Below are 57,131 nucleotides of genomic sequence, written 5' to 3'. Positions count from 1 at the left end.
GCCCGTGCCGCGGGAGGCCGCGAGCGAGGCCACCCAGCTGCCGTGATTGGAGTCGACCGCACCCACCGGGAGGCGGCCGTCGGAGGCGCCCACTCCCGAGAAGTCGGCACCGCCCGCGACGGCCCCCGCGAACTCGACCGGTGAACGGCCGATGCCGGTGTCGATGATCGCGATCGTCGAGCCTTTGCCGCGCGTCGTCTGCCAGGCCGTCCGCACCCCGTACTCGTCGAGCCAGTATTCCGCGGCGCGCGCGGGGTCTTGCGCCGCTGCCCCGACTCCCGGTGAGGGCGTCGGGTCGACGGTGGGCACGAAGGTCGCCCCCGTCAGGAGTGCGGCGATCGCGATTGTGAGCGGGACGAGGGCGAGACGCCCCACGCGGCGGGGGGTGACGGTCACCCGGCCTCCCGCGGCTGCGCACACGTGCACCGCTCGGCCGACCAGTCGCCGCGCGCGAGCGCGAGGTCGCCGATCGGATTGACCCCCGGCCCCGCCGCGAGCGCGTGCCCGGCGAGGGCGTGCAGGCATTTGACGCGCGTCGGCATGCCTCCCGCCGACACCCCCTCGATCTCGGGCACCTCGCCGTAGACGGCCCGGTCGGAGAGGTACGCCTCGTGGGCGGCGCGATAGGCGGCCGCGACCTCGGCATCCGTTTCGAGCAGTTCGGTGAACTCGCGCATCACCTGCCCCGCTTCGAGGGCCGACATGGCCGCGGTCGCACCGGGGTGGGTCAGGTAGTAAAACGTCGGGAACGGCGTGCTCCCCGCCGACTCGGGCAGCCGCGGCTCGGTCGCGACGACCGTCGGGTTGCCGCACACGCAGCGTGCCGCGATGCCCACGACGCCGCGCATCGGCCGGCCGAGCTGCTCGCGCATGACCTCGAGATCGGCGTCGGTCGCGGGACTCAGCGTGGGGTGGGGCACGCCTCAAGGGTAGCGGGGCGGGCTGACGAACGGCTGATCGGGCGCCGATCTCACGGAGTGGTCGGTGTCGGGTCGACCGCCTCGTCGCCCGTGGTCGACGGCCCGGTCGCCGTCTGCGTGAGCCCCGCGGTGGTCACCGAGCGCACGAACTGCGCCATCCAGTCCGACCGGGTCTCGTGCACGTCCTCGCTCACCGGGTTCTGGTCGAGCGGGATCGACGCGGGCGGCAGGTCGTCGTCGACGAGATAGACGACCTCGCCGGGGCGCACGTAGTACAGCCGCGCGCGGGCCTGCGAGGTGACGTACGCCGGGTCGGCCCACCGCTGCTTCTGCTGCTCGAGGGTCGCGACCTGGTCGGTGGTCAACTGCACCGACTGCTCGAGCGCCGCGATCTGCTGGCGCTGCGACAGATAGGTGCCCACCGTCGGCACGAGCACGAATACGGCGAGGACGACGAGCCCGAGCATGATCGCCGTGAAGGCCGAGAACCGGATGCCACCGGCCCACTCCCGCACGTCGACGGTGCGGCGCTCGCGCGCTCCACCCGTCACCTCCTGCTCGGAGGAACGGGAAAGGGGAGCCGTAGGTCTTCTCACGGCTCCCCTTTCGTCAGCGTCTCAGCGGCGCATCAGCCCTTGTAGCGGCGGAAGGCGGCGCGACCGGCGAACGTCGCCGCGTCACCCAGCTCTTCTTCGATGCGCAGAAGCTGATTGTACTTCGCGACGCGCTCCGACCGAGCGGGCGCGCCGCTCTTGATCTGGCCCGAGTTCACCGCGACGACGAGGTCGGCGATCGTGGTGTCTTCGGTCTCGCCCGAACGGTGCGAGAACATCGAGGTGTACCCCGAACGGTGCGCGAGGTCGACGGCGTCGAGCGTCTCGGACAGCGTGCCGATCTGGTTGACCTTGACGAGCAGCGAGTTCGCGACACCGAGGTCGATGCCCTTCGCGAGGCGGGCGGGGTTCGTGACGAACAGGTCGTCGCCGACCAGCTGCACCTTGTCGCCGAGGCGCGCGGTGAGCTTCTGCCAGTTGTCCCAGTCTTCTTCGTCGAGTGCGTCTTCGATCGTGACGACGGGGAACGAGTCGACGAGGTCGGCGTAGTAGTCGATGAGCTGGTCGGGCGTCCAGTCCTTGCCGTCCATGTGGTAGACGCCGTCGTTGTAGAACTCGCTCGCGGCGACGTCGAGGCCCACGCCCACCTGGGCGCCGGGGGTGAAGCCGGCCTTCTCGATCGCCTTGATGAGGAACTCGAGCCCCTCGCGGTTGCTGGGCAGGTCGGGGGCGAAGCCGCCCTCGTCGCCGAGGCCGGTGTTGAAGCCGGCCGACTTCAGCTCGCCCTTCAGCACGTGGTAGATCTCGGTGCCCCAGCGCAGCGCCTCGGAGAACGTCTCGGCACCGTAGGGCGCGAGGAAGAACTCCTGGAAGTCGATGCCGTTGTCGGCGTGCTCGCCACCGTTGATGACGTTGAACAGCGGAACGGGCAGCACGTGCGCGTTGGGTCCGCCCACGTAGCGGAAGAGGGGCAGGTCCGCCGCGTCCGCGGCGGCCTTCGCGACCGCGAGCGAGACGCCGAGGATGGCGTTCGCGCCGCAGCGGGACTTGTTCTCGGTGCCGTCGGTGGCGATGAGGATCTCGTCGATGACGCGCTGCTCACTGGCATCCACCCCCTCGATCGCGGGGCCGAGCTCGTCGATGACCGCGGCCACGGCCTTGAGCACGCCCTTGCCGCCGTAGCGGCTCTTGTCGCCGTCGCGCAGCTCGTACGCTTCGAACGCGCCGGTGGATGCGCCGGAGGGGACGGCCGCCCGCTGGACGATTCCGTCGTCGAGGAGCACCTCCACTTCGACGGTCGGGTTGCCACGCGAATCCAGGATCTCGCGTGCGCCTACAGCCTCGATCAGTGCCACAGGGGACTCCTTGCTTGTGGAGGATGAATCTCGGAGCGTCGTCGGTCCACGTCCGAGCATAGTGATCCGGATGCCGCGGTCACAGGGGCCTCGCCGGATCAATGCCGCATCTCGCGCACCCGCCGCGCCTGCCGGTCACACGAGCACCGCGAGGGCGAAGCCGTCCCACCCCTTGGCATCCCACGTCTGCACCGCGGTCGCATCGAACCGGGGATCGTCGCGCAGCATCGCCAGGCCCGCGCGTACCCCCGTGACCTGCGCGCTGTCGTCTTCCGCGTCGACGATGCGGCCGCCCCGCACAACGTTGTCGACGATGACGAGCGCCCCGCGCCGACCGAGGCGCGCGGCCTGGTCGAGGTAGAACGTGTTCGACTCTTTGTCGGCGTCGATGAACACGAGATCGAACGGCGCCTCGTCGGCGAGGGTCGGCAGCACGTCGACGCCGCGCCCGATTCGGATGTCGACCCGCTCCCCCACGCCCGCCCGGTCGATACTCGCCCGCGCCACGGCGGCATGTCGCGGTTCGGCCTCGATCGTCACGACCCGCCCGTCCTCGGGCAGGGCGCGCGCGAGCCAGATCGTCGAGTAGCCGCCGAGCGTGCCGATTTCGAGAACCCGCCGCGCGCCCGTCGCCCGCGCGAGCAGGTGCAGCAGCTTGCCGTTCGTGGGTGCGACCTCGATGGCGGGCAGTCCCGCCGCCCTCTGGTCGGCGATCGCCCGATCGAGCGCGGCGTCTCGACCGACGAGGGTGTCGACCAGATAGCGGTCGACGGCACGCGCGGTCTCGGGTGTCAGCTCTGACATGGGGTCAGCCAAGCGGGGCACGGGCGGCGAGTCAAGCCGCGCGCGCCTCACCCCGCGGCGCGGGCGCGGGCGGCGAGGCCGTCGAGCAGCGCCGCGCCGGTCTCGGCGTCGTCGACCGTGACGGTGAAGATCTTGCCGTTCGTGCGCGTGACGCGGATGCCGGGGCCCGTGCGCAGCACGACGCCGAACCCGCTGCCCGGAGCCCAGCGCAGTCCCCAGCCGCCGAACTCGCCCATCGGGCTGACGAGCACCGCCTCTGCCCGGGCGATGTCGGCGAGCGCGATGTGCACGCGCGGCAGCCCGACGACCGACGTCACGGACAGCCCGTCATCGTCGACGCGCACGTGGAAGGCGATCGACGACACCACGACGACCACCGCGAGGACGGTCACGGCGATCAGCAGCACCACGGCCCAGGCCGGCGCCGCTCCGCCGGACGTGAGGGCCGTCACGAGGGTCATGAGCACGAGGAGTGCGATCGCCCCGACGAGGATCATGATCGCTCCGCGCGACAGCGTGGTGCGCTGCTGCCAGGGACCGCGTGAATCGGTGTCGGGCTTTCGGCCGGGCGCCGCGAGCACGGTCACCCGGTACGGTTCGTCGGGCTGCGCGAACCAGCCGGCGACGAAGGCGGCGATCGCCGCACCGAACGAGCACAGCACCGCCGGGATCGCCGACGGCCCGTCGGCCGCTTCGAGCAGCCCCGCCTGCATCACGAGCGTCCACGTGCCGAGGACGCACATCATCGTCGATACGGCGAGGGCCACCGCCCCGAGCAGGCGGTAGGTCGTGCCGCGGTCGCCGCGACGCAGCCCCGCGAGGGCCGATGCCGCGATCACGAGCGGCAGCCCGAACCCGATCGCCGCCGTCAGCACGGGGACGATCCACGCGGGACCGAAGCCGTCGGGTGAACCGCTCGCGCCCCAGTGGATCGCCACCGGGTCGGGCAGCGCAGGAAGGGCGAGCACCTGTACCGCGAGAGCGACCGCGACGAGCACCGCCGGCAACGTCACGGCGACCAGCGTGAAGCGGCGTACAGCGAGCGGCCGACTCACGAGACGGCGTCGACGGCCGCCTGCACGCGCCGCTCGCGGGTTGCGGGCTGCTTCGCCTCGACGATGCCGCGCACGAACTCCTTGCGGCGCGACGGCGACAGCGCGTCGAAAGCCGCACGGGCTCCGGCGACATCGAGGGCGGATGCCAGGTCGGTGGGGACCTCGATCACGCGATCGTCGGCATCGAGCTCGATCTCGGCGTCGACCGTGTCGCCGATCTCGACCCCCAGCTCGGCGCGGGCGGCCTTCGACAGGCCGACGAGGTTCTTGCCGCCCATCACCCCCAGCCGCAGTCGGGCCTCATGATCGCCGATGCGCACCCGCACGGCGGCGCGCTTGCCGCCGCCGAGTTCGTCGACCTGCGCGTCGGTGAGTTCGATCGCCGTCGCGGGTCCATGGGCGGGCAGGGTCGTGCGCACGTGCAGGGTCATGCTTGGCATGATGCCTCACCGCGGTGGCCGGCGCGAGGGCTCAGCTCAGCGGTTTGAGGTCGAGACTCTCGGCGTTCTGGCCTGCGGCGACCGTCGCGAACGAGGTGTAGCCGTCGGCGGCGGCGCGCTCGAGGAGCGCCTTCAGGTTCTTCGTGCGCTGCTCGAGGCGCACGCGCGACCCGTCCGCGACGAGCGCCGCTTTGAGCGCCGCCAGCTCGGCGAGCGGCACGTCGCGGTCGTGCACGAGCACGACGGCCTCTGCCGCATCGTCCACCCCGGCCTCGAGCAGATCGACGATGCGCTCGAAGCCGATCGAGAACCCGACCGCCGGCACGTCTTGCCCGAGGAACCGGCCGATCATGCCGTCGTAACGACCGCCGCCGCCGAGCGAGTAGTCGACGCTCGGGTGGACGAGCTCGAAGATCGTTCCCGTGTAGTACCCCATCCCCCGCACGAGGAACGGATCGAACGCGATCGGCAGCGTGAAGTACGGCTGCGGGATGCCCCGGGCACGGCCCACCGCGTCGCCGAGGGCGACGAGGTCGGCGACCACCTCGTCGGGCGCCCCGTCGGGAAGGGCTTTGCGGATCGCGCCCTCGCCGAACGCGCGCAGTTCGAGCGTCTGCGGACGACGCAGGAACGCCTCGAACGCGTCGACGGCCGCCGGCGTGGCATCCCGCTCGCGCAGCTCTGCCACCACGCCCTCGGGGCCGAGCTTGTCGAGCTTGTCGATCGTGATCAGCACGCCGGGGCGCTCATCTTCGGCGAATCCGAAGTGTCCGAGCATCCAGTCCAGCACACGGCGGTCGTTCAGGCGCACGGTCGCGCCCTCGAGGCCCAGGGCGTCGACGGCGTCGAGCGTCGCGACGATCAGCTCGGCCTCAGCGCGCCCCGTCGCGTCGCCGATGATGTCGATGTCGCACTGCACGAACTGGCGGTACCGGCCCTTCTGGGGCCGTTCGGCGCGCCATACCGGCGCCATCTGGATCGAGCGGAACACCGTCGGCAGCTGCGCGCGGTTGGTGGCGTAGAACCGGGCGAGCGGCACGGTCAGGTCGTAGCGCAGCCCCAGGTCGGAGAGCCGAGACGGCTGGTCGGCCGCCGCGGCGATGGCCTCGGCATCCAGCCCGCGCTTCAGGACGTTGAACGCGAGCTTCTCGTTGTCGCCGCCGATGCCGGCGTGCAGGCGGTCGTAGTCCTCCATCACGGGCGTCTCGATCTCGTCGAAACCGTGCGCGCGGTAGCGCTCGCGGATGACGGCGAGCACGCGCTCACGACGGGCCTTGTCGGCGGGGAGGAAGTCGCGCATGCCGCGCGGCGGGTTCACAGATGCCACCCCGTCAGTATTCCAGGTCGCCTTCCGGCGCCGGTCCCGCGGGGGCGTGTGCAGAACTCCTCCGATCCGAGCCGATCAGAGCCGTGGCGACGATCACACGAGCCGACCCGCGACGAATCGGAGGAGTTATGAACGCTCGGCGCCGCGCACATCGCCCTCGAGCGTGCGGATCGCGCCGCGCAGGGCCCGGTCGGCGTCCCACCCGCGCTCGCGCGCGAGCGCGACGAGTCCGAGCAGCGCCTCCCCCAGCTGCGCCTCCGACGCAGACGCAGCGTCGGCCGGAGTGCGGACGACGCCGACCTGCGCGGCGCGGCCGAGGAGCTTCTGCGCGAGCGCGAGCGACGGCATGTGCGGCGACACGCCGTCGAGCACCGACCGGCGCTCGCGCTTCTCGGCCGCCTTCGCCGCGTTCCAGTGCACGAGCACCTCGTCGGGGGTCGTCGCGACAGCGTCCGCGAACACATGCGGATGCCTGCGCACCATCTTCTCGGTGAGTCCTTCCGCGACGTCGTCGATGGTGAACGGGTCGTCGGCGTCCTCCGCAGCGACGGCGGCGTGGAAGAGCACCTGCCAGAGCAAATCTCCGAGTTCTTCGCGCAGGTCCGCGCGCGTTCCGGTCTCGACCGCGTCGATGAGCTCCGCCGACTCCTCGACGAGGTACGGCACCAGGTCGTCGTGGGTGATCCGCTGGGACCACACGCAGCGCTCGCGCACCGCCCGCATCGCCTCCGCCGCCCGCCGCAGCGGGTCGTCGGACGGGGACTCGGCGCCGAACGGCTCGTTCACGGGGCGACCTCCTCGGCGGGAGACCCACCCGCCCGCTCGAGGCGACGATAGTGCCGCGCACGCCACGACACGAGCACGCTCGCCAGCACGAGCGCGACCATCGACCCGGTGAGGACGCCGAGGATCGCCTCGTCGCGCAGCAGCGCGTCGCCCGCGAACGCGAGCTCCGACAGCAGCAGCGACACCGTGAATCCGATGCCCCCGAGCGCTCCCGCCGCGAGCAGGTCCGAGAACGGCAGGGCGGGTACGGCGCCCTTCTCGCGCCCGAGCCGCAGCGCGACCCAGCCGAACAGCGAGATGCCGATGAGCTTGCCGATCGGCAGCGCCGCGGCGACACCCCAGAACGCGGGCTGCAGCTGCGACGGCGAGACGGCGGGGATCACGACGAGCGCCGCCGAGAAGGCGAACAGCGGCAGCACGAGGCCGTTCACCCACGGTTCCAGCACGTGCCGAGCGCGCAGCGCCGGGTACTGGGCCATCGCGAGACCCAGGGCCACCCCGGCGATCGTCGCGTGCACGCCCGAGGCGTACGTGAACGCCCACGCGAGCACGGCGATGAGGACGAGGGCGATCGTGAGCGGCACACGGGCGGGCCCGTCGAGCTGGCGGCTCAGGATGCCGAACAGGACCACCAGCGCGGCGGCGATCGCGAGCATGACGAGATTCACGTCGCTCGTGAACAGCACCGCGATGAACACGATCCCGACGATGTCGTCGAGGATCGCGAGCGCCAAGAGGAAGATCCGCAGCGCCGACGGCAGGCCCCTACCGAACACCGCGAGCACACCGAGCGCGAAGGCGATGTCGGTCGCCGTCGGCACCGGCCATCCCGACGCGCTGTCGGTGCCGGCGGCGAACAGCAGGAAGATCGCGATGGGCACGAGGATGCCACCGGCGGCGGCGATCGCGGGCTGCGTTGCCTTTCCGGCCGAGTTCAGCTCGCCGCTCGTCAGCTCGAACTGCAGCTCCACCGCCACGACGAAGAAGAAGATCGCGAGCAGTCCGTCTTTGATCCAGTGCTCGACCGAGAGCTCGAAGACCCCCGGGATGCCGAGGTACACGTGCATCGCACTGTCGACCGCGGGGCCCGCCGGGCTGTTCGCGACGACGAGGCCGAGCGCCGCGGCGACGAGGAGGATGACGGCGGGGAAACGGTCGGATCGGAGCAGGCTCATGCCTCTGCTTTCGGGGTCGGGGAACAGAAACGCCGACCAGGCTTCCCGGCACACCCTGACCCATCGTAACGCGTGACACAGCCGAAACAGGCGGGCGTTAGCGTGGGGGGATGCGAGAACTGACCCGCACCGAAGCCATCGACCTCGTCGGGCGCTACGAAGCCGAGCAGGAACTGCCCGAGAGCATGCGTGCCGACGTGCGCATGCTCGGCGCTCTGCTCGGCCGCGTGCTGCGCGAGAGCGGGTCGCCGGGCCTGTACGAGGACGTCGAGCGGCTGCGGCAGGCGACGATCGCCGCCTACACCGACGAGTCGGACGAAGCGTTCGAGCGAGCCGCCTCGATCGCCGAGTCGTTCTCCATCGCGCGCGCCGACGAGGTCGCCCGCGCCTTCACGGTGTACTTCCACCTCGTGAACCTCGCCGAGGAGCACCAGCGCGTACGCGTTCTGCGCGAACGCGACGGCCGGCCCGAGAAGGAGGATGCCGCGGATTCGGTCGCCGCCGCGTTCGTGCGCCTGGCCGCCGAGGTCGGCGACGACACGGCGCTGAAGCGTCTGCAGGCGCTGAGGTTCCACCCCGTCTTCACCGCCCACCCGACCGAGGCCCGCCGTCGCGCGGTCTCGACGAGCATCCGTCGCCTCGTGAACCTGCTCAGCGAGCACGACGCGTCGCTGCGGGGCGGTGCCGACGAGCGCCGCGCCGAGCGCCGCATGCTCGAAGAGATCGACACGCTGTGGCGCACCGCTCCCCTGCGCGCCGAGAAGCCGACGCCCGTCGACGAGGTGCGCGCCATCATGGCCGTCTTCGACGAGACGCTCTACACCGCCGTGCCGCATGTCTACCGCCGCGTCGACGACGCCCTGCAGGGACCCGCCGCCGGCAGCCGCGCCCCCGTCGTGCGGCCGTTCGTACGCCTGGGCACGTGGGTGGGCGGCGACCGCGACGGCAATCCGTTCGTCACGGCATCGATCACCAAGAAGGCGGCCGGTATCGCCGCCGAGCACATTCTGCTCGGCCTCGAGAACTCGGCGAACCGCATCGCCAAGACCCTCACCCTCTCGGCCGACACGACGGTGCCGAGCCCGGCGCTCGACTCCCTGCTGCAGCGCTTGTCGTCGGCCGACGAAGACGGCGCAGCCGACGCCGCCAAACGGGCCACGGGCGAGCCGCACAAGCGTGCGATACTGCTCCTCACGCGACGCATCTCGGCCACTCGGCGCCGCGACGCCGATCTCGCTTACCGCGATCCCGCGCACCTGCTCGCAGACCTCCGGGTCGTCCAGGACTCGCTCGTCGCCGCCGGCGCACCGCGCCAGGCCTACGGACACCTCCAGCAGCTCATCTGGCAGGTCGAGACCTTCGGCTTCCACCTCGCGGAGCTCGAGGTGCGCCAGCACTCCGCGGTGCACGCGAAGGTGCTCGCCGAGTGCATCGCGGCGCGGGACGAGGGCGCCGCCCTGAGCACGCAGGCCGAAGAAGTGCTCGACGTCTTCCGCACGATCGCGCAGATCCAGCACCGCTACGGCCCCGGCGCCGCGGGGCGCTACATCGTCTCTTTCACCCAGTCGGCGAACGACCTCGCGACCGTGCACGAGCTCGCCCGCTTCGCGGCGGGCCCCGGCGGCACGGCGCCGGTACTCGACGTGATCCCGCTGTTCGAGACGTTCGCCGACCTGCAGGCGGCGCCCGCCATCATGGCCGAGATCATCGACCACCCCGACTTCGCCGCGCGGATGGATGCCACGGGCCGGCGCCTCGAGGTCATGCTCGGCTACTCCGACTCGTCGAAGGACGTCGGGCCGGTCGCCGCGAACCTCGCCCTGTACGAAGCGCAGGCGAAGATCGCCGCGTGGGCGCAGGACGAAGGCATCCAGCTCACCCTCTTCCACGGCCGCGGCGGCGCTCTCGGGCGCGGCGGCGGCCCCGCGAACTCGGCGATCCTCGCGCAGCCGCCGCACTCGGTCGACGGCAGGTTCAAGCTCACCGAGCAGGGCGAGGTCATCTTCGCGCGGTACGGCGACCCGAACATCGCGATGCGCCACATCGACCAGGTCGCCGCGGCGGTGCTCCTGGCATCCGCCCCCTCGATCGAGTCGCACAACCGCGAGGCCGCCGAACGCTACGCCGACGTCGCCGCGACGATGGACCGCGCGTCGCGCGAGCGGTTCTTCGCGCTCGTGAAGGCCGACGGCTTCGCCCCGTGGTTCGCGACCGTGACCCCGATGGAGGAGATCGGCCTGCTCGCACTCGGCTCGCGCCCGGCCCGCCGCGGGCTCTCGGTCGAATCCCTCGAGGACCTGCGCGCGATCCCCTGGGTCTTCGCCTGGTCGCAGGCGCGCATCAACCTGGCCGGCTGGTTCGGGCTCGGCACCGCGCTCGACGCCGTCGGCGACATCGACGTGCTGCGCCGCGCCTACGACGAATGGCCCCTCTTCCGCACCGTCATCGACAACGTCGGCATGAGCCTCGCGAAGGCCGACGACCGCATCGCGCGGCGCTACCTCGATCTCGGCGACCGGGCGGACCTCGGCGACCTCGTCGCCGAGGAGATGGCCCTGACCAAGCGCTGGGTCATCGCCATCGCCGGGGGCGACGACCTGCTCGCGAACAAGCCCGTGCTGCAGCGCGCCGTGAAGATGCGGAGCCCCTACGTCGACGCCCTGTCGCTCCTGCAGCTGCGCGCCCTGCGGACGCTGCGCACCGGCGACGTGCCGGAGGAGGACCTTCCCGGCTGGCAGCGGCTGCTGCTGCTCTCGGTCTCGGGGGTTTCGGCCGGACTGCAGAACACCGGGTGAGCCCGGCCAGACGGCGCTCCGCCGGCGGACGCCCGCGCCGCGGGTGGGCGCGGCGTCAGTCGAGGCGCCCGTCGCGGGCGTGGCGTGCGAGGGCGGCGCCGTAACGCTCGGTGAGCTGGATCATCAGGTCGGGCGTGTCACGGTCGAGGCCGAACACGTAGCCGGGGAAGTCGAGATCTTTCTGCAGCGCCCAGATCTCGTCGTGCCGGTCGGGTGAGAACACCTGCGCCGGATCGCCGACCGCGATCCAGCCGATCGGCACGACCGACTCGGGCGGCAGCACCGTGCGCAGGTGCACGATCGCCCCGATGCGCACTTCGCTGCGCTCCCCGATCCGCGCACCGTTGAACACCCGGGTGCCGGTCGCGAGGAACACCTCGTCGCCCACCGTCGCGCCCGACAGGCTCGCCGTGGGCCCCACGAGAACGTGCGAGCCGATGTGGACGGGGTTCGCGGCGCTCGCGCGGATGAGGGCGTTCTCCATCACGATGACGTGTTCGCCGAGGGTGATCGGGCCGCCTTCCGCCGTCAGCACGGCGCCGTGCAGCACCTGACATCCGGCGCCGATCGTGACGTCGCCCGAGATCACGGCCGTCGGCGCGACGACCGCGCCCGGGTGGATGCGGGGCTGCGCCCCGAGGTGCTCGAACTGCATGGTGGACCTCCTCGGCCGTCGCCACGACGGGCCTCCACGGCCCAGCGTAGGGCGGCGATGTCACACGCGTCGAGGGCGCACGGCGGCGCCGTTAGGGTGAAACAGGCCGCGCCACCCGGGCCGGCGGCCGGAAAGCTCCACCGTGACAGATACCCTCACCGCCCTCCCCGCCTCCGTCGCCGACGTCTTCGAGACCGTCACCGCCCGCAACCCCCACGAGCCCGAGTTCCAGCAGGCCGTGCACGAGGTGCTGCACTCGATCGCACCGGTCGTGGAGAGGCATCCGGAATTCTCCGACGCGGGGATCGTGGAACGCCTCGTCGAGCCGGAGCGTCAGATCATGTTCCGCGTGCCGTGGGTCGACGACGCCGGGCAGGTGCGGGTGAACCGCGGGTATCGCATCCAGTTCTCGTCGGTGCTCGGCCCGTACAAGGGCGGGCTGCGCTTTCACCCGAGCGTCAACCTCTCGATCATCAAGTTCCTCGGCTTCGAGCAGATCTTCAAGAACGCGCTGACCGGTCAGGGCATCGGCGGCGCGAAGGGCGGCAGCGACTTCGACCCGCACGGCCGGTCGGATGCCGAGATCATGCGCTTCTGCCAGTCGTTCATGAGCGAGCTCTACCGGCACCTCGGCGAGCACACCGACGTTCCGGCAGGCGACATCGGCGTCGGCGGGCGCGAGATCGGGTTCCTCTTCGGCCAGTACCGCAAGATCACGAACCGCCACGAGTCGGGCATGTTCACCGGCAAGGGCGTGCAGTGGGGCGGCGCCGAGGTGCGCACCGAGGCGACCGGGTACGGCGCGGTGTTCTTCGCCGAAGAGATGCTGCGCGTGCGCGGCGAGTCGCTCGCGGGCAAGCGCGTCGGGGTCTCGGGTTCGGGGAACGTCGCGATCTACGCGATCGCGAAGGCCCGTCAACTGGGCGCGGTGCCGGTCACCGCCTCCGACTCGTCGGGGTACGTCGTCGACGACGACGGCATCGACGTCGACCTGCTCCGTCAGCTCAAAGAGGTCGAGCGCGCCCGCATCTCGGAGTACGCGGCACGCCGCCCGTCCGCGCGGTTCGTCGAGAGGGCACGGCCGTGGGAGGTCGCCGTCGACATCGCGATCCCGGCTGCCACCCAGAACGAGCTCGACGAAGACGACGCGCGCGCCCTCATCGCCGGCGGGGTGCTCGCGGTCGCCGAGGGCGCCAACATGCCCTCGACGCCGGGCGCCGTGGCCGCGCTGCAAGAGGCCAGTGTGCTGTTCGGCCCCGGCAAGGCGGCCAACGCGGGCGGTGTGGCGACGTCGGCGCTCGAGATGAGCCAGAACGCGTCACGGCAGCGGTGGAGCTTCGACGACAGCGAGCAGAAGCTGCGCGAGATCATCGCCGACATCCACGGGGCGGCCTTCGATGCCGCCGGGCGGTACGGGCGCCCGGGCGACTACGTCGCGGGGGCGAACATCGCCGGCTTCGAGCGCGTCGCGCACGCGATGCTCGCCCAGGGCGTCATCTGAGCCCTGCCCGACAGGTGGCCTGATCGCTGCGCCGCGCCGGCGCGGCGGTCAGGCCTCGGCGGCGGGTTCGGGCAGGGGGAACAGCTGGTCGAGCAGCTGCTCGACCCAGGCGATCAGGTCGGTATCGGCGAGCGGCTCGCCGCCCGCGTTCGGGAGCGGCACGACCATCGCCTCTCCCCCGGCGAGCACCTTCGACTTCGGGTACAGCCGCTGCAGCCGCACGCGCAGCGAGTCGGCCGCCGGCGCGGGCGCGACGCGCAGGTTCGGCCCCATCGCCACGACATCGGTCAATTGCGATTGCGCGGCGCGCCGGCGCAACCGCGCGATGCGGAAGAGTCCCTCGACCTCGGCCGGCGCCTGGCCGTAGCGGTCTTCGAGCTCTTCGCGCACGAGATCGATCGCGTCGCCGCCGGACGCGGGCGCGGCGGTGAGCGAGGCGGCGGCCGACAGCTTCTGGTACGCCTCGAGGCGCAGCCGTTCGCTGTCGATGTAGGTCTCGGGAAGGCGCGCGTCGACCGGCAGCTCGAGCCGCAGCTCTTGCGGTCCGTCGACCTCGTCGCCGCGGAATGTCGCGACCGCCTCGCCGATCATGCGCAGGTAGAGGTCGAAGCCGACGCCGGCGATGTGCCCCGCCTGCTCGGCGCCGAGCAGGTTGCCGGCGCCGCGGATCTCGAGGTCTTTCAGCGCCACCTGCATGCCCGAGCCGAGGTCGTTGTTGACCGCGATCGTCTCGAGCCGGTCGGCCGCCGTCTCGGAGAGCGGTGTGAGGTCGTCGTAGAGGAAGTACGCGTACGCCCGCTCGCGAGCGCGCCCGACGCGCCCGCGCAGCTGGTGCAGCTGGCTGAGTCCGTACTTGTCGGCGCGGTCGATGATGATCGTGTTCGCGTTCGAGATGTCGAGCCCCGTCTCGACGATCGTCGTCGAGACGAGCACGTCGTACTTGCGCTCCCAGAACCCGTCGACGACCTCTTCGAGGGCGTGCTCGCCCATCTGTCCGTGCGCGACCGCGATGCGCGCCTCGGGCACGAGTTCGGCCAGGTGCGCGGCGACGCGCTGGATCGACTGCACCCGGTTGTGCACGTAGAACACCTGTCCCTCGCGCAGCAGCTCGCGCCGGATCGCGGCGGCGATCTGCTTGTCGCTGCGCGCGCCGACGTACGAGAGGATCGGATGCCGGTCCTCGGGCGGCGTCTGCAGGGTCGACATCTCACGGATGCCGGTGACCGCCATTTCCAAGGTGCGGGGAATGGGGGTCGCGCTCATCGCGAGGATGTCGACGTTGGTCTTGAGCTTCTTCAAGGCATCCTTGTGCTCGACGCCGAACCGCTGCTCCTCGTCGATGATCATGAGGCCGAGGTCTTTGAAGATGACCTTCTCGGTGAGGATGCGGTGCGTGCCGATGACCATGTCGACGGTGCCGTCGGTGAGCCCCGCGAGCGTGTCGCGGGCTTCTTTGTCGGTCTGGAAGCGCGAGAGCGCGCGCACCTTCACGGGGAACCCGGCGAAGCGCTCGGTGAAGGTCTCAAGGTGCTGCTTGACGAGCAGCGTCGTCGGCACGAGCATGGCGACCTGCTTGCCGTCTTGAATCGCCTTGAACGCGGCGCGCACGGCGACCTCGGTCTTGCCGAAGCCGACGTCTCCCGACAGCAGGCGGTCCATCGGGATGGGCCGCTCCATGTCGGCTTTGATCTCGTCGATCGTCTGCAACTGGTCGGGCGTCTCGGCGAACGGGAAGGCCTCTTCGAGCTCGCGCTGCCACGGCGTGTCGGGCCCGAACGCGTAGCCTTTCGCCGACATGCGCGCCGAGTAGAGCTTGACGAGCTCGACGGCGATGTCGCGCACGGCCTTTCGCGCCTTGCCCTTCGCCGCCGCCCAGTCGCTGCCGCCCATCTTCGACAGGGCCGGCGCGTCGCCGCCGACGTATTTGCTCAGCAGGTCGAGCTGATCGGTGGGGACGAACAGCTTGTCGCCCGGGTGCCCGCGCTTGGACGGCGCGTATTCGAGCACGAGGTACTCGCGGGTGGTCTTCACCGCGTTCCGTCCACCCGACGACACCTCGCGCTGCACGAGCTCGACGAAGCGCCCGATGCCGTGCGTGGAGTGCACGACGACGTCGCCCGCCTTCAACTGCAGCGGGTCGACGACGTTCCGCCGCCGCGAGGCGAGCTTCTTCACCACACGCCCGTCGGCGGCGATCGTGCGGCCGTAGAACTCGGCCTCGGTGAGCACGGCGAGCTTCGTCTCGGGCAGCTCGAAGCCGCTCTCGAGCTGGCCCAGCACGGCGACGACGACACCCGGCTCGGGAGCGTCGTCGAGCCCCTCGGCGGTGCGCGCCGCGATGCCGCGGTCGGCGAGCACGTCCCCGGCGCGGTCGACGAGACCGGCGCCCGAGGCGGTGACCGCGACGCTCCACCCGTCGGCGACGAGCGTACCGACGTGGGCCGTGGCGCCGTCGACGTTCCCCTGGAACGACGGCACCGGGCGCGCGGGCACGCGCACGACGTCGCTCGAGCCGAGGCCTTCGTCGGCGGCATCCGTCTCGCCCGAATCGAAGCCGCTGAACGTCCACCACACCCCACCGCGCTCACGCGTCGCGGCGTGCAGTTCGGGCAGGGCGAGAAAGTCGCCCGAGTCGAGGTCGACGGGCGCGTCGGCGCCCGCCGTCGCGGCACTCCACGCGGCTTCGAGGAACTCGCGGTTGGTCTCGCCGAGGGTCATCGCACGCGTGACGGCCCGCTCGGGATCGATGAGGGCGACGGCCGTGCCACGGGGCAGGTAATCGACGAGCGGCACGATGCCGTCGGCGACGGCGGGCAGGAGCGACTCCATGCCCTCCACCGGGATGCCTTCGCTCATCTTCTCGAGCATCGTGCGGAGCCCCGGGAACTTGCCGTGCAGTGCGGCAGCGCGGTCACGCACCCCGGGCGTGAGCAGCAGTTCGCGCGCGGGGAGCAGCGTGACAGCGGGCACCTCGCCCGGCAGTGAGCGCTGGTCGGCGACCGAGAACGCGCGGATCTGATCGACCTCGTCGCCGAAGAACTCGACGCGGTAGGGGTGGTCGGCCACGGGCGGGAAGACATCGAGGATGCCTCCGCGCACCGCGAACTCGCCGCGCCGCGAGACCATGTCGACCCGCAGATAGGCGAGCTCCACGAGGCGGCGCGCGACGGCTTCGAGGTCGTAGCCGCGGCCCGAGACGGCGAGGTCGAGCACGCCGGCGTCGGTGAGCCCGGCCGCCACCGGCTGCAGGGCGCCGCGCACGGATGCGGTGACGATGAGGGGCACGTCACCGGCATCCGACCACAGCGCGGCTTCGCGGAGCACCGCGAGGCGACGGCCGACGGTCTCGGTCGAGGGGCTCAGCCGCTCGTGCGGCAGTGTCTCCCACGCCGGAAAGTGACGCACGGCGGCGTGCGGCACGAGGCTCTGCAGGGCAGCACCGATGCTCTCGGCGCGTCGCCCGGTCGGGGTGATGACGAGAAGGGATGCCGGCGCACCGCCGCCGCCCGCCCGCCCACGCTCGGCGAGCAGCGAGGCCAGTACCGGCGCGTCGAGTCCCGCCACCATCGAGAAGTCGGTGTCGACGCGCGCGGCCTCGACGGCGCGCTGCACGGAAGAAGCCTGCGTCAGGGCGCGCGCGATCCCGGAAATTGTCACCGGTCGAGTCTATTCCGCCCCACCGACACCGGTCTCGGGCATGGCCGCTCCCCCGCATTCGGGCGCCGGCGGACAATGCCCAGGACGGTGGGCACTGCCTAGGATGAGCGTGTGAGCGACGACCCGCAGACGCCCCCGCCGGCCCCGTATCCGCAGTCGTACCCGACCGGCGGCTACACGCAGCCGGCCCCCGGAGCGGCTCCCGTGCCGACCGGAGCGCCCGAGCCCTATCCGGGCACCCCCGCGCCGTATGGCGCCCCCGCCCCCTATGGCGCCGTTCCCTATGGCGCCCCCGCCCCTTACCCGGGCACCGCGGCCCCCTACCCGGGCAGCGTCGCGCCCTATCCGGGCGCCGCGGGCTATCCGGACGGCCCGAACGCGCCCCAGCCCGCCCCGGCGCGTTCCCGCACACTGGGCGTCGTCGCGCTCGTCGTTGCGATCGCCGCCGTCGTCCTCTCGGTGATCCTGAGCGCCACCACCGGATTCGCTGCGGCCGAGGGCGCGATGCGCCACGCGATCGGCCTCTCGCCCGAGGGGCTCGAGAACCTCTCCGAAGATCAGCTGCTCGCCCTCCTCAGCCCCGTGCGCGGGCTCGTGCTGTGGGCGGAGATCGGCTTCTGGCTCGGCACGGCGCTCGGCCTGGTCGCCCTCGCGCTCGGGATCACGGCCATCGCCACGCGGCGCGGCCGGGGCTTCGGCGTCGCCGCGGTCGTCGTCGCGGCTGTCGGACCGTTCCTCTACGGGATCACGGTCGGCGCGTTCGTCGTCGCCGGAATCGCCGCCGGCGCGTCTTGACGACGCCGTCTCCCCTCACGCGCGCGGCGCGTGGAATCTCTGCTGCGCGGCGAGCAGCCCCTCGCCGATGATCTGCTCCACGGCATCCGCAGCGTCGCCGACGAGGATCGGCAGCTGCGCGCGCTCGGCGGCCGCGAACGGGTCGAGGACCCAGTCGGCGGGGTCTTGCCGACCGGGCGGGCGACCGATACCGACCCTCACCCGAGGGAAGTCGGGGGTGCCGAGCGCCTTGGCGACATCGCGGATGCCGTTGTGCCCGCCGTGCCCGCCGCCCACCTTGAGCTTGATGGTGTCGAACGGGATGTCGAGTTCGTCGTGCACGAGCACGATCCGCTCGGCGGGCACATCGTAGAACCGCGCGAGTTGCGACACCGGGCCGCCCGACACGTTCATGAACGAGTTCGGCGTCGCCAGCACGAGCTTCGCCGCACCGGGGCGCAGCCAGGTCTCGACGACGCGGGCGTTCGCCTTGTGCGCGCGGAGCGTCTCGCTCCGGCGCGCGGCGAGTTCCGCGACGACCATCTGACCCACGTTGTGGCGCGTGTTCTCGTAGCGGGTGCCGGGGTTTCCGAGACCCACGACCAACCAGGTGTCGGCCATGTGCTCCCTCTCTCTCGCGTGCTGGAACGGTCGCAGCCCGCCTCCCCCGGTGTCGGCGGAGACGGGCTGCAGACGATGAGCTGTGATTACTCGGCGGCCTCTTCGGACTGCTCGGCGGCGACCTCGGCGTCAGCCTCGGCGATCTCCTCTTCTGCGGCGAGGGCGGAAGTGGGCACGGACACGGCGACGATGAGGGTCTCGGGGTCGACGACGAGCGACGAGCCCTGGGGCAGCTTCAGGTCGGCGGCGGTGATGTGCGTGCCGTCTTCGAGGCCCTCGACGTCGACCTCGATGTGCTGCGGGATGTGGGTCGCTTCGACCTCGAGCAGCACGGTGGTGTTCTCGAGGTTCGCGATGGTGCCGGCGAAGGGCTCACCGAGCACGACGACGGGCACGTCGACCTGGATCTTCTCGCCCTTCTTCACCACGAGCAGGTCGATGTGCTCGATGATCTGGTGCACCGGGTCCTTCTGCACGTCCTTGACGAGCGTGAGCTGCTGCGTGCCGGCGACATCGAGCTCGAGCACCGCGTTGGCGCGGCGGATGAGCAGCGAAACCTGGTGGCCGGGCAGCGACACGTGCACGGGGTCGGTGCCGTGGCCGTAGATCACGGCGGGGATCTTGCCGGCGGCGCGCAGGCGGCGGGCGTAGCCCTTGCCGAAGTTCTCGCGGACCTCGGCGACGACCTTGGTGTCGGTCTCGGTGGACATGTTGTTCTCCTTGCGGGCGGTGGGCCCTGGTCTGGGATCGGGGGTCTCGACTCGAACGCACACGCGTGAGGATGCCCCGTAAGGCCTCACCGCGTCGATCACGGATGCCGCTTGCGCAGGCATCCCTCGCCGAAGTACCGCATCAGTCTACCAGCGACCCCGCTACGATGAGGACGTCGTCCGGCGCGGGCGACGCGCCCCGAGGAGGACCCATGGATTACGGCTGGATGTCACACGCACTGATGTGGATCGTCGGCCTCATGTCGGTGTGCGCGCTGGTGGGCGCCGTGGGCGCGATGTGGTCGATGGGCCGTTCGGGCTACCGCAAGGACTGACCCGGCACGCCGCCCGACAGCAGCTGCGCGATCCGGTCGACGATCGAGGCGAGATCGGCGTCGTCGGCCACCCGCACGCCCGGCTCGTCGCCGCCGAGGGGCTCGACCGCCGGGCGCTCCACGGGCTTTGCACGCCGCCATCGTGAACGACGCGGCGGGGCGGCGCCTTCGTCGACGACGAGTTCGACGAACACCACACCCGGGACACGCGCGCGGATCTCGTCGCGGCGCCGTCGCGTGAGCGACCCGCTGGATGCCACGAGCGACCGCTCGCGCGTGAAGGCGAGCGCGAGCGCCTCGACCCAGATCTCGCCGAGCGGCGGGCCGCCGGGGCGGACGCGCGCCGGGTAGAGCTCGCCCGTGTCGAGGAACCGCGCACGCAGGTGGGCCGCGAGCGCCGCCGCCACGAGCGGGGTCGCCGCCTCGGCGGGACCGGTCACCACGATGCGCATGCGGCCATCGTGTCACGGCGTGCCCCGTTCGACGCGGTGCGGCACGCGGGGGCGCGCGACGGCACGAAACGATGCGCGCGCACCGCCCGAGCTTCGGGCGCGCGACGCTCAGAGCGCCGAACGGGCCGCGTCTTGCATCGCCTCGTCGGCCTCGACGACGATCCGTCGCATGGCATCTGCCGCCTCACCCGGGCGACCGCTCGCGATCGCGAAGGCGACATCGTGGTGCCACCGGACGGCCTCGGGGTTCGCGGAGTGCGGCATGAGTTCGTGGTGCGTGCGGCCGACGAGCACCGCCCCGACGACGTCGCCGAGCGCGGCGAGCATCGAGTTGCCGGACGCCTCGAGCACGGTGCGGTGGAAGCGCACGTCGGCATCGAGGTATTCGGTGCCGTCGGCGTGCTGTTCGGTGCGCGCCATCTCGGTGACGGCCGCCATGATCTCGCGCCGCTGGTCATCGGTCGCGGCGACCGCGGCGCGCGAGGCTGCGAGCGGCTCGATCGCGCCGCGCAGTTGACTGAGTTCGCGCAGCTGGTCGGCACGCCCCCGCCCCGCGAGGCGCCACGCGATGATCTCGGGCGCGTAGACGTTCCAGCGGGCGGCGGGAAGCACCTCGATGCCCGACCGGCGTCGCACACCGACCAGTCCGAGCGACTCGAGCACGCGGACCGCCTCACGCGCCGCCGAACGCGAGATTCCGGACTGCTCCGCGAGCTCTCCGGTCACGAGCCGTGAGCCGGCGGGGTAAGTGCCGTCGACGATCGCCGATCCGACGTCGGCCACGAAAGCATCGTGCAACGGGCTGCCGTGGGCGGGAACCTGCGACGATGCGGCGCTCATGTCTCGATTATGCCCGCGCACGGCCCGATTCACCCGTCGTGATCAGAGCCGCGTCAAGAAACATCGTGCATATCGCGCGTCAATATGCTTATATGTACGACAAATAAGGACGGTGTGGTCCCACACCCCGCCAGATCAAGGACGCTCATGGCCCGGCTCATCGCTCTCCCCGCCCTCCTCGCCCCCGCCGCGAACGACCCCGTCACTCCCGCGGCGCCCGCCGGCCAGCTCATCACCGCCGCGGTGATCGGCATCGCCGTGATCGTCGTGCTGATCACGTGGGTGAAGCTCCATCCCTTCGTCTCCCTGACGATCGGCGCCCTGCTCACCGGCGTGCTCGCCGGCATGAGCGTCTCGGGCGCCGTGACGAGCTTCACGAACGGCTTCGGCTCGACGATGGGCGGGGTCGGCATCCTCATCGCCCTCGGCGCGATCTACGGCAAGCTGCTCGCCGACTCGGGTGGCGCCGACCGCATCGTCGACACGCTCGTCGACCGCGCCTCAGCGCGCGCACTCCCCTGGATCATGGGACTGATCGGCGCGATCATCGGCCTGCCGATGTTCTTCGAGGTCGGCCTCGTGCTCCTCGTGCCGGTGATCATCCTCGTCGCGCGGCGATCGGGTCAGCCGTTGATGAAGATCGCGATCCCGACCCTCGCCGGTCTGTCGGCCATGCACGGACTGGTGCCGCCGCACCCGGGCCCGCTCGCCGCGATCTCGGCCCTCGGGGCCAACCTCGGGATCACCCTCGCGTTCGGCGTCATCGTCGCGATCCCCGCGATCATCGTGGCCGGACCGCTGTTCGCCCCGCTCGCCGCACGCTGGGTCGACGTCCCGGTGCCCGATCTGTTCACCGCCGACGAGGCCGAGCGGAGCGCCCGCCGCCGCCCCACTTTCGCCGCGACGCTGACGAGCATCCTGCTGCCGGTCGTGCTGATGCTGCTGAAGGCGGTCGCCGACATCGTCGCGCCCGACTCGCAAGCGGCGTGGAAGGTCATCATCGACTTCCTCGGTACGCCGGTCATCGCGCTGCTGCTCGCCGTCTTGGCGGGGTTCTTCATCCTCGGCCGTGGCGCCGGGTTCGACCGCACGCGGGTGAACGCGATCGTCGGCGACTCGCTCGGGCCGATCGCGGGCATCCTTCTGATCGTGGGCGCCGGCGGAGGATTCAAGCAGGTGCTCATCGACACCGGTATCGGCGGAGTGATCGCCGACGCCGTGGCCGGCTCGTCGGTGTCGGTCCTCGTGCTCGCCTGGTCGGTGGCGGCACTGATCCGCGTGGCGACGGGATCGGCGACGGTCGCCACGATCACCGCCGCAGGCATCCTGCAGCCCCTCACGACCACCCTCGACCAGCCAATGATCGCGCTGCTGGTGCTCGCGATCGGCTCGGGCTCGCTCTTCCTCTCGCACGTCAACGACGCGGGGTTCTGGCTCATCAAGGAGTACTTCGGCCTCAGCATCCCGCAGACGTTGAAGTCGTGGACGGTGCTCGAGTGCCTGATCTCGGTGACGGGCCTCGCCGGCGTGCTCGTGCTCGGCCTGTTCGTCTGAGGCCCGGCGATGACCACGCTCTCTCGTCCCGTGCTCGTGATCATGGGCGCCTCCGGCACCGGCAAGTCGACCGTCGGAGCGATGCTCGCCGGGCGCCTCGGCTGGCCTTTCCAAGAGGGCGACGATCTGCACCCCGCCGAGAACGTCGCGAAGATGGCCGCGGGCCATGCGCTGAACGACGACGATCGGGCCCCGTGGCTCGCACTCGTCGCCGCGTGGATCGACGCGCGCCGCACGGCCGGTGAGCCGGGCATCGTCACCTGCTCGGCCCTGAAGCGCCGGTACCGCGACGTGCTGCGGCGCGAGAACGTCGTGTTCGTCCACATCACGGGCGAACGCGACGTGGTGCTCGAGCGCATGATGCGCCGCCAGGGCCACTTCATGCCACCGGCGCTGCTCGACTCGCAGTTCGCGGCCCTCGAGGCTCCCACGCCCGACGAGGCGGCGCTCACCGTCGACCTGCGCCTTGCGCCCGAGGATCAGGTCGCCTTCATCGCCGCCACCCTGCGCCTGCAGCCGTCTGCGTGAGCGCCCACCGTCCCCTCACCCCGCTACGCTGGAAACACACCCCAGCCTTCCCCAAGGAGCGTTTCGTGCCCGATTCCGCCACCGCCACTGCCACCGCCAACATCGGAGTCGTCGGACTCGCGGTCATGGGGTCGAACCTCGCCCGCAACCTCGCCTCGCGCGAGGGCAACACCGTGGCGGTGTACAACCGGTCGCGATCGAAGACCGACGAGCTGGTCGCCGAGCACCCCGAGGCCGGGTTCGTGCCCGCCTTCAGCTACGAGGAGTTCGCCGCGGCGCTGCAGAAGCCCCGCACGGCGCTCATCATGGTGAAGGCCGGCGCCCCGACCGACGCCGTCATCGAGTCGCTCATGGAGGTCTTCGAGCCCGGCGACATCATCATCGACGGCGGAAATTCGCTGTTCACCGACACGATCCGCCGCGAGAAGGCCGTGCGCGAGCGCGGATTCAACTTCGTCGGCATGGGCGTCTCGGGCGGCGAGGAGGGCGCCCTGCACGGCCCCTCGCTCATGCCCGGCGGCCCCGACGAGGCGTGGACGACCCTCGGCCCGATCCTCCGCTCGATCGCGGCGGTCGCCCCCGACGGCGAGCCCTGCGTCACGCACGTCGGCCACGACGGCGCGGGCCACTTCGTGAAGATGGTGCACAACGGCATCGAGTACGCCGACATGCAGCTGATCGCCGAGGCGTACGACCTCATCCGGCGCGGCACCGGCAAGAGCCCGGCCGAGATCGCCGACATCTTCGCCGAGTGGAACCGCGGCGAACTCGAGTCGTACCTCATCGAGATCACCGCCGAGGTGCTCCGCCAGGTGGATGCCGCGACCGGCAAGCCCCTCGTCGACGTGATCCTCGACTCGGCCGGCGCGAAGGGCACGGGCGCCTGGACGGTGCAGACCGCCCTCGACCTCGGCGTTCCCGTGTCGGGCATCGCCGAGGCGACCTTCGCCCGCTCGCTCTCCAGCCATCGCGAGCAGCGCGCCGTCGCGGGCGGCCTCCCGGGCCCCGCGGAAGACGCGTTCACCGTCGAGGACGCCGATGCGTTCGTCGAGCAGGTGCGCCTGGCCCTCTACGCCTCGAAGATCGTCGCCTATTCGCAGGGCTTCGACGAGATCCGCGCCGGCGCCGCGCAGTACGGCTGGACGATCGACCTCGGCGCGATCAGCAAGATCTGGCGTGCAGGCTGCATCATCCGAGCGCAGTTCCTCAACCGCATCGCGGATGCCTACGCGGCCACCCCCGACCTCGCGGTGCTGCTGACGGCGCCGTACTTCGTCGACGCGCTCGGTCGGGCCCAAGACGCCTGGCGCCACATCGTCGGGACGGCCGCGACGGCAGGCATCCCCGCCCCCGCGTTCTCGTCGTCGCTGGCGTACTACGACGGTCTGCGCGCGAAGCGCCTGCCGGCCGCGCTCATCCAGGGCCAGCGCGACTTCTTCGGCGCGCACACCTACCAGCGCATCGACAAGCCGGGCACCTTCCACACGCTGTGGTCGGGCGACCGCACCGAGATCGAGGCCGAAGACACGCACTGAGGCGCGACGCCTCCGGGGCCCCGCTTCCGCGCTCACGCGCGGGTGCGGGGCCTTCCGCGTCACAGCCAGTCGTTCTTCTTGAAGACGACGTAGAGACCCGCGCTGACGGCCGCCATCAGCGCGATCGCGAACGGGTAGCCCCACGGCCAGTCGAGCTCGGGCATGGTGCGGAAGTTCATGCCGTAAATGCCCGCGACGAGGGTCGGGGCGAACCCGATCGCCGCCCACGACGAGATCTTCTTGACCTGGTCGTTCTGTTCGAGGCTCGTCTCGGTCATGCGCTGCATGGCCTCGTTCCGGCGCTGATCGACGAGTGAGGAGTGGACGGTGAGGGCGCTGTCGAGCGTGCCGCGAAAGGCGCTCACCCGCGCGTCGACGTAGCGCGCGCGGTCGGCCACCTCGCGGAACGCCGGTGCGTCGTCGACGTGGAACCGGTTCTCGACGATGCGCTGCAACCGCAGCAGCATGTCGGGCAGGGGCGCGGTCGCGTGCCCGAGATCGATCACCTCGCGCTGCAACGCGAAGATGCGGTGCGAGACCTCATCGTCGTCTCCGAAGAGCTGCTCTTCGATCTGGTCGATGTCGTGCTCGATGCCGTCGAGAACGTCGCGATAGCCCCGTGTGACGAACTCGAACGTGGCCCACAGCACGCCGTACGGGCCCCGGTCGAGCACCTCGGGGTGCTCCTCGAGCAGCACTCGCAGCTTCTCGAGGTCGACCTGGCCGTCGGGCGAGATCGCGATGAAGAAGTCCTCACCCACGAAGAGGTCGACCTCGTGGCATTCGACGGTCTCGGCGGCGTCGTCGTACTGCGCCGGCTGCACCACGACGAACAGGTGCTCGCCGTACCGGTCGAGTTTCGACCGCTGGTGCGTGCGGAGCGCCGACGCGACCCCGAGCGGCTCGAGACCGAACACATCCGCCAGTTCGTGCACCTGCTCGCGCGTCGGCCGCGAGAGCCCCACCCACAGCATGCCGCCCGCCGCCCGTGCGGCGGCGAGGGCTGTCGCCGGGTCGGGATCGGTGGGAACGGGCGTGTGGCGGTCGTAGACGACGCAGTGCGGCTGGGCCATGCTGTCACCCTAGAGGCCCGCCCGCCCCCACCTGGACGCTCAGCGGGTGATGTCGCGGATCGTGCCCTTCTCGAGCAGCAGCCGGCGCCGCGCGCGCTTCGCGACGGCGGAATCGTGCGTCACCACGACGAGGGTGAGGCCCTCGGCGTTCAGGTCTTCGAGCACCGTCAAGATCTCGTCGCGCATCTGCTCGTCGAGGTTTCCGGTCGGCTCGTCGGCCAGCAGCACCCGCGGTCGCTTCGCGATCGCACGGGCGATGGCGACACGCTGCTGCTGGCCGCCCGAGAGCTCCCCCGGCCGGTGGTCGGCGCGTTCCGACAGATCGACGCGCGCGAGCGCGTCGGCCACCCGGGCATCGCGCTCGGCCCGATCCAGCCCCAGCGGCTCGAGCCCCATCGCGATGTTCTCCGCCGCCGTCAGCGTCGGGATGAGGTTGAACGCCTGGAACACGAACCCCACCTCGCCCGCGCGCAGGTGTTCGAGCTCTTTCGCCGACGCCGTCGCGAGGTCTTTGTCTCCGATCAGCACGTGCCCGGTCGTGGGCACGTCGAGGGCTCCGAGCAGCTGCAGCAGGGTCGACTTGCCGCCGCCGGTCGGGCCCTGGATCGTGACGAAGTCGCCGGTGGCGATCTCGACGTCGACGCCTTTCAGCGCCTGCACGACCCGCCCCTTCTGCTGATAGGTCATCGTCAAACCGGTGAGGCGGTAGGCGGGTGCGGACGGGGCGGCGGAGGCATCCGTCGCCGGCTGGTCGATGAGAGTCATGTCGGTCTCTTTCTGGTGGCGGAGCGGAAAGGTGGGCGAGCCGGTCACGCGACGGACCGCAGAGCCTCGGCGGGGCTGAGGCGCGCGGCGCGCCAGCCGCCGAAGGCACCGGCGACGAGGCCGCCCGCGACGGCGAGGAGCAGCGCGGTGAGCACGATCCAGAGCGAGAGCGGTGCGTGCAGCACGATGTCGGACGCGGTCTGCAGGGTCGAGCCGAAGCCGCCCCCGCCCATGCCACCGCCGGGGCCGCCACCCGCGCCGCCGCGACCCGTCGACGCCGCGGGGGCAGACGAGATCGTGGGGGCGATCACGTTGATGATCGTCACGCCGATGAGGCCGAGGATCACGCCCGCGATCCCGCCGATGAGGGCCTGCACGACCGACTCGCCGGCGACCTGCCCGACGACGCGGCCGTTCGACCAGCCGATCGCCTTGAGGGTGCCGAGCTCGCGAGTGCGACGCGAGACGCCCGAGATCGTGAAGAGCACCGCCAGCGCGACCGCCACGGCGAGCACGATGATCGACAGCCACGTACCGAGGCTCGTGATGAGCGACCCCGCGCTCGAGAGCGATCCCGACACGGTCGAGGCGAGTTCGGACTGCGAGCTGACCGTGGCGCTCGGCAGCGCCGTCTGCAGCGCCGACTGCACCGAAGCGATCTGGTCGCTCGACGAGGCCTGCACGTACACGGTCGAGACCACATCGCCGGCGCCCGAGAGCGTCTGCGCGACGTCGAGCGGGATGTAGACGTTCGAGGCCGTGTCGGCCGACGACGAAGCCGAGGCGGCGATGCCGACGATCTCGAACGTCGTGCCGCCGACATCGATCGTGCCGCCGACGGCGAGGTCGCTCGAAGCCGCGTAGGTCGCATCGAGCACCGCGACGTCGGTTCCGGCGTCAGACGCCGCGAGCGCACGGCCCGAGCTGATCGTGACCGCCGAGAGAGGCCCGACGGTGGTGGCTACGGGGTCGACGCCGAGCACGGTGAACGAGTCGACGCCGAACGATCCGCCGCCGAAGCCGCCGCCCTGGCCGCCTTCGCCACTCTGGCCGCTCTGGCCGCTCTGTGCGCCCTGGGGCATCTGGCCGTGGGTCGTCGAGCCGTCGGTCGAGCTGTCCGAGCTGCCGCTCGGCGCCTGCGGCAGCTCACCGCTGAAGGTCATGTTCGTGAGGCTCAGGGCACCCGTCGCCGCGGCGACACCGTCGACCGCAGTGACCTCGTCGACGGTCGAGGCGGCGAGCGTGCCGCGACGGAAGTCGGTGGTCAGGCGCGACTGGCTGAGGGTCGTCGTGCCGTCCGACGAGGTCTGCCCTCCGTCCGTGCCGAAGTCGAACTGGCCGCCGCCCGGGCCGCCCCCTCCCCCTTCGCCCGATTGCGAGGGCTCGGACTGCGCGCCCGTGACGGTGAGGTCGGTGCCGACACCGTAGACGGACGCTAGAGCCTCTGACTGCGCGTCGCGCACGCCTGCCGACAGCGAGTTGACGATGATCACGAGAGCGATCGCGATCGCGAGGCCGATGGCGACGATCGCGGTCTGCTTGGTGCGCCCCGACAGTTCGCGGCGCAAGTACGTCCAGTACATGGTTCTCCTTCTGGGCGTAGCCACCCCCGATGGCTCGACGGTAGAAGCGGTGTCGATGGAGAATCTCGGGCGAAGTGATGGAGATGCTATGCGCGTGATCGTGCGACCTCGGCGTCCGCCGTGAGCGGATTCATAGACTTCGCACAATCAACGCCATAGCCCCTTCACAGTCGGCGCATGACAATGGATCCATGACCACTCCCGCCGCCACGGCCGCACTTCACCGCCCCGACGGATCTGCGCTTCGCGTGCTCGTCGTCGACGACGAGCAGATGCTCACCGACCTGCTGTCGATGGCCCTGCGCATGGAAGGTTGGGAGGTGCGCACGGCCGGCTCGGGCTTCGACGCCCTCGCCGTCGCCCGCGACTTCGACCCCGACGCCCTCGTGCTCGACATCATGATGCCCGACCTCGACGGCATGGCCGTGCTGCAGCGGCTGCGGCACGCCGGCAACGACGTGCCGGTGCTGTTCCTGACGGCGAAGGACTCGGTCGCCGACCGGGTCGCGGGGCTCACCGCGGGCGGCGACGACTACGTCACGAAGCCCTTCAGCCTCGAAGAGGTGGTCGCGCGTCTGCGCGGACTGATGCGCCGTGCGGGAACCGCGACGGCGGGCGGGTCGGACCCCATCCTGCGCGTGGGTGAGCTGTCGCTCAACGAAGACTCGCACGAGGTCGAGCGCGCCGGCACCGAGATCGAGCTGACGGCGACCGAGTTCGAGCTGCTGCGCTTTCTCATGCGCAACCAGCGTCGCGTGGTGTCGAAGGCGCAGATCCTCGACCGGGTCTGGAACTACGACTTCGGCGGACGCTCGTCGGTCGTCGAGCTGTACATCTCGTACCTGCGCAAGAAGATCGACGCCGGCCGCGATCCGCTCATCCACACGGTGCGCGGCGTCGGCTACATGATCAAAGCGCCGCAGTGAGCCGGGCGACACGCCCCCGGCAGCGTCGCCGGTGGAGCCTGCAGACACGGTTGATCGCGACGGTGGTCGGCATGGTGGCCCTCATCCTCGCCATGATCGGCGTGGCCACGAGCGCGCTGCTCGGGAACATCCTCTCCCAGCAGCTCGACAATGAGGTGCGCGATGCCGCGAACCTCGCCGGCTCGCAGCTCTCGCGTCACCCCGGCGACCTGAGCGACGCCACCGACGCCTACACGGCACTGCAGGAGGGGCGCGGCTTCCCGACGGGCATGGTGCTCATCGTGCAGTCCTCCACCGGCACCGACGGCGCCTACCTCACGTCGGACAACACGGTCGCGACCCTGTCGAACGCGCAGGTCGACCAGGTGGTCTCAGCCTTCGACATGGGGCAGTCGACCACGACCGCCACGATCGACGGGCTCGGAACCTACCGGGTGTTCTCGGGGCGCGTACCCGGGTCGTACGTGATCGCCGCCGGACTGCCGCTGTCGGCGGTGAGCGCGACCATCACGCAGATCCTCACGACCGTCGGCCTCGTCACGACGGGTGGCCTGCTGGTGCTCGCGGCGATCATCGCACTCGTGATCCGCGGGTCGCTCAAGCCGCTGCGCGCCGTCGCCGCGACGGCGACCCGGGTCGCCGCACAGCCCCTCGATGTCGGCGACGTCAGCATCACCGAGCGCGTGCCGGCGGCCGAAGCGGATGCCTCGGACGAGATCGGCCGCGTCGGCGCGGCGCTGAACACCCTGCTCGACCACATCGACACCTCGCTCGCCGCCCGCCAGCGCAACGAGGAGCGCATGAGGGCGTTCGTGGCCGACGCCAGCCACGAGCTGCGCACTCCCCTGGCGGCGATCCGCGGGTATTCCGAGCTTTCGCTCCGCGCGCTGTCGCAGGCGCAGTCGGCGGGCACGCAGGTGACCAAGACACAGCTGGTCGCCAGCTCTGCGCAGTCGCAGCAGGGCCTGGAGCGCATTCAGGCGGCATCCCTGCGCATGACGACACTCGTCGAAGACCTGCTGCTGCTCGCCCGGCTCGACGAGGGCAAAGAGCTCGTCTACGGCGCCGTCGACCTCACGCGTGTCGTCGTCGACGCGATGACCGATGCGCAGGTGGCGGGACCGGACCACGAGTGGATCATCGACGTGCCCGAGGAGCCGGTGGTCGTGGCGGGAGACGCCACACGCCTGCACCAGGTGATCGCGAACCTGCTCACGAACGCCCGCGTGCACACGCCCGAGGGCGTGCACGTGACGGCGAGCGTCGCCGTGCAGGAGGGCGTCGCGGTGCTGCGCGTGGCCGACGACGGCCCCGGGATCGACCCGGCGGTCGCCGACGAGCTGTTCGAACGGTTCTCGCGCGCCGACGCCTCGCGCGCGCGGCAGACCGGCGGAACGGGCCTCGGCCTCTCGATCGCCAAGGCCATCGTGACCGCCCACCACGGCACGATCACGGTCGCCAGCGAACCCGGCTCGACGGTGTTCGAAGTGCGCCTGCCGGCACGCCCCGCCGACCCCCGCGCCTGACAGCAGCGCGCGGCGCGCGGCGACCACGCGATCAGGTCGCCGCTTGCCGGGGGTCAGTACCCCGAGAACGCGTCGGTCGTGAGGCCGTGCGCCTTCTCGAGCGCCGGTGCGAGGTCGGCGATGAGACCCGGGGGGCCCGAGATGTACGCGTGGCGCGAGGCCAGGTCGGGCACGACCTGCTCGAGACCGGCGGCATCGAGGCGCACGCCCTGGGCCCACGTCCAGTGCGGGGGAAGGTCGGTCGGCTCGTCGCGCGTGAAGACGATGACGGGGATGCCGGCATCTTCGAGATCCTGGCGGAAGGCGAGCTCTTCGGCGCCCGAGGCAACGTAGACGAACACGACGTCGCGGGCGCCACCGCCCTGACGCTCGAGACGCAGATGCCGCAACTGCGACACGAACGGCGTGACACCGATGCCGGCCGCCACCATCAGCACCGGCGTCGACGTCTTGGCGGGCAGCACGAAGTCGCCCCACACGCCCGTGACCGACAGTTCGGCGCCCGGATCGATCGCCGCGAGGGCCTTCTTGTACGACGACTGCGACCCGCGCCGCATCGCGACCTTCACGACGGGCAGCTCTTCGGGCGCCGACACGATGCTGAACTCGCGCCGCGTGCCCCGCGCGTCGGCGTGCGCGTGCGGCACCTCGAGCTCGAGGTACTGGCCCGCGTCGAAGCGCATCATGCGGCTCGCGCGGAACGAGAGCTCTTCGACGCTCGGGGTCAGTTGCTCACGCCCGAGGAAAGTGAGCTTCAGCGAGGCGCGCGTCGCGTAGGCGAACGCGAAGGCGACGAGGTTGCCGATCACGACGGCCGCCTCGGGGCCGAAAGTCAGAACGCCGACGCTGAGCGGCGCCCCGGCGAACACGCCCACGACGACCGCGACGATGTACTGCTGCCACCGTCGCGGCGGCTGGGTGAGCGGCTCGGAGAACATGAACGCCGCCAGGAAGAAGAACGGCGACGACCACAGCACCATCGACAGCAGCTGACCGAGGTCGACGGCCTGCCCCGCGCCCGCGTAAGCGAGCGAGACCCGCACCGCGTTGACGACGAGGGCGACCGCGAGGAACAGCAGCACGGGCCTCATCTTGTCTGCCCGTGCGACGACGAAGAAGCCCAGCAGCAGCACGGGCGCCGCGAGCGCCGGCGTTCCCACCCACCAGCCCGCGGCACCGAGCGCGTACACGCCGGTCGCCGCCGTCACGATCGAGAGCACCGTCGCGCCGAACGCGGCCGGGTTGACGATGTGCCGGCCGCGCCAGGCGATGACGTACTTGGATGCCGAGGCCACCGCACCGGCGATGGCGATGCCCACGAGGCCCATCGCCTCGGTCGTCGGGTACAGGACGAACTGCAGGATCCCGGCGGTGATCAGAGACGACTCGTATCGCCAGGCGCGACCGGTGACCCGCTGACCGACGAGGTCGACCAGCACGCACACGATGTTCAGCACCGCGAAGGTGACAAGCAGCGCGAGGGTCGACGGGGTGACGGCGTCGAAGAGCGACAGGAGCAGCGAGATCACGGTCAGCAGTGCCAGCGCGATCAGCACCAGGCGATACATCGAGAAGCGTCCGACGAACGCGAGCAGTCTGTTCCAGGCGGAGGTCACAGCGGTCATCACTGTTCCAAACTATCGTCCGACGAAGAGGTCGGCGCCGGCATCCACCGCTCCGGCAGACCATTCCAGCCGTCCCGTCGTGGTCATCCGCACCCACTCCACCCCCCACCGGTGTGCGAGCGCCGGTCCGCCGTCGAAGAACAGGGCGGTCGCCAGAGCGTCGGCGAGCGTCGCGGTGGGAGCGAGCGCCCACGTGGCGGCGATCGTCGTGACCGGCTCGCCGGTGCGGGCGTCGAGCACGTGGTGCAGCCCCTCCCCCCACGCGCGACGGTTCGCTGCCGACGCGCACAGGGCGCCGCCGGCGACCTGCCACACCCCGATCGCTTTGCCCGGGTCGTACGGGTGCTCGAGGGCGATCCGCTCGGTCGTGCCGGCGAGGCGGATGTCTCCCGAGGCATCCACCACCACCGCACCGTCGGCCGATGCCTGCGCCGCGCACTCGAGCAGCCAGTCGGTGACGAGATCGACGAGCCGCCCCTTGCCGAGAGCGCCGACGTCGATCAGCGCGGGGGCGGTGAGGGCGAGCGTCCCGTTCGACCACGTGAGCACGTCGCGCCAGTTCGCGGGGGCGGGCTGCGCCCCGGTGTCGCGGAGCGAATAGGCGGCGTCGTACCCGCGCCGGGCGAGACTCTCGCCGACGAGCGGGTTGACGGCGCCGCCGGTGGCGTCGGAGAGCTCGGCGTAGAGACCGAGCATGTCGGCGGCGTCTTTCGGCAGCGGCGCGTCACCACCGTCCGCCAATGCGCTCACCACCGAGTCGGCGCGGAACCGCGACCACTCCCGATCGAAACCGTCGATGAGCTGCGCGATGTCGGCTCGCGCCGCCTCGGCGAGCGGCGCGGCGGTCACGATGTGCCAGCGCGTGCCGATGGCGTCGAACTCCCACACCCCCGGCGCCGGGGCGCTCATGACAGGGCGTCGGCCTTGATCGTCTCGAGGGCCTGGTTGAAGCCGCCGCTCGTGAGCGACGAGCCGGCGACGCGCGAGACCGAGAGGGTGTCGATGTCCTTTCCGACGACCTCGGCTTGGATGCCGCCGATGAAGGCCTGTTGGTACTGGCGCGACTGCGGGCTCGTCGCGCTGCCGGTGACATCGACCTCGGTGACGATGTCGTCGGCGAGGGTGATCGTGACGGTCACCGACTCGGCGTCGCCGCCGCCGTCGATGTAGCTGCCGTCTGCCGTATAGGTACCGTCGACGTAGGTGCTCGCGGGAGCCGCCGCCGTGGCCGACGCGGTCGCTGTGGCCGAGGGCGTGGTGGTCGCAGTCGGGGTCGTGGTTGCGGTGGGGGTGGTGGTCTCGGCCTCGGCCGTGCCGGCGCATCCGGCGAGCACGGCGACACCGACGACCGATGCGGCGGCGAAGCCGGTGCGGAGCGCGCCGGCGGTGCGAGGGCGAGCAACGGCGGTGGTGCGGATCATGATGGTCCTCCTTCTGTCGTGCCGCCCGCGGGCGTGGTGGCGTTCCCCACGCTAACGTGGCTCCGCTCTGCGCCGTCCCGCTATTACCTATGCGTTCGCATTGAATCGAGCGGCCGTGGCGCCCTCGTCGGCGCGCCGGCGCACCGCTTTGAGCACCTCGACGGCGAGGAAGATCGCGACCGAGAAGGCAATCGGCAGCAGCCACCCGCCGACCGTGAGGGGCTCGGAGCCGAACAGTGCGTTCATGAACGGCACGTAGGTGTAGATCAGTTGGAACACGATGAGGGCGAGCGCCGACCAGCCGATCGCGGGGTTGCCGCGGAACACGTCGAGGGTGAGACTCGACCGACCGAGAAAGCGGCAGTTGAGCAGATAGGCGAGCTGACCGAGTGCGAGCATCGTGACCGCCTCGGTGCGGGCGACGGCGAGGTCGGTGCCCGACGCGATCGAGATGCCGAACACGGCGAGCGTCGTCCCGCCGATCAGCAGCGAAACGAGCAGCACGAAGCCCAGTTCGCGCCCGTTGACGATCGAGCCGCCCGACCCGCGGGGCGGCCGACTCATGATGCCGCGCTCGGCGGGCTCGTAGGCGAGGGCGAGCGAAAGGGTGACCGCCGTGACCATGTTGACCCACAACACCTGCACGGGCGTGAGCGGCAGCGTCAGACCGAACACGACGGCCACCAGGATCACGAGCGACTGGGCGCCGTTGGTCGGCAGCAAGAAGACGACCGACTTGCGCAGGTTGTCGTAGATGCGCCGCCCTTCGGCGATCGCACTGCGGATCGTCGCGAAGTTGTCGTCGGCCAAGACGATCTCGGCGGCTTCTTTCGTCGCCTCGGTGCCCTTGATGCCCATCGCGATGCCGACATCGGCGCGGGTGAGGGCGGGGGCGTCGTTGACGCCGTCGCCCGTCATCGCGACGACCTCGCCGCGCGACTGCAGGGCGCGGACGATGCGGATCTTGTGCTCGGGGCTCGTGCGCGCGAACACGTCGACGTCTTGCACGACCTTCGCCAGTTCGTCTTGGCTCATCGACTCGAGCTCGGCCCCCGTCAGCACCGCCGGGCCGTCGTCGGATGCCTCCACGAGCCCCATCTCGCGGCTGATCGCGAGCGCCGTGCCGGCGTGGTCGCCCGTGATCATCTTCACCCGGATGCCGGCGGTGTGGCAGTCGGCGATCGCCTCGATCGCCTCGGGCCGAGGCGGGTCGAGGATGCCCCACAGGCCGAGGAACTCGAGGTCGTCCAGATCGCCGATCGACACGGTGTCACCGCGGGTGGGCTTGCGCGCCGCGGCGAGCACCCGGAGCCCCTGCGCGCTCAGATCGTCGATCGCCGCCTCCCAGAACGCGATGTCGAGGGGCTCGGAGCCGTCGGCGCCGCGCTGGGTGAGCGAGCGTTCGAGCAGGCGGTCGGGTGCTCCCTTGACGAGGATCGCGCGAGAGCCGTCGGATGCCTCGTTGAGCGTCGCCATGAACTTGTAGGCCGAGTCGAACGGCACGACGCCGAGGCGGGCTGTGCCGGTGGCATCCGCGCCGCCCTTCATCGCGACGATCTTGAGCGCGCCTTCGGTCGGTTCGCCGACGAGCGCCCAGCCCTCACCCGCAGGGCCGCTCAGCCGGTCGATGTGCGCGTCGTTGCAGAGGTCGGCGACGGCCAGGAGGGCCGACAGGTCGCGGCCGGCGGGCGGGGCGATCTCACCCGAAGGGTCGTAGCCGAGCCCCGAGACCTCGTAGCGCTCGACCGCGGTGACCATGGTGCGCACGGTCATCTCGTTCTTCGTCAGGGTGCCGGTCTTGTCGCTGCAGACGGTCGTGACCGACCCGAGCGCCTCGACGGCGGGGAGCTTGCGGGTGATGGCGTTGCGCCGCGCCATCTGCTGCACGCCGATCGCGAGGGTGATCGTCACGAGCGCCGGCAGGCCCTCGGGGATCGCCGCCACCGCGAAGCCGATCGTCGCCGAGACGAGCTCGGGCATGGGCATGTCGTGCAGGTAGCGGCCGATCAGCATCATCACCGCGGCCATGCCGAGGATGACGATCGTGAGCACCTTGCCGAACGAATCGAGCTGCTTCGTCAGCGGCGTCGCGAGGCTGCCCGCCTCGCCGACGAGAGCCTGGATGCGGCCGATCTCGGTGCGCGCCCCCGTCGCGGTCACGATGCCGCGACCCTGCCCGGCCGAGACGATCGTTCCCGAGAACGCCATCGAGGCCCGGTCGCCGACACCGGCACCGGCGTCGACCGCGTCGGTGTGCTTCGACGAGGGCACCGACTCGCCCGTCAGCGCCGCCTCGTCGATCCGCAGTTGCGAGGCCTCGACGAGCCGCACATCGGCGGGCACCTTGTCGCCGGGCATGAGGCGCACGAGGTCGCCCGGCACGAGCTCGGCGGCGGGGATCGTCGCCCACGTGCCGCCCCGGCGCACCGTCGCGTCGGCCGAGAGCATGCCGCGGATGCCCGCCAGCGCCTTCTCGGCGCGGCCCTCCTGCACGTAGCCGATGACGGCGTTGATGACGGCGACCGCCATGATCACCCAGAAGTCGAGCCAGTCCCCCATGACAGCCTTGATGGCCGCCGCGCCGAGAAGGATGTAGATCAGCGTGTCGTTGAAGTGCGACAGAAAGCGCAGCCACGCGGGCGTGCGCTTCGGCTCGGGCAGCAGATTCGGCCCGACGAGGGCCAGACGGTCGGCGGCCTCGGCGGGCGACAGCCCGTCGTCACCGGTGCCGAGCGCACCCGCGACCTCGACGACGGAGACCGAGAAGGGACGATCGACAGACAGTCGTGCGTCGACAGCAGGTGCGCTCATGGCGCGATCCTATGCCCGCGCGGCGACCGGCTGAGACCACTCGCGCCGTGCGCTCAGGCGGCGCCGTCGAACATGCTCGTGACCGACCCGTCTTCGAAGACTTCTTTAATGGCACGGGCGAGCAGCGGCGCGATCGGCAGCACGGTGAGCGCCTCGAAGCGCTTCTCGGGCGGCAGCGGGATCGTGTCGGTGACGACGACCTCATCGATCGCGTCGTCCTGCAGCCGGTCGACGGCCGGGTCGCTGAAGATCGCGTGGGTCGCGGCGACGATGACCCGTTCCGCACCGTTGGCCTTCAGGGCCTGCGCGGCCTTCACGATCGTGCCTCCGGTGTCGATCATGTCGTCGACGAGCAGGCACACCCGGCCCGCGACGTGGCCGACGATCTCGTTCACCGTGATCTGGTTCGCCACGTTCGGGTCGCGACGCTTGTGGATGATCGCGAGCGGTGCGCCGAGCGAGTCCGACCACTGGTCGGCGACGCGCACGCGGCCCGTGTCGGGCGAGACGACCGTGAGCTTGTCGCGGTCTTCGGGGCTGAGCGTGCGCTGGAAGTAGTCGAGCAGCACGGGCTTGGCGAAGAGGTGGTCGACGGGGCCGTCGAAGAAGCCCTGGATCTGCGCGGCGTGCAGATCGACGCTCATGACGCGATCGGCACCCGCCGTCTTCAGCAGGTCGGCGACCAGACGGGCCGAGATCGGCTCGCGCCCGCGGCCCTTCTTGTCCTGCCGCGAATAGGGGTAGTACGGCGCCACGACCGTGATGCGCTTGGCGGATGCCCGTTTCGCGGCATCCAGCATGATGAGCAGCTCCATGAGCCACTCGTTCACCGGCGGGCCGAACGACTGGATGATGAACGCGTCGCAGCCGCGGATCGAGACCTCGAAGCGGGTCAGGATCTCGCCCGACGCGAACGTGCGGTGCTCGGTCGGCACGAGTTCGGTGCCGAGGTGCAGGGCCACCTCTTCGGAGAGGGCCGGATGCGAGCTACCGCTCGCGACGACGAGGCGCTTCTTGGTCTTGGCGACCAGACCCGGCGCGATGCCGCGCTCGACGTCGAGGTCAACCGTGTTCTTCTTGCGCGCCATCGCCCTATTCCTGTGTGGAGCGGGCCCGGGCAGCGGCATCCGCCGCAGCCGTTCCCGATCGGTGATTCTCGACCCACCCCTCGACGTTGCGCTGAGGGGCGACGCTCAGAGCGAGCGCACCGGCGGGGACGTCCTTGCGGATGACGGCACCGGCGCCCGTCTTGGCGCCATCTCCGATCCTAACGGGCGCGACGAACACGTTGTGCGAGCCCGAGTGCACCTCGTCGCCGATCTCCGTGCGGTGCTTGGCGAGATCGTCGTAGTTCGCGGTGATGGCACCCGCGCCGAGGTTCACCCCGCGGCCGATCGTGGTGTCGCCGATGTACGAGAGGTGGGGCACCTTGCTGCCCTCGCCGATCGTCGAGTTCTTCGTCTCGACGAAGGTGCCGATCTTGCCGCCCTCGGCGAGGATCGTGCCGGGCCGCAGGTACGCGAACGGGCCCACGGTCGCGCGCGCGCCGATGACGGCGAGGGTCGCGTCGGTACGGCGGACGGTCGCGCCCTCGCCGACCTCGCAGTCTTCGAGCGACGTGTCGGGGCCGATGACGGCGCCGGAGGCGACCGCCGTCGCGCGCAGGATGTGCGTGTTCGGCAGCACCGTGACGTCGGGGGCGAGGGTCGCGGTGACGTCGATCCAGGTCGTGGCGGGGTCTTGGATCGTCGCGCCCTCGAGCTGCCACCGGCGCACCGTGCGTGCGTTCAAGAGGCGCCCCGCCTCGGCCAGCTGGGCGCGATCGTTGACGCCGAGGGTCAGGGCGACGTCGGTGACGACGGATGCCGTGACCGCGAGCCCGTCGGCCCGGGCGAGGGCGACCACGTCGGTGAGGTACTTCTCCCCCTGCGCATTCGCGGTGCCCACGCGGCCGAGGTGCGCGCGCAGCGGGGCCGCCTGGAAGACGTACACGCCCGCGTTGATCTCGGGGACGGCGGCTTCGGCGGCCGAGGCATCCTTCTGCTCGACGATCCGTTCGACGGTGCCGTCGACGGCGCGGATCACGCGGCCGTAGCCCGTCGGATCGTCGACGACGGCCGAAAGGAGCGTCACCGCCGCGCGCGAGGCACGGTGGTCGCGGACGAGCGTGAGGAGCGTGTCGGCGTCGAGCAGGGGCACATCGCCCGAAAGCACGAGCACGTCGCCGACGAAGTCGGGAACGGCGGCGAGCGCCACCTCGACGGCGCGGCCGGTGCCGGGGATCTCGTCTTGATCGACGACGACCACCTCGGGCGAGATGCCGGTGACGGCCTCGGCGACCTGGTCGCGCTCGTGACGCACCACGACGAGCACATGCGCCGGCGCGAGGTCGCGCGCCGTGTCGAGCACGTGCCCGACGAGAGGCCGGCCGCCGATGCGGTGGAGCACCTTCGGCAGCGCCGAACGCATGCGCGTGCCCTGACCCGCCGCGAGGATCACGACGGCCAGCGAGGCATCCAGGGTGTTCGTCATGCTCCGCCGCCAGGATTCGAACCTGGACTTAACAGCTCCAAAGGCTGTCGTGCTGCCGTTACACCACGGCGGAACGCCCGCACGCGGGCCTTCCTAGTCTGCCATCGACCGGGAGGGCGCGCGCACGGGCGTGCCGTGTCGGGCCTCAGACGAGGTTCGCCGCCTGCAGGATCTCTTCGAGGTAGGTGTCCTTCACCTTGTGCAGCGCCGCCTTGCCGATCTGACGCTCCATGAACGGCAGCTTCAGCTCGCTGAGCTTCTTGCGGTCGTTCAGGTAGTACAGCGCACTGAGGAGCACGCGCACGTCGAACGACGACGCGAAGACCTCCGGAACGCCGCGGTCGACGTTCAGCAGCTCGTAGACGGCCTCCATCGCGGTGCGCACCGAGTACTCGGTCGTGAACACCGTGTCGACCGGCGTCTCGGCGAAGTTGCCGAGGAACGCGAGGTTCTTCGAACCCTCGGGCACCACGTCGGGGCGATCGCCGAGAGCGCGCGGCATGAAGTACGACGTGATGTAGGGCATGTTGCAGGGCACCGTGCTCGCCGAGTTGTGCGCGAGATCGTCGATCTCGTCGACCGGCACGCCCAGGTGGTAGAGGAACTCGGCGCACAGCTCGGCACCGGTGCACTCGCGGATCGTCTTCTTGACGTAATCGCCCGGCTTATCGGAGAACAGGCCGTACAGCCACACCACGAGCTCTTTCTGCGGGTCTTGCGCCTTGAAGTGGGGCTGGCGACTCATCGAGAAGCCGTACAGCCACGACGAGTCGGCGAAGCTGATCGGACCGCCCGAAACGATCTTCCCGTCACGGGGATCGCGGCCGGTGAGCTTCTCGATGTAGGGCGCGATCTTGTCGTCGGTGAGGGTGACGGTGGCCGAGATCGTCCAGTTCGCGTCGGGGATGTTCTCGCAGAACTTCTCCGGCTTGCCGAACGCCGGGTCTTGCGCGGCGAGCTTCTTCCAGAGCTTCCACGAGCTGCCGTTGTCGGTCTCGATCGGGGCCGGGGTGTCGTTGTCGCCGTAGGTGCTCGACTCGGTGATCGAGCCGTTGGTCACGAAGACGAGGTCGTTCTCGGTGAGCTCGACCGTCTCGGGCGTGCCGTCGCGGGTCAGCTCGATCCGGGTGGCGACCTTCGTCCCGTTCGTCACGTCGACGAGGATGTTGTTCACTTCGGCGTTGTAGACGAAGGTCACGCCGTGGTTCTTGAGGTTCTCCACGAGCGGCAGGATGAGCGACTCGTACTGGTTGTACTGGGTGAAGCGGAGCGACGTGAGGTCGGCGAGGGTCGAGATGTGGTGCACGAAGCGCAGGATGTAGCGCCGCATCTCCATCGCACTCGCCCACGGCTCGAAGGCGAACATCGTCGCCCAGTAGAGCCAGAAGTTCGACTGGAAGAACTCTTCGCCGAAGACCTCGTCGATCTTCTTGTCCTGGAGGTCGACCTCGCGCGTGAGCGCGAGCCCGATGAGTTCTTTGACCGCCTGCGGGGTGAGCGTGAGGTCTTTCTGGGCGGGGATGCGCTGGCCCCGGTGCTCGGTCGCGCGGTTGGGATTCGTCGACGGGTTCGTCTTGTGGATGTGGTACATGTCGTCGAGCACCGACTGGCCCTCGTTCTCGAGCGAGGGCACCGAGCGGAAGAGGTCCCACAGGGTCTCGAAGTGCGCCTCCATCTCGCGGCCACCGCGGACGATGAAGCCCTTGTGCTCGTTGAAGATGCCGTCCATGCTGCCGCCGGGCAGGGCGAGCTCCTCGTAGATGGTGATCTGGTCGCCCGACATCCCCGCGTCGCGGATCAGAAAGGTGGCACCGGCGAGGCCCGCCAGGCCCGAGCCGACGAAGTAGGCCTTCTTGCCGTCAACACCCTCAGGCCTCAGGGGTGTGGCATAAGCCTCGAAGTTTCCGTTACTGCGGTACATGCGCGTCCTCCCGATCGTTGTGACAGAAGCGACACGGCTGCGGACCATCGTGCCCCGTGGCATCCGTGCCGCACTGCCGACGCTAAAACCGGTCGCCCCCTCGATCAAGTGCACGACGGGCTCGGCGAACGACCCGCGATAATGGGTCCATGGCCACCGAGCACGACGAAGTCGACCGCATCGTGGGCGCATGGGTCACCCAGCGCCCCGACCTCGACTTCTCGCCGCTCGAGGTGCTCTCGCGCGTGGATCGGCTGTCTCGGCACCTCGACCGGGCCCGCCGCGAGGCGTTCCGCCGCAGCGATCTCGAGCCGTGGGAGTGGGATGTGCTCTCGGCACTCCGCCGCGCGGGTGAGCCGTATCAGCTGAGCCCCAAGCAGCTGCTGCAGCAGACGCTCGTCTCGAGCGGCACGATGACCAACCGCATCGATCGCCTCGTCGGGCGCCGGCTCGTGCGGCGGGAGGCCGACCCCGCCGACGGTCGCAGCGTGCTGGTGACTCTGACCGACGACGGCAAGACGCGGGTGGACGCCGCGATCACGCGCCTCGTCGATGCCGAGGCCGTGCTGCTGGGCGTGCTCGCGCGCGCCGACCGCGAACGCCTCGCAGGGCTGCTGCGCAAGCTCTCGCTGGGCTTCGACGCCTGAGCCCGGGTTCGCGGGGCGGCTCGCGCCGGAACTCGCGGGCGATAACGGCGCCAAGCGACCCCCGAACGGGGGAAAGCGCGCAGGCTCAGCGCACGCGACGGCCGTGGGCGAGGTCGATGAGGCGCGGCAGCACGTCGCCGGCGCGCAGGCCGTTGTGCTCGTGCTCGCTCGTGATCCACGGGGTGACGCCGGGAAGGAGCCGCACGGTCTCGAGAGAGAACTCGACGGGCACGTACACGTCATTGACGTAGACGGCGGCCGCGCCGCGGGCACCGGATGCCTCGAGTGCGGCGGCGTCGTAGAGCCGCGGCCACTCGGTGTCGGCGACGCGCAGCGCGGCGTTTTTCCAGGGCGCGAGCCCGGGCACCGTGTCGAGCCAGTCGCGACGCGCGTGCTCGCCGGTGAGGAGGGTCTGGTCGTCGCGGAAGTCCTGCGGCTCGACGCGATCGGCGGCCCAGCGGGTCGCGAAACCGTCGGCGTAGCTCGACTCGTGGAAGAGGTAGTACAGCGGGTTCCGCGCCGAGAAGGGCAGGGCGGCCGCGAGATCGTAGCGGAAGGCGTTCGTGCGAGGGTCGGTCTCGAGCAGCGCGTGCAGCGCCTGCCAGCCGTCGTTCGTGCCGAGGAGCATGCCGAGTGAGCGCAGCCGCGACACCGACACGACCTCGCCGGTCGGCAGCACGATGCCGCCGGATGCCGCCAGGTCGAGCCGCGCGCGCATCGCGTCGCGGTGGCCCGGGAAGCGCCGGTAGTACTGCTCCGAGGCATCCCGCATCTTGTCGTACGTCAGCGCGTAGACCTCGTCGGGGTGCCGAGCCACGGCGCTCAGTCCGCCGGTGATGTAGACCTCGCCGAGAGAGTCGGCGTGCACGCTCAGGTAGCGGAGGATCGTGAAGCCGCCGAACGACTGGCCGAGCACGCTCCAGCGCGCCGCGCCCAGGCTTTCGCGAAGCGCCTCGGCGTCTTCGACGATCGCGTCTGCGCGCAGATGAGTGACGTACTCGGCGATGCCCTCCGCCCCGCGGTCGAGATCGACGTCGCCGAACGGCGTGGATGCCCCGGTGCCGCGCTGATCGAGCAGCACGACCCGGTAGTGCGCGAGCGCACCGTCGAGCCAGCTGGGCGCCGTCGGCGCGTGGAAGGGGGCGGGCGCCTCGAACCCTGGGCCACCCTGCAGGAACAGCAGGTAGGGCAGGTTCTCGCCGCCCTCGCGGGTCACGACGGCGGCGTGCACGTCGATCGTGCGCGTGTCGGCGTCGTCACCCCAGACGAGCGGCACGGTGAGGGTGTGGTCGTCGATCGTGAGGTCGAGCAGGCGGCGGGTGGTGACAGTCACCCCTCCAGCCTAGGCACGGCGCACCCGCACGTCAGCCGATCAGGTCGGTGAGGGCGAACCAGCGTTCTTCGAGGGCGGCGACCTCGGCGTCGAGCTCGCCGATCTTCGCCATCTTCTCGCCGAGGCCCACGTAGTCGGCTTGGTCGTGCTCGGCGAGGGCCGTGCGCGCGGCATCCGCCTGCGCCGTCAGCTTCTCGATGCGACGCTCGGCCGCCGCGAGCTCTTTCTGCGCGGCGCGCAGGTCGGCGCCCGCGAGCGCCGGCGCGGCGGATGCCTGGGCGCCCGGCGCCGCCGGAGTGCCCGTTGCGCCGCCCGCGGCCGAGACGGCACGCTCGTGCTCGCGCAGCCGCAGGTATTCGTCGATGCCCCCCGGCAGATGCCGCAGGCGTCCGCCGAGCACGGCGTACTGCTGATCGGTGACGCGCTCGAGGAAGTACCGGTCGTGGCTGACGACCAGCAGTGTGCCGGCCCACGAGTCGAGCAGGTCTTCGATCGCCGAGAGCATGTCGGTGTCGAGGTCGTTGGTCGGCTCGTCGAGGATCAGCACGTTCGGCTGATCGAGCAGGATGAGGAGCAGCTGCAGCCGTCGCTGCTGCCCACCTGAGAGGTCTTTCACGGGCGTCGAGAGCTGCGCCGAGCTGAACCCCATGCGCTCGAGCAACTGCCCCGGCGTGAGTTCGGCCGCCTTCGCGCCCGTGCCGATCGTGTAGCTCGTGCGCAGGCCCGAGATGACGACGCGCACCGGGTCGTTCAGGTGCTCGTCGAGTTCGTCCATGCGCTGCGTGAGGGTCGCGACCTTCACCGTCTTGCCGCGCTTGACCCGGCCGCTGGTCGGTTCGACGGTCCCCGCGACGAGGCCGAGCAGCGTCGACTTGCCGGCCCCGTTGACACCGAGAATGCCGGTGCGCTCCCCCGGCGCGATCCGCCATTCGACGTCCTGCAGCACGTCGCGCCCGTCATAGGCGACGTCCGCGTCGAGCAGGTCGACGACGTCTTTGCCGAGGCGCGTGACCGCGAGCGACTGCAGCGACACCTTGTCGCGGATCTCGGGAACGTCTTCGATGAGCGCGTTCGCCGCCTCGATGCGGAATTTCGGCTTGGCCGTGCGGGCGGGCGCGCCACGGCGGAGCCACGCGAGCTCTTTCGTGGCGAGGTTCTTGCGGCGCTGTTCGATCACGGCCGACTGCCGGTCGCGCTCGACGCGCTGCAGGATGTAGGCCGCGTAGCCGCCCTCGAAGGGCTCGACGATGCGGTCGTGCACCTCCCACGTCGTCGTGCACACCTCATCGAGGAACCAACGGTCGTGCGTCACGACGAGAAGAGCACCGGATGCCTTGGCCCACCGCTTCTTGAGATGATCGGCGAGCCACGCGACAGCCTCGACGTCGAGGTGGTTGGTCGGTTCGTCGAGGGCCAGCACGTCCCAGTCGCCGGCGAGGAGGCGCGCGAGGGCGACGCGCCGGCGCTGACCACCCGAGAGGGTGCCGAGCGTGGCATCCCACGGCAGGTCCGCGACGAGCCCGGCGATCACTTCGCGCGTCTGCGCGGAGCCGGCCCACTCGTACTCGGGGGTGTCGCCGACGATCGCGTGGCCGACGGTGTCGTCGTCGTCCAAGACGTCGGCCTGGTCGAGCACGCCGACGCGCACGCCGCCTCGCACCGTGACGCGCCCGGAGTCGGGTTCGATCCGCCCCGAGAGCATCGCCATGAGCGAGGACTTGCCGTCGCCGTTGCGACCGACGATGCCGATGCGGTCGCCCTCGTCGACGCCGATCGACACCGAGTCGAAGACGACCTTGGTGGGGTATTCGAGGTGGAGGCTTTCGCCGCCCAGAAGGTGTGCCATGTCTGCTCCAGGCTACGCGGGTCTGCACGATGCTCTGCGCTCCGCGGCGTCGGCACCCCTTTAGGCTGGTCGGGTGCCGCTCCGTCGCCGCGTCTTCTCGCTCCCGCTCGGCGACCGCGACGCCGTGCTGCTGCGGTCCTGGCGACGCCCCCACCAATACGAATTGCGCGTCGGCGGCGTCCCCCAGTCGATCGTCACGGCCAGCGACCCCACCCGCCTCGCCTACGGCTACGTGCGCCACATCGCGCGGGCCATCGACGCCGCCGCGCCGGCGGGCGCGCGGCTGTTCACGGTGCACCTGGGCGCCGGCGCGCTCACCCTGGCGCGCTACGTCGAGGCGACGCGCACCGGTTCGCGCCAGCTCGTGGTCGAGTTCGAACGCGACCTCTACTCCGCCGTGCTGACGGCGCTCCCCCTCCCCGCAGCGGCGAACGTGCGCGCGATCTTCGGCGACGCCCGCAACGTCGCAGAATCCCCCGAGGCGGCCGACTGGACCGGCGCGCAGTTCACCGTCGTCGATCTCTGGGATGCCGCGGTCATTCGCCACCGGGTGGCGAGCAGGGAGTTCTACACCCGTGTCGCTGCGCGTTCGGCGCCGGGCGGCGTCGTCGCGGTCAACCTGCTCGACGGGCATCCGTTCGAGTACTCGCGCCGTCAGGCCGAGACGCTCCGAGCGGTGTTCGCGCACGTCGCGGTCGTGCTCGAGTTCGACCCGCACGACGAGGACGGGCCGCTCGGCAACGTCGTCGCGTTCGCGAGCGACCGCCCGCTCGACATCGCGCGACACCCCGCTCTGCTCGGCCTGCCGGCGCCGCACGTGTTCGCGGGAGACGACCTCACCGCATGGATCGGTGCGTCACGGATCATGACGGATGCCGACGGCACCGATTCGCCCGACCCCGACGACCCGCGCTGGGACTGACCCGCGCGCGATGCCGGGCCGCAGGTGGCCGGGCTGCCGACAACCCGTCAGTACCAGAAGCTCAGCCGCGGGGCCGAAACGGTCTGGAAGATCCGCGCGATGCGTTCGGGGTCGTCGGTCTCGATGCGGCCCGCGCGGGCGAGCGTGACCGCCGACACACCGCCGAGCAGCAGTGCCGACAATTCGGCGATGCCCAGGCGCAGCGACGGCAGCCCGAGCGGCGGCTCGTCGGCGACCTCGACGAATCCCGCCCCGTCGACGTCGGTGGTGAGCACGAACGGGCCGCCGGCGATCTCGAGCGGATCGACGACCTCGATCGCGACGGTATCGGCGACGTCGTAGCGACGCGCGGCGAGGGCTGCCGGCACGTCGAGGATGCGCACGTAGTGGTGGTCGCGCACCGTGATGGTCGCGGCGCGCTGGTCGGCGATCATCCACCACAGCGGCTCGTCGACGGCGAGACCCGGCGCGCGGATCGTGCCGATGAGGTCCATGGAGAGGAAGAACCGCCACAGCCCCGCATACGCCGCGTCGGTTGCGGCGAGGAGCACCTGCAGCCCGAGGCTCGATTCGGTGAAATCGTCCTCGTTCTCGGTGACCGTGTAGAGCGCGATCCCGTCGACCTCGCCGGAAGGCGAGGCGTACTGCACGACGCGCAGCAGCTCGGGCTTCTCGGCGTCGGGCCGGGTGCCGAAGAAGCGGTCCCAGTGGCCGCGGGGCATGTCGAGCTCGCCGGGCGACGCCGGGCGCACCCGCTCGTGCAGCGCCTCGGCGAGAGCGCGGCCCTGCTCGCGCGTGACGAAGTCGACGCGGCCGGGCGCCGCGGGGCCGGTCCAGCGGGCGCGGCGCACGTTCAGCCGCCAGTCGGCGACGGCGGCAGCGGGGCCGAACCCGAACCGTCCGTAGATCGTCGATTCGCTGACGGTCAGCGCCGCGACGGGAAAGCCGGCTTCGGCGGCGGTGCGGAGCTCGCCCGCCATGAGCGTGCGCAAGATGCCACGGCGGCGGTGCGTGGGCGACACCGTCACCGCGCTGATCGCGCACGCGGGCAGGTCTCCCCCGGGCACGGCGAGGGCGGCGCCCCACGACGCGAACGTCGCGACGGGTTCGAGCGGCTGCGGGGCATCCGTGTCGTAGACGCCGATCTTGCGCCGGTACGCCGTGTGGTCGAAGAACGCCTCGCGCCGCTGGTCGTTCGGCTCGCCGTCGAGAAAGCCGCGCGCCACGGCCCCCAGCCATGCGTCGACCTGCGCCCGGTCGGCATCGTCGACCCGGGCGGGGGTGAGTCCCCCGGCGCTCAGCGTGGCGACCAGTGCGGTGTCGAGCGGGGCATCGTGAAAACGCGAAGCGAGGTCGGTCATGCTTCCCCACGCTACGCGGGATCGCCGATACCCGCGCGGAGGCCTGCGCGAACGAGCGGAACCTTCGGGGTGGACGCGTCAGGGAACGATCCGCGCGCCCGGCACCGGGCCGTGCGCGACGAACGTCTCGCGACCGAGGCCGCGCAGGCTGCGCGCGAGGGCGTCGGCCGCTTCTGCCCCATCGGCGAGGAAGGCGACCGTCGGCCCCGAGCCCGAAACGAACGCAGTGAGGGCGCCGTGCGCATCGCCCTCGCCCATCACGTCGACGAGATCGGGCGCCAGCGAGCAGGCGGCGCGCTGCAGGTCGTTGCGGGCGACCTCGGCGAGCGCACCGGCGCTGCCCGCGCGAAGCGCCTGCAGCACACCCGGGTCGGCCTGCGGAGCACCGCGACGCGGGCGGATGTCGACCCCCGCGCGCAGCCGGTCGAGCTCGGCGTAGACCGCCGGCGTCGACAGGCCTTCGGAACGCGTCGCGAGCACCCAGTCGAACCGTCCGCGTGCGAGAGCGGTGGCCAGTTCGTCACCGCGCCCCGTGCCGACGGCGGTGCCGCCGAGCACCGCGAAAGGCACGTCGGCGCCGAGTCGCGCGCCGAGACCCTGTAGTTCGAGCGGAGTCAGCCTGCCCTCGAGCAGCTCGTTCACGGCGACGAGCGCCGCCGCGGCGTCGGCCGAACCGCCGCCCATGCCACCGGCGACCGGCACGCCCTTGTGGATCTCGAGTCGGATGCCTCCGGTGTAGCCGAGGCGATCGGCCACCAGGCGCGCCGCGCGCACGGCCAGGTTCGAGGCATCCAACGGCACACCCGACACGTCGACGTCACCGTCGACCGTGATCGCATCGCTGTCGGCGCGGCTCGCCCAGACGTCTTCGTACAGCGAGACCGCCTGGTACACCGAGGCGACATCGTGATAGCCGTCGGGCTGCACGTCGCCCACCTCGAAGAAGACGTTGATCTTCCCCGGGGCCCGCGCGTGCACGCGGCGGAGGTCGCCGGGGCGCTCTCTCACGCCGTCGCCGATCCCGCCCACAGGTCGACGTCGATCGAGTCGGCGACGGCGTCGATCTGCTCGATCTCTTCGGCATCGAAGGCGGGGCCGTCGAGGGCCGCCAGGTTCTCGTCGAGCTGTTCGGGCCGCGACGCGCCGACGAGGGCCGAGGCGACCACCGGGTCGCGCAGCACCCACTGGATCGCGAGCTGCGCGAGGGTCTGCCCTCGCTCCTTCGCCACGACGTCGAGGCTGCGTAGCGCCGCGAGGGCGTTCTCGCTGAGGCGCCCGTCGGGCAGCGACGAGCGGCTCTGCGCGCGCTCGGCCGTGCCATCACCGAGGTACTTGTCGGTCAGCAGGCCCTGCGCGAGCGGCGTGAACGCGATCGCGCCCATGCCCTCTTGACGGAGCGCCCCGGTGAGCCCGTCTTCGATCCACCGGTTGAGGATCGAGTAGGCCGGCTGGTGGATGATCAGCGGGGTGCCGAGCGACCGGGCGATCGCCTTCGCCTCGACGGTGCGCTCGGCGCTGTACGACGAGATGCCGACGTAGAGCGCTTTGCCCTGCCGCACGAGGGTGTCGAGCGCGCCGATGGTCTCTTCGAGCGGCGTCACCGGGTCGAAGCGGTGCGAGTAGAAGATGTCGACGTAGTCGACGCTCATGCGGGTGAGCGACTGCTCGGCGCTCGCCAGCAGATACTTGCGCGAGCCGTACGTGCCGTAGGGCCCGGGCCACATGTCCCATCCGGCCTTCGACGAGATGATCAGCTCGTCGCGGTACGGGTGCAGGTCTTCGCGCATCATGCGGCCGAAGTTGGTCTCGGCGGTGCCGTACGGCGGGCCGTAGTTGTTGGCGAGGTCGAAGTGCGTGATGCCCCGGTCGAACGCGTGGCGCAGCAGGGCGCGCTGGCGGTCGAACGGAATGTTGTCGCCGAAGTTCCACCAGAGCCCGAGCGACAGTGGCGGAAGGTACAGGCCGCTCTCGCCGACCTGACGGAATTGCGCCCCCTCATACCGGTCTGCGGCGGCGGTGTACGGGCGGTGGATGTCTCCGCCGCGCGTCGCGGGGAAGCGTTCTTCGGTCTCGGTCACCCCTCCAGGTTAGCGACGTGGGCGGGCGGGCGGGCGGGCGGGCGGGCGGCTCAGACGCCGGCGACACGGGCGATCGCGACGAAGTCGTCGATCGTCAACTGCTCGCCGCGGAGGGTCGGGTCGACGCCGGCGCGGGTGAGGGTGTCGCTGGCGGATGCCGAGGAGCCGCCCAGCACGCCGGCGAGCGCCTGGCGCAGCATCTTGCGACGCTGCTGGAACGCGGCGTCCACGATCCGGAACGTCGCCCGCCGCAGTGTCTCGTCGCCGCGCGGCTCGGGGTCGCGACGGAACGCGACGAGCACGCTGTCGACGTTCGGCACCGGCCAGAAGACCTGCCGCGACACCGTGCCGGCCAGCCGCCACTGCCCGTACCAGGCCGCCTTCACGCTCGGCGCGCCGTAGACCTTCGACCCGGGCGGGGCGGCGAGCCGCTCCCCCACCTCGGCCTGCACCATGACGACGCCGCGCTCGATGGCGGGGAAGGTCTCCATGAAATGCAGCAGCACCGGCACGCTGACGTTGTAGGGCAGGTTCGCGATGAGCATCGTGGGATCGCCCGGCAACTCGGTGACGCGCAGCGCATCGGCATCCACCACCGTCAGCGCACCCGCCGGCACGCCGTGCGCGGCGGCCGTCTCGGATAGCCGCGCGGCCAGCCGGTGATCGATCTCGACAGCCGTCACGGTCGCACCGGTCTCGAGCACCGCGAGCGTGAGCGAGCCGAGACCCGGACCGACTTCGACGACGCGGTCGGATGCCGCGACCTCGCCCACGTGCACGATCTTGCGCACCGTGTTGGCGTCAACGACGAAGTTCTGCCCCAGCTTCTTCGTCGGGGTCACGTCGAGGTCGGCGGCGAGCGCGCGGATCTCGGCGGCTCCGAGGAGGGTCACGGGCATGCGTCGAGCCTACCGGGGGGCTGCGCCCGCGCCCCGATCCGGGCGGCTGCAGCGCTGCCCGGGCCGAGCCCTCCGCGTCGCCCACGCTCGGTCATCGTCCAGGAGATCGTCACGCGGTGTTCACGCGGTGAAAACGATGAGGGAACGTGCGCGCCGCATGCTGGACCCGTTAGCAGCGCCACCGCCGGCGCCGACGTGGGGGGACGGCTGGGGGGCCGACATGGCGACAAACGTACGAAAAAGCAATTCGACGACGCAGAACGCGCGGCGCGGGGGTGCACGCAGAGCCGACAATTCGGCGCTGTTCGTACTCATCTCGATCGTGGCGACCCTGGGTGTCCTCGCCTATATGCTCTTCCTGCTCAATCCCGCGAACCAGGGGGATCTGCTGCCGTACGCCCTGGTCATCGTGGCCGAGTCGGTGTTGATCTTCCACGCCCTGCTGTCGATGTGGACGATCCTCTCCGCCGGCTACGAGCCGCGCGACTTCGCCTATCACGAGGCCAAGCGATCACTGTTCTCACGGCGCCGCGACGATGCCGACACGATGTTCATCGACGGCGAGCCCGTGCTGATCGACATCTTCATCACCGTCTACGGGGAGGACATCGACGCCGTCCGGCGCACGATCGCCGCGGCGATCGCCGTGCGGGGCGCCCATCGGACCTGGGTGCTCGACGACGGCAGGTCAGAGGCCGTCCGCGAGGCGTGCGAGGAACTGGGCGCGTGGTACGTCCGCCGCCTCAGCAGCAACGGCGCCAAAGCAGGGAACGTCAACCACGGGCTCTCGATCGCCAAGGGACAGTACTTCGCGATCTTCGACGCCGACTTCGTGCCCCACCCGGACTTCCTCGTCGAGACGATGCCGTTCTTCGCCGACGCGAACGTCGCGTTCGTCCAGACGCCGCAGACCTACGGCAACCTCGACACCATCGTCGCGCGGGGAGCCGCCTACATGCAGACGGTGTTCTACCGGTTCGTCCAACGCGGACGCAACAGGTCGAACGCGGCCTTCTGCGTCGGCACCAACGTGATCTTCCGCCGGGCCGCGATCGATGAGGTCGGAGGCATGCACACCGACTCGAAATCCGAGGATGTCTGGACGGCGCTGGCGCTGCACGAGCAGGGATGGCGATCGGTGTACATCTCCGACGTCCTCGCCATCGGTGACGCGCCGGAGACGGTCGAGGCGTACAGCAAGCAGCAGCTGCGGTGGGCGACCGGCGGGTTCGAGATCCTGCTGACGCACAACCCGCTGAGTCCGCGGCGCACCCTGACCGCCGATCAGCGCATCCAGTACTTCGTGACCGCGTCGTTCTACCTCACCGGGATCTGCCCGCTTCTGCTGCTGCTCGTGCCGCCGCTCGAGATCTATTTCGACCTGCGCCCGATGAACCTGAGCATCACCGCCGGCACGTGGGCGCTCTACTACTTCGGCTTCTACGGGATGCAGATCGTGCTGGCCTGGTTCGTGATGGGGTCGTTCCGGTGGGAGACTCTGACGCTCGCCACAGCCTCGTTCCCGATCTACGCCAAGGCACTGTGGAACGTGATCGTCGGAAAGGACGTCGGCTGGCAGGCGACGGGGGCCCGCGGCAAGCCGAGCTCGCCGTTCCAGTTCATCATTCCCCAACTGCTCTTCTTCGTCTTCCTGCTGCTGACCTCGGTCGTCGCGGTCTGGCGAGACTGGCAGAACGGCACCCCCACCATCGCGACCGCGTGGAACGTCACGAACACCGTGATCCTGGCCCTGTTCATCGGCGCCGCAGCCCGGGAGTCGAAGCGTTCGCCGGCCCCGGCGATCATGCCCGAGCCCGTCGAGACGCCGCTGCGGACCGTCGTGTCACGCCCCGCGCCGCGCGAGCTGGAGACGGCGCGATGACGTGGGCGGCCCGGATCAAACTCGCCGTCGGCCTCGTCGTCGTCCTCGCGATCGTGGGCGCATGCACGGTCGTCTTCACGCAGCGGCAGAACTCGGCGCGCAGCGAGAGCGCGACGATCACGGCCCAGGAGTTCTCGGCGGGTGCGGTGTACGCCGGCACCGTCGTCGACCAGGCCGTCACGGTCGGCGACGACGTCACGACCGGCGAGCGCCTGTTCACCGTGCACAGCCCCCAGATGGTTCGAGACATGGAGGCCGGAGTCATCCGCGCCACCGATCTCGACGGCGTCGACACGGCCGCGGGCACCTACGAGGTGCGTTCAGCCGTCGACGGGACGGTCGCGTCGATCGCCGCTCCGGTCGGGGACTTCGTCACCGCAGGTGCAGAGGTCGCCACCATCGACCGCACGGGCAGCCTCGGCGTGAGCGCGAAGTTCACCCTCACCGCACGCGACTACGGCCGCATCGCCCAGGGGACCGCGGTCGATCTGCAGCTGCCCAACGACACGACCGTCGAAGGCACCGTCGACGCGATCGAGGTGGAGACGGTCGACGGGCGGGCGGCATCCACCATCACCATCTCCGCGCCCGCGCTGGCCGATCAGAAGATCAGTGGACTCTATCGACCCGGCACCCCCGTGGTCGCCACCCTCTCGCTGCGCGACGACGGACCATTGGCGGGCGTGAGCGATTCGTTCCGCGACTTCCTGCGCAGGATGGGCCTATGACCCGTCCGGCACCGCGGCGGATCTCGGCTCTCGCCGCCGCGCTCACCCTGATCGTCGTCTCGGCGCTCGCGCTAGCGGGGTGCACCGGCGACAGCCCGGCCGCCGGGGACGGGCTCGCCGGGGGCATCCCGACGCCTGCCGCATCGTCGGCCGTCGCCGACCTTCCGGTCGACCATCTTTCGGCGACGACTCCCCAGCGCCTGGCCGCGGGCGTCACGCCCCCGACGAACCGCTGGTATTCGAGCCTCGTGTTCTCGCCCACGCTGCTGCCGATCTATCCGTCGCCGCTCGCCGTCGCGCCCCGCGACGACGGCTTGACGGTGCAGGTTCCCACCGTCACGACCGGTGAGAAGACGATCAGCGCGAGCTTCACCGGTGGACTCTCGCTCGGTCTCGGCACCTCCGGCCTGCAAGTGGTGCGCGCCGACCCGGTATCGGTCACCGTCACCTACCTCTCCGGCACGGACGAGCGCGCGCGCGTGACGCTCGCGGAGGGGTCGCCGATCGTCGCGATCACCGCCGTCGCCGACCTGGACGTCGTACTCGGCGCGGCACCGACGCCCCTGCAGGAGGGGGCATGGACCGCCGTGGTCGACGGCATCACGTACGTGCTGCGCGGCGATGTGCAGGTCAGCGGCTCGTCGGTGCACGTCCCGGCCGGCGGCACGCTGCAGGTCGCGGGGTTGCCCGGCGGCGCGGACGCGGCGGCGTGGGCGGCGGCGATCGGAGATCCGGTCGACGCCGTCGAGACCAGCTACGACCTCGGTGACACCGACGTCACCACGCACCTCGCCTACGTCGGCACCGACCGCACGGTCGTCGTCCCGTTCGCCGGGCGCCATGCCGGCGGCGACTGCGACCTCGGCACCTACGACACGCCCTACGGCGCCTCCCCCGCGTGCGCCGGGTCGACCCTCACGTGGACGGTCCCGCGGATCACCGCGGCATCCACCTACGACTTCGACGGCATCGACGACGCCACGCGGGGGGCGATACTGGCGCAGGCGCAGACCGACCTCGACGCGACACCGGCCACCCCCGCCGACACGTACTTCGGCGGCAAGGCACTCGCCCGCATCGCGAACCTCGTCGAGATCGCACGCGCCCTCGGCGACGACGCGCTCGCCTCGGCCGCCGCCGACCGGCTCGCCACCGAGCTCGCCCCGTGGATCGATCCGCACGGCTGCACGACGGCCGCCGCGCGCTGCTTCGTCTACGACGACGTGCTGCATCTCGTCGTCGGAAAAGACCCGAGCTTCGGGTCCGAAGAGGGCAACGACCATCACTTCCACTACGGCTACTTCCTCTACGCGGCCGGCGTGCTCGGCCGTGAGCGCCCCGACGCAGTCGCGGGAATGCGTCCTGTGATGGATGCCCTCGCCGCCGATGTCGCCGCCGGGAGTGCGGAGCTGCCCGCGCTGCGGGTGTTCGACCCGTATCGCGGGCACTCCTGGGCCTCGGGCACCTCCCCGTTCGCCGACGGGAACAATCAGGAGTCGAGCTCGGAGGCCGTGGCGGCCTGGAACGGCCTCGCGCTGTGGGCGGAGGCCTCGGGACAGCAGGACCTGACGGGCGAGGCCACGTGGCTGCTCTCGAGCGAGGCCGACGCCGCGCGCGCCCTGTGGCTCGAGCCGACCGATCTTCCCGCCGGGTACGCCCACACGATCGTGTCGATCTCGTGGAGCGCGAAGCGGGACTACGCGACGTGGTTCAGCGCGGAGCCGTCGGCGATCCTCGGCATCCAAGCGCTGCCTCTCGGACCGGTCTCGCTGCAGTACCTCGCGGGCGACCCGAGTCGGGTCGCGGCGAACGTGGCCGATGCCGGTGGCACGGCCGCATTCACCGGGCCACTCGGCGACGCCGTCGCGATGTACTCGGCGCTCGGCGGGCCGAGCGCGCTCATCGCGGCGGATGCGTGGGCGGCGCAGGTCGCGCCGGACGCCCTCGATGACGGGAACTCACGCTCGGCGGTGCTCGCGTGGCTCGCCGCGGTCCGCCTCGCGGCGCGCTGAGGGTCTGCGTCAGCGCAGCGGCGGGCTGTGTCAGCCCGCCGCTGCGCGGGCGGCGGCGGGAAGCGCCTCGACGATACGGCCGATCACCTCGTCGTCGTGCGCCGCGGTGACGAACCACGCCTCGAAGGCCGACGGTGGCAGCGACACCCCCTGGTCGAGCATCGCGTGGAAGAAGCGGCCGTAGGCCGGGGCATTCTGCCGCAAGGCCGTCTCGTAGTCGGGCACGCCGCTGGCGACCTCGGAGCCGAAGAAGACGCTGAAGAGGGTGCCCGCGCGCTGGACGACGTGCGGGACGGATGCCTCGTCGAGCGCCCGCCCGACGGCGGCCGACAGCGTCGCCGAGGCCTCGGCGAGGCGCGCGTAGGCGGCGTCGTCCGCGAGCCGCAGGGTCGCGAGGCCCGCGGCGACCGCGACCGGGTTTCCGCTCAGGGTGCCGGCCTGGTACACCGGGCCGGTGGGCGCGAGGAGGTCCATGACGTCGGCGCGCCCGCCGACGGCGGCGACGGGGAGCCCCCCACCGATGACCTTGCCGAAGGTGACGAGGTCGGGGACGACGGGTTCGCCCGACTCGGCGAGCACCTGTGCATACCCACCGGGTGCGGCGCGGAACCCGGTGAGCACCTCGTCACTGATCAGCAGCGCGCCCTCACGGGCGGTGAGGTCGCGGACGAACGAGGTGAACCCGGATGCCGGAGCCACGACACCCATGTTGGCGGCCGCCGCCTCGGTGATCACCGCGGCGATGCGCCCGGGGTGCGCGGCGAAGACCGACGCGAGCGCGTCAGGGTCGTTGTAGGGCACGACGAGGGTCTGCGCGGCGATCGCGGAGGGCACCCCCGCCGACCCGGGCAGGGCGAAGGTCGCGAGACCCGACCCGGCCGCCGCGAGCAGACCGTCGGAGTGCCCGTGATAGTGACCGGCGAACTTCACCACCAGATCGCGCCCGGTCGCCCCGCGCGCGAGGCGGATCGCGGTCATCGTCGCCTCGGTGCCAGTCGAGACCAGGCGCGCCTTCGCGACAGCCGGCACCCGCGCGACGATCTCCTCGACGAGCTCCGCTTCGGCCGAGGTCGGCGCCCCGAACGACAGGCCGCGCGCGGCGGCCTCCTGCACGGCGGAGACGACCTCGGGGTGGGCGTGGCCGAGAAGGGCGGGCCCCCAGCTGGCGACGAGGTCGATATAGCGGCGGCCCTCGGCATCCGTGATCCACGCGCCCGAAGCGCTCGTCACGAACCGCGGCGTGCCGCCGACCGAGCCGTAGGCGCGGACGGGCGAGTCGACGCCGCCGGGGATCACGGCGCGGGCGCGGGCGAACAGCTCGTCGTTCGTGGCAGGCGAGGTGGCGCTCATGCGAGGCTCCGCCCGGCGTTCAGCCAGCCCGCGACCTCGAGCGCCCAATAGGTGAGGATCGCCTCGGCGCCCGCCCGGCGGATGCCGAGGAGGGATTCGCCGATCGCCCGGTCGCGGTCGATGACCCCCGCCGCGGCGGCGTGCTCGATCATCGCGTACTCCCCCGACACCTGGTACGCCCAGACCGGCACGGCAGAGACGGCGGCGACCTCGGCGAGGACGTCGAGGTAGGGGCCGGCGGGCTTCACCATGACGATGTCGGCGCCCTCGTCGATGTCGACGAGAGCCTCCTGCACACCCTCGCGGCCGTTCGCCGCGTCGAGCTGGTACGTCCGCCGGTCGCCTGTGAGCGTCGACTCGACGGCCTCGCGGAACGGCCCGTAGAAGGCCGAGGCGTACTTCGCCGAGTACGCGAGGATGACGACGTCGCTGCGGGTCGTGCCGAACCCCGCGGCATCCAGCGCGGCCCGGCACGCAGCGACCTGGCCGTCCATCATGCCCGACAGGCCCAGGATGTCGGCGCCGGCCTCGGCCTGTGCGAGCGCCATCCGTGCGTAGATCTCGAGGGTCGCGTCGTTGTCGACCGAGCCGTCGGCGGCGAGCACGCCGCAGTGACCGTGGTCGGTGAACTCGTCGAGGCACAGGTCGGCCTGCACCGTGATGCGCCCCCGCGAAGCCCGGGCGGCGACCGCGATGGCGCGGTTGAGGATGCCTTCGGGGTCGGTCGCCCCGCTGCCGACGGCGTCGCGGGTCTCGGGCACCCCGAAGAGCATGAGGCCGCCGATGCCCGCCGCGACCGCCTCCTCGACGAGCGCGGGAACGGCGTCGAGCGGATGCTGCGACACCCCCGGCATGCTCGCGATGGGCTGCGGCGCGTCGATGCCCTCCTTGACGAACACGGGCAGCACGAGCCGCCGCGGCGTGAGGTCGTGCTCGGCGACGAGGCGGCGGAGCACCGGGTTCTGGCGCAGGCGGCGCAGGCGCCGGACGGGGAATGCGGTCATGGGGTTCCTTCCGGAGGAGTCGGAATGGACGGATCGGGTCGGCCGCCGGCTGGCTCGGCGGGCGGGTGCGCGTCGAGCTCGGCGAGCAGCGCGTCGACGCTCTGCGTGCGAGCCGTGTGCGAGACCGTGAAGCCGAGGCGCTCGGCGTCGCGGGTCGTTCCCGGCCCGATCGACGCTACCCGCACGGCGGGCGGCAGGGGGCCGACCTGGCGCCGCAGCTCGCGGGCGACGCTGAGCGACGTGAGCAGTACCACATCGATCGCGCCGGTCGTGAGGTCGGCGGCGACCTGCGGCGGGAGGTCGACGCCGACGGTGCGGTAGGCGATGCACACGTCGACCGCGAAGCCGCGCAGGGCCAGCTCATCGCTGATGACGGCGGTGGCGAGGTCGGAGCGGACGACCAGCGATCGCCCGGCGCCCGCCGGCGTGCGCCCGGCGCACCACTGGGCCGCCATCGCGGCGGCTGACGACTCCCCGACGGGCACGAAGGCGACGTCGGCGCCGGCCGCCGCG

At 71.1% G+C, this 57,131-nt stretch carries 49 protein-coding genes and 1 tRNA gene (1 of these 50 running past the window's edge); 14 read left to right on the top strand and 36 right to left on the bottom strand.

Features of this window, described 5'->3' with window-relative positions; translation table 11 throughout:
* The 10 genes from G3N18_RS02535 to G3N18_RS02490 form a co-directional block, all read right to left on the bottom strand.
* Window positions 1–396, bottom strand: partial view of a S8 family peptidase gene (locus G3N18_RS02535; RefSeq protein ID WP_420827077.1) — the 5' end (the start) only. 951 nt of this gene lie to the left of the window's left edge; 396 of the gene's 1,347 nt are visible here — the first part of the coding sequence; the start codon lies at window positions 394–396; the stop codon falls past the left edge of the window.
* The gene (locus G3N18_RS02530; protein WP_196382773.1) at window positions 393–872 is read right to left on the bottom strand and encodes a DUF501 domain-containing protein; all 480 of its coding nucleotides are present in this window, start codon (window positions 870–872) and stop codon (window positions 393–395) included. Before G3N18_RS02530 ends, G3N18_RS02535 begins: the two co-directional genes overlap by 4 nt.
* Before the next feature lie 98 nt (window positions 873–970).
* Complete coding sequence (locus G3N18_RS02525; protein WP_314853572.1) at window positions 971–1,516, bottom strand: FtsB family cell division protein; 546 nt, start codon at window positions 1,514–1,516, stop codon at window positions 971–973.
* Window positions 1,517–1,548: 32 nt separating this feature from the next.
* Window positions 1,549–2,829: a phosphopyruvate hydratase gene (gene eno / locus G3N18_RS02520; RefSeq protein WP_196382750.1), complete on the bottom strand. Its 1,281-nt coding sequence runs from the start codon at window positions 2,827–2,829 to the stop codon at window positions 1,549–1,551.
* 135 nt (window positions 2,830–2,964) lie between these two features.
* Window positions 2,965–3,633 (bottom strand): O-methyltransferase, encoded by a 669-nt coding sequence (locus G3N18_RS02515; RefSeq protein WP_196382749.1) that lies wholly within the window; start codon window positions 3,631–3,633, stop codon window positions 2,965–2,967.
* A gap of 47 nt (window positions 3,634–3,680) precedes the next feature.
* Window positions 3,681–4,646 (bottom strand): DUF1648 domain-containing protein, encoded by a 966-nt coding sequence (locus G3N18_RS02510; RefSeq protein WP_338038176.1) that lies wholly within the window; start codon window positions 4,644–4,646, stop codon window positions 3,681–3,683.
* 38 nt (window positions 4,647–4,684) lie between these two features.
* Window positions 4,685–5,119, bottom strand: a complete 435-nt coding sequence (locus G3N18_RS02505; protein WP_196382747.1) for a YdeI/OmpD-associated family protein — start codon at window positions 5,117–5,119, stop codon at window positions 4,685–4,687.
* A gap of 40 nt (window positions 5,120–5,159) precedes the next feature.
* A complete protein-coding gene (gene hisS, locus G3N18_RS02500; RefSeq protein WP_206692894.1) occupies window positions 5,160–6,428 on the bottom strand; it encodes a histidine--tRNA ligase in 1,269 nt (422 codons plus the stop codon).
* Between the two features lie 153 nt (window positions 6,429–6,581).
* Window positions 6,582–7,178, bottom strand: a complete 597-nt coding sequence (locus tag G3N18_RS02495; RefSeq protein ID WP_196382771.1) for a nucleoside triphosphate pyrophosphohydrolase — start codon at window positions 7,176–7,178, stop codon at window positions 6,582–6,584.
* Window positions 7,179–7,237: 59 nt separating this feature from the next.
* Complete coding sequence (locus tag G3N18_RS02490) at window positions 7,238–8,416, bottom strand: Na+/H+ antiporter NhaA (RefSeq protein WP_196382745.1); 1,179 nt, start codon at window positions 8,414–8,416, stop codon at window positions 7,238–7,240.
* A 110-nt stretch (window positions 8,417–8,526) separates the two neighbouring features.
* On the opposite strand from G3N18_RS02490, the gene G3N18_RS02485 reads away from it, so the two are divergent.
* Complete coding sequence (locus G3N18_RS02485; protein WP_196382744.1) at window positions 8,527–11,211, top strand: phosphoenolpyruvate carboxylase; 2,685 nt, start codon at window positions 8,527–8,529, stop codon at window positions 11,209–11,211.
* Window positions 11,212–11,266: 55 nt separating this feature from the next.
* On the opposite strand, the gene G3N18_RS02480 is transcribed toward G3N18_RS02485, so the two are convergent.
* Entirely contained in the window at window positions 11,267–11,866 is a 600-nt protein-coding gene (locus tag G3N18_RS02480; protein WP_196382743.1) for a gamma carbonic anhydrase family protein, read from the bottom strand.
* A gap of 142 nt (window positions 11,867–12,008) precedes the next feature.
* Here G3N18_RS02480 and gdhA point away from each other — a divergent pair, with 142 nt between their 5' ends.
* Window positions 12,009–13,367 (top strand): NADP-specific glutamate dehydrogenase, encoded by a 1,359-nt coding sequence (gene gdhA, locus G3N18_RS02475; protein ID WP_196382742.1) that lies wholly within the window; start codon window positions 12,009–12,011, stop codon window positions 13,365–13,367.
* A gap of 48 nt (window positions 13,368–13,415) precedes the next feature.
* Here the strand turns inward: gdhA and mfd are convergent, their stop codons facing one another.
* Window positions 13,416–17,024, bottom strand: a complete 3,609-nt coding sequence (gene mfd / locus G3N18_RS02470) for a transcription-repair coupling factor (RefSeq protein ID WP_196382741.1) — start codon at window positions 17,022–17,024, stop codon at window positions 13,416–13,418.
* A 111-nt stretch (window positions 17,025–17,135) separates the two neighbouring features.
* Here mfd and G3N18_RS02465 point away from each other — a divergent pair, with 111 nt between their 5' ends.
* Window positions 17,136–17,819, top strand: a complete 684-nt coding sequence (locus G3N18_RS02465) for a hypothetical protein (RefSeq protein WP_196382740.1) — start codon at window positions 17,136–17,138, stop codon at window positions 17,817–17,819.
* Window positions 17,820–17,834: 15 nt separating this feature from the next.
* On the opposite strand, the gene pth is transcribed toward G3N18_RS02465, so the two are convergent.
* Together pth and G3N18_RS02455 are read right to left on the bottom strand one after the other, a co-directional pair.
* Complete coding sequence (pth, locus tag G3N18_RS02460) at window positions 17,835–18,419, bottom strand: aminoacyl-tRNA hydrolase (RefSeq protein WP_196382739.1); 585 nt, start codon at window positions 18,417–18,419, stop codon at window positions 17,835–17,837.
* Window positions 18,420–18,505: 86 nt separating this feature from the next.
* Window positions 18,506–19,129, bottom strand: coding sequence for a 50S ribosomal protein L25/general stress protein Ctc (locus G3N18_RS02455; RefSeq protein WP_196382738.1), 624 nt, complete (start codon window positions 19,127–19,129; stop codon window positions 18,506–18,508).
* A gap of 212 nt (window positions 19,130–19,341) precedes the next feature.
* Here G3N18_RS02455 and G3N18_RS16260 point away from each other — a divergent pair, with 212 nt between their 5' ends.
* Window positions 19,342–19,464, top strand: a complete 123-nt coding sequence (locus tag G3N18_RS16260; protein ID WP_268932565.1) for a hypothetical protein — start codon at window positions 19,342–19,344, stop codon at window positions 19,462–19,464.
* Here the strand turns inward: G3N18_RS16260 and G3N18_RS02450 are convergent.
* On the bottom strand, window positions 19,449–19,916 hold the full coding sequence (locus G3N18_RS02450; RefSeq protein ID WP_196382737.1) for a shikimate kinase: 468 nt from the start codon (window positions 19,914–19,916) through the stop codon (window positions 19,449–19,451). The genes G3N18_RS16260 and G3N18_RS02450 overlap by 16 nt on opposite strands.
* A gap of 108 nt (window positions 19,917–20,024) precedes the next feature.
* Window positions 20,025–20,756: a FadR/GntR family transcriptional regulator gene (locus G3N18_RS02445; RefSeq protein ID WP_196382736.1), complete on the bottom strand. Its 732-nt coding sequence runs from the start codon at window positions 20,754–20,756 to the stop codon at window positions 20,025–20,027.
* 147 nt (window positions 20,757–20,903) lie between these two features.
* On the opposite strand from G3N18_RS02445, the gene G3N18_RS02440 reads away from it, so the two are divergent.
* The 3 genes from G3N18_RS02440 to gndA all read left to right on the top strand — a co-directional run bounded on the left by G3N18_RS02440 (window position 20,904) and on the right by gndA (window position 24,373).
* The gene (locus G3N18_RS02440; protein WP_196382735.1) at window positions 20,904–22,310 is read left to right on the top strand and encodes a GntP family permease; all 1,407 of its coding nucleotides are present in this window, start codon (window positions 20,904–20,906) and stop codon (window positions 22,308–22,310) included.
* A gap of 9 nt (window positions 22,311–22,319) precedes the next feature.
* The gene (locus tag G3N18_RS02435; protein WP_196382734.1) at window positions 22,320–22,838 is read left to right on the top strand and encodes a gluconokinase; all 519 of its coding nucleotides are present in this window, start codon (window positions 22,320–22,322) and stop codon (window positions 22,836–22,838) included.
* A 125-nt stretch (window positions 22,839–22,963) separates the two neighbouring features.
* Window positions 22,964–24,373, top strand: a complete 1,410-nt coding sequence (gene gndA, locus G3N18_RS02430) for an NADP-dependent phosphogluconate dehydrogenase (RefSeq protein WP_206692892.1) — start codon at window positions 22,964–22,966, stop codon at window positions 24,371–24,373.
* A gap of 59 nt (window positions 24,374–24,432) precedes the next feature.
* Here gndA and G3N18_RS02425 read toward each other — a convergent pair whose 3' ends face one another.
* From G3N18_RS02425 to G3N18_RS02415, 3 genes are read right to left on the bottom strand one after another with little or no spacing between them, the layout of a single operon-like run.
* Window positions 24,433–25,446 carry a magnesium and cobalt transport protein CorA gene (locus G3N18_RS02425; protein WP_196382732.1) on the bottom strand — a complete coding sequence of 338 codons (1,014 nt, stop codon included), beginning with the start codon at window positions 25,444–25,446 and terminating at the stop codon, window positions 24,433–24,435.
* Window positions 25,447–25,485: 39 nt separating this feature from the next.
* Window positions 25,486–26,211: an ABC transporter ATP-binding protein gene (locus tag G3N18_RS02420; RefSeq protein ID WP_196382731.1), complete on the bottom strand. Its 726-nt coding sequence runs from the start codon at window positions 26,209–26,211 to the stop codon at window positions 25,486–25,488.
* Between the two features lie 44 nt (window positions 26,212–26,255).
* Window positions 26,256–27,794 carry an ABC transporter permease gene (locus G3N18_RS02415; protein ID WP_196382730.1) on the bottom strand — a complete coding sequence of 513 codons (1,539 nt, stop codon included), beginning with the start codon at window positions 27,792–27,794 and terminating at the stop codon, window positions 26,256–26,258.
* Between the two features lie 191 nt (window positions 27,795–27,985).
* On the opposite strand from G3N18_RS02415, the gene G3N18_RS02410 reads away from it, so the two are divergent.
* On the top strand, window positions 27,986–28,720 hold the full coding sequence (locus tag G3N18_RS02410) for a response regulator transcription factor (RefSeq protein WP_196382729.1): 735 nt from the start codon (window positions 27,986–27,988) through the stop codon (window positions 28,718–28,720).
* Window positions 28,721–28,791: 71 nt separating this feature from the next.
* On the top strand, window positions 28,792–30,246 hold the full coding sequence (locus tag G3N18_RS02405; protein ID WP_196382728.1) for a sensor histidine kinase: 1,455 nt from the start codon (window positions 28,792–28,794) through the stop codon (window positions 30,244–30,246).
* Between the two features lie 53 nt (window positions 30,247–30,299).
* Here G3N18_RS02405 and G3N18_RS02400 read toward each other — a convergent pair whose 3' ends face one another.
* The 8 genes from G3N18_RS02400 to G3N18_RS02365 all read right to left on the bottom strand — a co-directional run bounded on the left by G3N18_RS02400 (window position 30,300) and on the right by G3N18_RS02365 (window position 40,556).
* Window positions 30,300–31,871, bottom strand: coding sequence for an FAD-dependent oxidoreductase (locus G3N18_RS02400; RefSeq protein ID WP_196382727.1), 1,572 nt, complete (start codon window positions 31,869–31,871; stop codon window positions 30,300–30,302).
* Between the two features lie 12 nt (window positions 31,872–31,883).
* Window positions 31,884–32,780, bottom strand: coding sequence for an FAD:protein FMN transferase (locus tag G3N18_RS02395; protein WP_196382726.1), 897 nt, complete (start codon window positions 32,778–32,780; stop codon window positions 31,884–31,886).
* Window positions 32,777–33,292, bottom strand: a complete 516-nt coding sequence (locus G3N18_RS02390) for an FMN-binding protein (protein WP_196382725.1) — start codon at window positions 33,290–33,292, stop codon at window positions 32,777–32,779. Before G3N18_RS02390 ends, G3N18_RS02395 begins: the two co-directional genes overlap by 4 nt.
* An 87-nt stretch (window positions 33,293–33,379) precedes the next feature.
* Window positions 33,380–36,103, bottom strand: a complete 2,724-nt coding sequence (locus G3N18_RS02385; RefSeq protein ID WP_196382724.1) for a cation-translocating P-type ATPase — start codon at window positions 36,101–36,103, stop codon at window positions 33,380–33,382.
* 53 nt (window positions 36,104–36,156) lie between these two features.
* The gene (locus G3N18_RS02380) at window positions 36,157–37,191 is read right to left on the bottom strand and encodes a ribose-phosphate diphosphokinase (protein WP_196382723.1); all 1,035 of its coding nucleotides are present in this window, start codon (window positions 37,189–37,191) and stop codon (window positions 36,157–36,159) included.
* Between the two features lie 4 nt (window positions 37,192–37,195).
* Complete coding sequence (gene glmU, locus G3N18_RS02375) at window positions 37,196–38,635, bottom strand: bifunctional UDP-N-acetylglucosamine diphosphorylase/glucosamine-1-phosphate N-acetyltransferase GlmU (protein ID WP_196382722.1); 1,440 nt, start codon at window positions 38,633–38,635, stop codon at window positions 37,196–37,198.
* A gap of 1 nt (window position 38,636) precedes the next feature.
* Window positions 38,637–38,708 (bottom strand) — tRNA-Gln (locus G3N18_RS02370).
* Window positions 38,709–38,780: 72 nt separating this feature from the next.
* Window positions 38,781–40,556 carry an oleate hydratase gene (locus G3N18_RS02365; RefSeq protein ID WP_196382721.1) on the bottom strand — a complete coding sequence of 592 codons (1,776 nt, stop codon included), beginning with the start codon at window positions 40,554–40,556 and terminating at the stop codon, window positions 38,781–38,783.
* A 149-nt stretch (window positions 40,557–40,705) separates the two neighbouring features.
* Here G3N18_RS02365 and G3N18_RS02360 point away from each other — a divergent pair, with 149 nt between their 5' ends.
* A complete protein-coding gene (locus G3N18_RS02360; protein ID WP_196382720.1) occupies window positions 40,706–41,203 on the top strand; it encodes a MarR family winged helix-turn-helix transcriptional regulator in 498 nt (165 codons plus the stop codon).
* A gap of 85 nt (window positions 41,204–41,288) precedes the next feature.
* Here G3N18_RS02360 and G3N18_RS02355 read toward each other — a convergent pair whose 3' ends face one another.
* Together G3N18_RS02355 and G3N18_RS02350 are read right to left on the bottom strand one after the other, a co-directional pair.
* Window positions 41,289–42,536 carry an alpha/beta fold hydrolase gene (locus G3N18_RS02355; RefSeq protein ID WP_196382719.1) on the bottom strand — a complete coding sequence of 416 codons (1,248 nt, stop codon included), beginning with the start codon at window positions 42,534–42,536 and terminating at the stop codon, window positions 41,289–41,291.
* 31 nt (window positions 42,537–42,567) lie between these two features.
* A complete protein-coding gene (locus tag G3N18_RS02350) occupies window positions 42,568–44,382 on the bottom strand; it encodes an ABC-F family ATP-binding cassette domain-containing protein (protein ID WP_196382718.1) in 1,815 nt (604 codons plus the stop codon).
* Window positions 44,383–44,455: 73 nt separating this feature from the next.
* On the opposite strand from G3N18_RS02350, the gene G3N18_RS02345 reads away from it, so the two are divergent.
* On the top strand, window positions 44,456–45,304 hold the full coding sequence (locus G3N18_RS02345; protein WP_196382717.1) for a spermidine synthase: 849 nt from the start codon (window positions 44,456–44,458) through the stop codon (window positions 45,302–45,304).
* A gap of 47 nt (window positions 45,305–45,351) precedes the next feature.
* Here G3N18_RS02345 and G3N18_RS02340 read toward each other — a convergent pair whose 3' ends face one another.
* The 4 genes from G3N18_RS02340 to rsmA all read right to left on the bottom strand — a co-directional run bounded on the left by G3N18_RS02340 (window position 45,352) and on the right by rsmA (window position 49,642).
* The gene (locus G3N18_RS02340) at window positions 45,352–46,665 is read right to left on the bottom strand and encodes a GNAT family N-acetyltransferase (protein WP_196382716.1); all 1,314 of its coding nucleotides are present in this window, start codon (window positions 46,663–46,665) and stop codon (window positions 45,352–45,354) included.
* 78 nt (window positions 46,666–46,743) lie between these two features.
* Window positions 46,744–47,673 (bottom strand): 4-(cytidine 5'-diphospho)-2-C-methyl-D-erythritol kinase, encoded by a 930-nt coding sequence (locus tag G3N18_RS02335; RefSeq protein ID WP_338038168.1) that lies wholly within the window; start codon window positions 47,671–47,673, stop codon window positions 46,744–46,746.
* Window positions 47,670–48,743 (bottom strand): aldo/keto reductase, encoded by a 1,074-nt coding sequence (locus tag G3N18_RS02330; protein WP_196382715.1) that lies wholly within the window; start codon window positions 48,741–48,743, stop codon window positions 47,670–47,672. The genes G3N18_RS02335 and G3N18_RS02330 overlap by 4 nt, the downstream gene beginning before the upstream one ends.
* 50 nt (window positions 48,744–48,793) lie before the next feature.
* Entirely contained in the window at window positions 48,794–49,642 is an 849-nt protein-coding gene (gene rsmA, locus G3N18_RS02325) for a 16S rRNA (adenine(1518)-N(6)/adenine(1519)-N(6))-dimethyltransferase RsmA (protein ID WP_196382714.1), read from the bottom strand.
* Window positions 49,643–49,862: 220 nt separating this feature from the next.
* On the opposite strand from rsmA, the gene G3N18_RS02320 reads away from it, so the two are divergent.
* Genes G3N18_RS02320 through G3N18_RS02310 form a run of 3 tightly spaced genes read left to right on the top strand, consistent with a single transcriptional unit; the run spans window position 49,863 to window position 54,264 of the window.
* Window positions 49,863–51,524 (top strand): glycosyltransferase family 2 protein, encoded by a 1,662-nt coding sequence (locus G3N18_RS02320; protein ID WP_196382713.1) that lies wholly within the window; start codon window positions 49,863–49,865, stop codon window positions 51,522–51,524.
* The gene (locus tag G3N18_RS02315; RefSeq protein WP_196382712.1) at window positions 51,521–52,252 is read left to right on the top strand and encodes a biotin/lipoyl attachment domain-containing protein; all 732 of its coding nucleotides are present in this window, start codon (window positions 51,521–51,523) and stop codon (window positions 52,250–52,252) included. Before G3N18_RS02320 ends, G3N18_RS02315 begins: the two co-directional genes overlap by 4 nt.
* A complete protein-coding gene (locus G3N18_RS02310; protein ID WP_196382711.1) occupies window positions 52,249–54,264 on the top strand; it encodes a glycosyl hydrolase in 2,016 nt (671 codons plus the stop codon). Before G3N18_RS02315 ends, G3N18_RS02310 begins: the two co-directional genes overlap by 4 nt.
* Before the next feature lie 30 nt (window positions 54,265–54,294).
* Here the strand turns inward: G3N18_RS02310 and hemL are convergent, their stop codons facing one another.
* The 3 genes from hemL to G3N18_RS02295 all read right to left on the bottom strand — a co-directional run.
* Entirely contained in the window at window positions 54,295–55,614 is a 1,320-nt protein-coding gene (gene hemL, locus G3N18_RS02305; RefSeq protein ID WP_196382710.1) for a glutamate-1-semialdehyde 2,1-aminomutase, read from the bottom strand.
* Window positions 55,611–56,618: a porphobilinogen synthase gene (gene hemB / locus G3N18_RS02300; protein WP_196382709.1), complete on the bottom strand. Its 1,008-nt coding sequence runs from the start codon at window positions 56,616–56,618 to the stop codon at window positions 55,611–55,613. The genes hemL and hemB overlap by 4 nt, the downstream gene beginning before the upstream one ends.
* Window positions 56,615–57,131, bottom strand: a 517-nt coding sequence (locus G3N18_RS02295) for a uroporphyrinogen-III synthase (protein ID WP_196382708.1), incomplete at its 5' end; no start/stop codon positions are given. The genes hemB and G3N18_RS02295, both read right to left, overlap by 4 nt.

The organism is Microbacterium paulum (assembly GCF_015707995.1).
Taxonomy (GTDB): Bacteria; Actinomycetota; Actinomycetes; order Actinomycetales; family Microbacteriaceae; genus Microbacterium; species Microbacterium paulum.
Note: the sequence above shows the minus strand (reverse complement) of the source record. Positions and strands in the feature narration are given on the sequence as shown.

Excerpts from the sequence above, each read along its gene's own strand:
- G3N18_RS02530 (WP_196382773.1), bottom strand. The coding sequence starts at position 872 with ATGCGCGAGCAGCTCGGCCGGCCGATGCGCGGCGTCGTGGGCATCGCG.
- G3N18_RS02515 (WP_196382749.1), bottom strand. The coding sequence starts at position 3,633 with ATGTCAGAGCTGACACCCGAGACCGCGCGTGCCGTCGACCGCTATCTG.
- G3N18_RS02505 (WP_196382747.1), bottom strand. The coding sequence starts at position 5,119 with ATGACCCTGCACGTGCGCACGACCCTGCCCGCCCATGGACCCGCGACG.
- hisS (WP_206692894.1), bottom strand. The coding sequence starts at position 6,428 with ATGCGCGACTTCCTCCCCGCCGACAAGGCCCGTCGTGAGCGCGTGCTC.
- G3N18_RS02495 (WP_196382771.1), bottom strand. The coding sequence starts at position 7,178 with ATGCGGGCGGTGCGCGAGCGCTGCGTGTGGTCCCAGCGGATCACCCAC.
- G3N18_RS02490 (WP_196382745.1), bottom strand. The coding sequence starts at position 8,416 with ATGAGCCTGCTCCGATCCGACCGTTTCCCCGCCGTCATCCTCCTCGTC.
- G3N18_RS02485 (WP_196382744.1), top strand. The coding sequence starts at position 8,527 with ATGCGAGAACTGACCCGCACCGAAGCCATCGACCTCGTCGGGCGCTAC.
- G3N18_RS02480 (WP_196382743.1), bottom strand. The coding sequence starts at position 11,866 with ATGCAGTTCGAGCACCTCGGGGCGCAGCCCCGCATCCACCCGGGCGCG.
- pth (WP_196382739.1), bottom strand. The coding sequence starts at position 18,419 with ATGGCCGACACCTGGTTGGTCGTGGGTCTCGGAAACCCCGGCACCCGC.
- G3N18_RS02455 (WP_196382738.1), bottom strand. The coding sequence starts at position 19,129 with ATGTCCACCGAGACCGACACCAAGGTCGTCGCCGAGGTCCGCGAGAAC.
- G3N18_RS16260 (WP_268932565.1), top strand. The coding sequence starts at position 19,342 with ATGGATTACGGCTGGATGTCACACGCACTGATGTGGATCGTCGGCCTC.
- G3N18_RS02450 (WP_196382737.1), bottom strand. The coding sequence starts at position 19,916 with ATGCGCATCGTGGTGACCGGTCCCGCCGAGGCGGCGACCCCGCTCGTG.
- G3N18_RS02445 (WP_196382736.1), bottom strand. The coding sequence starts at position 20,756 with ATGAGCGCCGCATCGTCGCAGGTTCCCGCCCACGGCAGCCCGTTGCAC.
- G3N18_RS02440 (WP_196382735.1), top strand. The coding sequence starts at position 20,904 with ATGGCCCGGCTCATCGCTCTCCCCGCCCTCCTCGCCCCCGCCGCGAAC.
- G3N18_RS02435 (WP_196382734.1), top strand. The coding sequence starts at position 22,320 with ATGACCACGCTCTCTCGTCCCGTGCTCGTGATCATGGGCGCCTCCGGC.
- gndA (WP_206692892.1), top strand. The coding sequence starts at position 22,964 with ATGGGGTCGAACCTCGCCCGCAACCTCGCCTCGCGCGAGGGCAACACC.
- G3N18_RS02425 (WP_196382732.1), bottom strand. The coding sequence starts at position 25,446 with ATGGCCCAGCCGCACTGCGTCGTCTACGACCGCCACACGCCCGTTCCC.
- G3N18_RS02420 (WP_196382731.1), bottom strand. The coding sequence starts at position 26,211 with ATGACTCTCATCGACCAGCCGGCGACGGATGCCTCCGCCGCCCCGTCC.
- G3N18_RS02415 (WP_196382730.1), bottom strand. The coding sequence starts at position 27,794 with ATGTACTGGACGTACTTGCGCCGCGAACTGTCGGGGCGCACCAAGCAG.
- G3N18_RS02410 (WP_196382729.1), top strand. The coding sequence starts at position 27,986 with ATGACCACTCCCGCCGCCACGGCCGCACTTCACCGCCCCGACGGATCT.
- G3N18_RS02405 (WP_196382728.1), top strand. The coding sequence starts at position 28,792 with ATGGTGGCCCTCATCCTCGCCATGATCGGCGTGGCCACGAGCGCGCTG.
- G3N18_RS02400 (WP_196382727.1), bottom strand. The coding sequence starts at position 31,871 with ATGACCGCTGTGACCTCCGCCTGGAACAGACTGCTCGCGTTCGTCGGA.
- G3N18_RS02395 (WP_196382726.1), bottom strand. The coding sequence starts at position 32,780 with ATGAGCGCCCCGGCGCCGGGGGTGTGGGAGTTCGACGCCATCGGCACG.
- G3N18_RS02390 (WP_196382725.1), bottom strand. The coding sequence starts at position 33,292 with ATGATCCGCACCACCGCCGTTGCTCGCCCTCGCACCGCCGGCGCGCTC.
- G3N18_RS02385 (WP_196382724.1), bottom strand. The coding sequence starts at position 36,103 with ATGAGCGCACCTGCTGTCGACGCACGACTGTCTGTCGATCGTCCCTTC.
- G3N18_RS02380 (WP_196382723.1), bottom strand. The coding sequence starts at position 37,191 with ATGGCGCGCAAGAAGAACACGGTTGACCTCGACGTCGAGCGCGGCATC.
- glmU (WP_196382722.1), bottom strand. The coding sequence starts at position 38,635 with ATGACGAACACCCTGGATGCCTCGCTGGCCGTCGTGATCCTCGCGGCG.
- G3N18_RS02365 (WP_196382721.1), bottom strand. The coding sequence starts at position 40,556 with ATGTACCGCAGTAACGGAAACTTCGAGGCTTATGCCACACCCCTGAGG.
- G3N18_RS02360 (WP_196382720.1), top strand. The coding sequence starts at position 40,706 with ATGGCCACCGAGCACGACGAAGTCGACCGCATCGTGGGCGCATGGGTC.
- G3N18_RS02350 (WP_196382718.1), bottom strand. The coding sequence starts at position 44,382 with ATGGCACACCTTCTGGGCGGCGAAAGCCTCCACCTCGAATACCCCACC.
- G3N18_RS02340 (WP_196382716.1), bottom strand. The coding sequence starts at position 46,665 with ATGACCGACCTCGCTTCGCGTTTTCACGATGCCCCGCTCGACACCGCA.
- rsmA (WP_196382714.1), bottom strand. The coding sequence starts at position 49,642 with ATGCCCGTGACCCTCCTCGGAGCCGCCGAGATCCGCGCGCTCGCCGCC.
- G3N18_RS02320 (WP_196382713.1), top strand. The coding sequence starts at position 49,863 with ATGGCGACAAACGTACGAAAAAGCAATTCGACGACGCAGAACGCGCGG.
- G3N18_RS02315 (WP_196382712.1), top strand. The coding sequence starts at position 51,521 with ATGACGTGGGCGGCCCGGATCAAACTCGCCGTCGGCCTCGTCGTCGTC.
- G3N18_RS02310 (WP_196382711.1), top strand. The coding sequence starts at position 52,249 with ATGACCCGTCCGGCACCGCGGCGGATCTCGGCTCTCGCCGCCGCGCTC.
- hemL (WP_196382710.1), bottom strand. The coding sequence starts at position 55,614 with ATGAGCGCCACCTCGCCTGCCACGAACGACGAGCTGTTCGCCCGCGCC.
- hemB (WP_196382709.1), bottom strand. The coding sequence starts at position 56,618 with ATGACCGCATTCCCCGTCCGGCGCCTGCGCCGCCTGCGCCAGAACCCG.